This is a genomic window from Dactylosporangium sp. NPDC051485 (assembly GCF_040682015.1).
Taxonomy (GTDB): domain Bacteria; phylum Actinomycetota; class Actinomycetes; order Mycobacteriales; family Micromonosporaceae; genus Dactylosporangium.
In genome coordinates, this window is the sequence record NZ_JBFAZW010000052.1 from 1 (window position 1) to 57671 (window position 57671).

Consider the following 57671-nt stretch of genomic DNA (forward strand, 5'->3'; position numbering starts at 1 on the left):
CCTGCCTAACGCCATCCCAGCAAACTACCCGAAATAGATCCAAAACGATGGCCGCCACGCCAGTGGCGGCCATCGTTTAACACCAGTCACCTAGGTCGTGTCTCGTGGATCATCGGCGGCGAGGTCGCGGGGCCAGATTTTGATGGTGGCGATGTCTATCGTGGCCAAGTACATGAAGGCGCGCTTGTCATAGCGGGTGGCCACGGCGCGGAACTGTTTGAGCTTGCCAACCCGGGATCGGTGAGTTCAAATCGAGCGGCCATAGCGTCCCGGATAACAACCGGGACGCTATGGATCATCCCGCTTCATGATCCGCGAGACACGACCTAGTCCCGCCACGCCACGTCCGGCCACTGCGGCCAGGTGACCGCCTGCGGCAGCGGCCCGACGACCTCGCTGCCGCTGCCCATGGCGACGCCGATGTCGGCCTGTTTCAGGGCGGCGGCGTCGTTGACCGCGTCGCCGGTCATCGCCACGACCAGCCCCTGCCCTTGCAGGGACCGGGTGAGGCGGAGTTTGTCCTGCGGCGAGACCCGGCCGAAGACGTGCAGCCTCGGCAGCCGGCGGGTGAGCTCGTCGTCGGGCAGGCCCTGCAGGTCCGGGCCGCTGATCGTGCCCGGTCCCAGGTGCAGCGTCTCGCCGATGGCCCGGGCCGTCGCGGCGTGGTCGCCGGTGATCATCCGGACGTCGATGCCGGCGTCCTGCGCGGTCCGGACCGCGGCCTTGGCCTCGGCGCGCAGCGGGTCGATGATCCCGACCAGGCCGATGTGGCCGAGGCGGTGCGTCAGCGTCATCGGGTCGGTGCGCATCGCCGGTTCCTCGTCGGGGTCCAGGAGCCGGGCGGCGAAGGCGAGGACCCGCAGGCCCTGCCCACCCATCCGGTCGTTGGCGGCGTCGATGCCGGTCCGGGCCGCGCCGATCGGTTCCTGGCCGCCGTGCAGCGGTCCGCCGGTGTGGGTGCAGCGGTCCAGCACCACGTCGGGTGCTCCCTTGATCAGCTCGACGATCCGGTCGATGCCGTCGACCTGGACGCGGTGGAAGGTGGCCATGAACTTGTAGTCGGAGTCGAACGGCACCTCGGCGAGGCGCGGGTAGGTGTGGCGGGTCTCTTCGGCGTTGACGCCGAGCTTGGCCGCGAGGACCACCAGCGCCGCCTCGGTCGGGTCGCCGATGACTGTGCCGTCGTCGTCGGCGACGGTCGCGTCGCTGTCCAGCGCGAGCCCCAGCGCCAGCCCGGTGAAGTCGGGCGTGGGTGTGCCGGCGACGGCCGTGATCCCGCCGGTCTTGCGGTAGCCCGCGCCGTCGACGGTGAACCAGGCGCCGCTGGCGTGGATGACCGAGACCATCATCTCGTTCATCGTCAGCGTGCCGGTCTTGTCGGTGTTGATGGTGCTGGTGGCGCCGAGCGTCTCGACGTCGGTGAGGTTCTTGACGACGGCCTTCGCGCGGGCGAGGTCCTTGGCGCCGTACGCGAGGAGCCCTGAGACGAACGCGGGCAGGCCGGTCGGGATCGCCGAGATCGCCATCGCCGTGCCCAGCAGCGCCACCTCGCTGAGCGGCAGGCCCCGCAGCCAGCCGACCACGACGATGAACGCGACCGCTGTCCACGCGACGACGCCCAGGACCCGGGTCAGCGAGTCCAGCTCCCGTTGCAGCGGCGAACGGGTCCGCTGCACCGTGTTGAGCATGGTCGCGATCCGGCCCATCTCGGTCCGCATCCCGGTTGCGGTGACCGCCATCGCCGCCGTGCCGCGGGTGACGGACGTGTTCTGGAAGAGCATGTTGGACCGGTCGCCAAGTGCCACACCGCCGCCGTCGGAGACCGCGGGCAGGACGGCGCTGTCCTTGGCCACCGGGGCGCTCTCGCCGGTCAGCGCCGCCTCCTGGGTCTCGAGGGTCGCCGAGCGCAGCACGCGCCCGTCCGCCGGGACCAGATCGCCGGCCTCGACCTGCACGACGTCGCCGGGAACCAGTTCGGCGGCGGGCACCATGACCAGGCCGCTGTCGCGAACGACCCTGGCCTGCGGCACCTGCGCCGTGGCGAGCGCGTCGACGCTGGCCCTGGCCCGCAGCTCCTGCCGGGCGCCGAGGACCACGTTGAGCGCCACCAGCAGCCCGACGACGACCGCGGTGAGGAACCCGCCGGACACCAGGCCGACCGCGACCACGACGACGAGCATGACGTTCATCGGGTCGCGCAGCTGCCGCAGCGCCACCGACCACGCCGACGGTGGCCGCTCCCGGGCGATGCTGTTCGGCCCGTACGAGACGAGCCGGCCGGCCGCCGCACCGCTGTCCAGCCCGCGGTCGGCGTCGCTGCCGAGCGCCGTCACCACCTCGGCCTGCGGCCTCGCGTACCACGGCGTCTCGGTCTGATCGATGGTGCTGGTCGCACCGGTCATCGCGAGCCCCCCTTTCGGCGTCACCTGTCGGAACGTTCCCTGTCGTTCAGTGATGGCCGGAGGGCACCGCGGCGGTGTCGTGCTGACGGAGCTGGAACGCGAATGCGACCTCGGCGGCGCCGATGAGCAGGGCGCTGATCCCGGTGAGCAGAACCGTCAGGCCCAGGGATAGGCCGGGCCAGAACAGGAACGCCAGACCGGCCAGCAGGGACACGGCGCCGATCGCGATCAGCGACGTGCGGATCCGGCCGTGGGTGAGGAACGCGATGGACAACTCAGCGATACCGCTGACCAACCAGGCCAGGCCGATGATGGCGGCCAGGACGGCCACGCCGGTGGCCACATGCTGCAGGCAGGCGATGCCGCCCACGATCAGCAGCACACCGACGCCGCCGAGCAGCACCCGCCTGCCGGTGCTCTGGTCGTGGCCGAACGCGCCGTAGACCCGGATCGCGCCGGCGACGAGCAGCCACACCCCGACGAGCACACCCAGCAGCGACAGCGTCTTTCCCGGCCAGGCGAGGACCGCGACGCCGAACAGGATGGTGATCAACCCGAGGCCGACGATCTCCCGGAACGGTTCGACCGCCGCCGCCGGTTTGGCCTGGTCGTGCCGCCGGTTCTGCCGGTGATGCCAGGGAAAACTGGTCATGCCCGCCTCCGTTCAACGTCTGCGGCCGTTCACCCTCCATGCTTGGCGGCGGGGCACCCGGGCCGCCTCACCCGGCCGGGGCCGGTCCACCCCGGTCAGGGAACGGTGCCCGCGTCGAGCCGCTGACCGTGCACCGCTTCCACGACGATCCGGACTCCGGCGGGCACCTGGCCGTGCAGCGCGGTGAGCAGATCCCCGACCGATGGCAGCGGTTGCGGCGTCAGAACGTCGATGACCGCGGTCCGTGACGCGACGGTGACGGTGACGACCTCGGCGCCGGGCACGGCGGCGATCCACCGGCCGGCGATCGTGGTGATGCGCTGGGTCCACCGGTCGACCTGCAGGTTGGCGGCGGTGTTCGCGCCCAGCGGGACGATCAGGACGACCAGCAGCAGCGTGATCGCCGCGTAGCCGGCCCGCGGTCCCCTGACGGTGCCACGGGCGGTGCCCCGGGCCTCCCGGGCGTAACCGTAGCCGGCGAAGACCATGGTGCCGGCCAGGACCAGGGACACCACGTTGGACGCGAACAGGACCAGCGCACCGGCGCCGAGCGCGAACTCGCCCTGCCCGGCGCAGACCCCGGCCACGGCGAGGGGCGGCACCAGGGAGATGGCGATCGCCACGCCCGGCAGCACGTCGCTGACGTCTCGCCGGGACAGCCCGACCGCGCCGGCGAGCCCGGTCGCGACCGCGGCGGCCAGGTCGGCGAGCCGCGGCGAGGTGCGGCCGGACACCTGCGCGTTGGCCAGGAGGTTCGCGTTGCCCGGTATGGCGAGGGACGCGAGCACGCCGACGGCGACGACCGCGGCGAAGCCCAGCGCGACGAACCCGGCCGAGCGCAGCAGCAGCCGCCGGTCGCCGGTCACGATGCCCAGCGCCATGCCCATGATCGGCGTCGACAGCGGCGCGATGATCATCGCGCCGATCACGGTGGCGGTCGAGTCCGCGAGGACCCCGGCGCCGGCGATCACCGCGGAGATGAGCAGCATCGACCAGAACGCGGACTGCTTCGCCGAGGCGTCGCCACGGGTCAGGTCGAGGTGGTCGGCGAGGGCGTCGATCGGCTTGCGCTGGCTGCCGGGCAGCAGCCGGGGCCACCACCCGCGGGCCGGTGTGCTGTCGTTCACAGCGCCGCGCGGGTCATGCGCCGCTCATTGCTGCGGCCCGTGCGTCCTGGCCGGCACCGTTGCCGTGCTGGTTGCCGTGCTGGTGGTCGAGTTGGTGGTCGAGTTGGTGGTCGAGGTTGATGGCGGCGTTGATCAGGGACAGGTGGCTGAACGCCTGCGGGAAGTTGCCGAGTTGCTCGCCGGTGAGGCCGACCTCCTCGGCGTAGAGGCCGAGCGGGTTGGCGTAGGTCTGCATCTTGTCGAAGACCAGCCGCGCCTGCGTGAGCCGCCCGGCGCGGGCGAGCGCCTCCACGTACCAGAACGTGCAGAGCGAGAACGTGCCCTCGTGGCCGCGCAGGCCGTCCGGGGACGCGCTCGGGTTGTACCGGTAGACCAGGCTGTCCGACACCAGCTCCCGGTCGATGGCGTCCAGGGTGGACAGCCACCGCGGGTCGGTCGGTGTGATGAACCCCGACACCGGCATGAGCAGCAGCGAGGGCGTCCATGACGTCGGAGTCGTAGTGCTGGGTGAAGCTGCGCGTGCGGTCGTTCCAGCCGCGGGTCATCAGCTGCTGGTAGACGGCGTCGCGGGCGGCGGTCCACCGGGCGAGGTCCGCGGGCCGGCCGCGGCGCGTGGCGATGCGGATCGCCCGGTCCAGCGCCACCCAGCACTGGAACCGGCCGTAGGTGAAGTCCTTGCGGCCGCCGCGGGTCTCCCAGATGCCCTCCTCGGGCTGGTCCCAGTGCTCGCACAGCCAGTCGACGATCCCGGCGACGCTCATCCACCCGTCATGCGCCATACCCTGGCCCTGGGCATCGGCCCGGTACAGCGCGTCGAGGGCCTCACCGTCGACGTCCAGCTGCAGCTGGTCGGCGGCCTCATTGCCGATGCGGACCGGCTTGGACCCGCGCCAGCCCTCGAAGTGTTCGAGGGTCTCCTCGGTGAGGTCGGAAGTGCCGTCCACCCGGTACATCACCTTCAGCGGACCCGACCGCCCGTCGTTGCTCTCCACGACGCGGTCCTTGAGCCAGCTCCCGAACGCCGCCGCCTCATCGGTGTAGCCGAGGCCGAGCAGCGCGTGCACCGAGAACGACCTGTCACGGATCCAGGTGTAGCGGTAGTCCCAGGTGCGTTCACCGCCGGTGAGCTCCGGCAGGCCGGCCGTCGGCGCGGCCACCGGTGCCCCGGTCGGGGCGTAGGTGAGCAGCTTGAGGGTGATCGCGGACCGGGCGACCATCTCCCGCCACCGGCCCCGGTAGGTCGAGGCGTGCACCCAGTCCCGCCAGAACCGTGCGGTGTCCTCACCCAGCCGCTGCAGCTCGGCGGTCGGCATCCGGGTCGGGCGGCCGCCCATGGACTCCAGGACGATGCCGGCGGTCTCGCCCTCCCGCATCGCCTTGGTGATGTGCAGGTCATCGCCGTGGCGCTGTACCTCGTTGTCGTGCTGCGCCACGCCCACGGGGTGCACGGTCAGCTCCTGGCCGGCAGCGGAGAACACCGCGCCGTCACTTCCCAGATCGAGCTTGTGCGGCAGCCGCCCGTAGTCGAAGCGAGGCGCGATGTCGATGGTGAACCGCATCGTGCCGCGCACCATCCGCACCATCCGCACCATCCGCACCAGGCGGTGCCGGTCGGTGGCGACGGTCCCGGCGACCGGCATGAAGTCGGTGACCTCGCCGACGCCCTCCAGGGTCATGAACCGGGTGATCAGCATCCCGGTGTCCGGCAGATACAGCTGTCGGCTCACGTAGTCCTCCGTGTCCGGCGCGATCCGGCAATGACCGCCCCGCCCGGCGTCCAGCAGCGACGCGAACACGCTCGGCGAGTCGAACCGGGGACAGCACCACCAGTCCACCGACCCGTCACCGCTGACCAACGCCGCGGTCTGCAGATCACCGAATCAGTCCGTGATCACCGATGTCCGGGTACCGATGCATGACACACTCCCTCGCTGCTGAGCCGCTCCTAAACCAGCCCGTCAACGCTGACCGGCGGATGTGCCAGCCGCGTCGCCCGCCGGGGAGGACCTCCGGGGGATACAAGCGCGCCGGCCAGGGCGACGGCCGCGATCGGACTCGAGGGCGCTGTTGCGTTAGCCGATCGGAGGGCACGTTCGAGTGAGGGCGGCCGGTCATTCAGATGACGGTGGCGAGCTCGTTGAACGCTGCGGCGACACGGAGGCCACGTGGCGCGTCGGTGCTCCAGTTCGTAGTGGCCGCGGCGGAGATTCTGCATGAACGCGTGTCCGGCGATGATCGTCTGGGCAGTCCGGTCGGTGCGTAGCCCGCGCATCGGTCTGAGCCGCTGTTTCAGCTGGCTGTGGTCTGCTTCTACCCGGTTGTTGGCATGCCGTTCGACGTGGTGCCACGCCGACGGGATCACCTCGTCGAGGACGGCCGGGTACACCGGTGCCGCGTCGGTGACCACCTCGGTGGGTCGCACCTTCAACGTAGTCATCGCCCGGCGGAAGAACCGGCGTGCCGCAGCGGCGTCGCGGCGGGCGGAGACGAGTACGTCGATGACCTGGCCGTGCTGGTCGACGGCCCGGTACACGTACCGCCAGACGCCGTTGACCTTGACGTAGGTTTCGTCGGCGTACCACCTGTCGCCAGGGGCATGCCGGCACCACCGGGCCGCTTCAGCCAGCAGCGGAGTGAAGCGTTGGACCCAGCGGAAGACGGTGACGTGGTCGACCTCGGCACCTCGCTCGATCAGGAGTTCTTCGACGTCGCGGTAGGACAGGTTGTACCGCAGGTACAGTCGGACCGCGACCATGATCACGTCCGGCGGGAACCGGAACCCGGCGAACGCCGACCGTGCCGGCAGGGCAGGACGCCAGCGGTTGGGGACCTTCACGACTCAAGCGTGCCCGACCAGGGCAACGCTCAACGCAACAGAGCCCCTGTCTCAAACCCGCAGGACCAGACGACCTCATCGCCGCCATCTGCGAAACCAAGTGGACCGGGAGCAAGATCACTAATGACGGGAAGTACCCAACCCGAAAGGCACTCGCCGGGCAGCGCATCGTCAGCCAGTTCCTCGTCGCAAAGGACTCGACCGACGACCCGGACAGCGTCGATCATCCCGCATCGGCCGCGATCCGCGACATCCTGAAGTCGTGCGGCATCGTCGACAACCGCCTCGCCTACGCCGTCGGCGCGACCCCGGAAGTCCCGAAAGATGCACCGCTGACCGAGCCGGTCACCCTGGTCGGGATCCATTTCCGACGCCACGTGTACAAGAAGTTCAGGGGGCGCCCACGCAGGGCGCCGAAGCTCGTTGCCGTCCTCACCGCGGTGCATCTCGACGCCGATCCACAGTCCACGCCCCGCATCGAGATGTACGCCAACGGCCAATGGCTCCGCTACGCCGAAGGCATCACCGCCTTCCACGCCAACGAAATCGGCACCGAACACTGGGGAAGAGACGCAGCCGGCGCCCTCGCCGTCCGCAACCACATCGAAGAGGCAATGGACAGCCTCGTACTTCCCGAAGGCAGCCAACGCGTCGTCATCGTCCTCGACAAGGAGGAGGCCCGGACCATCTATGCCGGTGCTGGCGACAATCCGACGGTGACGGGCCGCTGCCCGGACGTCGACTTGCACAGGAGGGCGTTGACGTTGCCGTCGTACGCATTGCGCTCGGCCCGCACGCCCCCCGGCCAGCCACCGCGTTCCGCGAGGGCGACAACCTCGAGCAGATGAAGCCGTCCTACCACAAGAGAATCTTGTTCGTGAACAACGACGGCGAAGAACCGACGTGGCTGCTCACCCAAGACTCGCACCAGCACCAGGGCGCCAAGTCACCCCAACGGATCGGCGCGCAGATGTCCCGGGAGGACTTCGGCGAGATTGCCGCCAGTCGGATGAGCAAGGACATGCACGCCACCAGCCGCGTCGAGATTGTTGTTCCGAGCGCCGGCTGCTCCGAACCCGGCCATCTCGCCGTTCTCATCGCCCGCCTGTGTGACCAAGCTATCGCCTGGGACAGCCGCACCGCACGACCGTCGCCACTCCACCTGGGCCACACCGCAGACCGCGATCATCCCGACTACGGAGACCATGACCCAGGCGGCGAAGCCGACGACGACGAACTTGAGATCGATGACGACTAGGGGCCGCAGCAGGATCACGCTGATCGTCCGGGTCCGGAACGAACGCGTTGTGTTCCGAATGTGTTCGGACGTTCAGCGATTGACGAGCAAGCCTCAACGGATTTCAGCACGCGGCCATGCGGCAGGAGTCGCACGGTCGCATGGATATCGACTCAAGCCCTAGACCAGCGGATACGTAGACCCCTCCATCTGGACGGAGGGGTTGCAAACCAGCACGTTCGTATGAGAAAGTCATCGTGGTGAGGACTGCGGAAGGCATCTGACTACGGATCAGAAGGTTAGGGGTTCGAGTCCCTTCGGGCGCGCACCATCAAGAGGCGGTTGACCTGCGGAAACGCAGATCAACCGCCTCTTGTTATGCGTCCACTGCGGACCTGAAGTGTTCCGTAAGCGATCGGCTGGTTCGGAAGCGTCCAGACCGGTATGTGCTGGTCGGCGTGGGTCCGTGTCGTCCGGTCTTCACGACGACCGGCACGCCAGCCAGAGCTCCGGCGCACACGGCGGCCTTGCCAGTGACGTCCAGGAGATCGCCGGGGGGTCACGCATCTCCGGGAAGACGGTGCCGGTCCTGCGGGAGGCTGGCGTGATCCACCAGAGGGATGAGGGAACCCGGCTCGCCAATTGGTGACCTCGGCGGCGGCGTCCTCGCCACCGTCACCGGACTTTTCATCGCCGTGCAGTGCTTCGCCGCCGTGGCCGCTGCACTCTGCGTGGTGGTGCTGTTTGTCCTCGCCCGAGGGCATCGCCGCGCTTCTGCCGTTGCGTCGTCGGCTCCCATCGATACCGCCGCTAACTGGCGCCAGGCCACAACCACTTTCGTGTTCTGCCTGCGGTCGAGCGGTAGAGCGGGCCCGGCTACCCATCGAGGGCAGCACATGGGATGGGTACGTGATGAGTACTGACCGCCTCGGTCAGGTCGGCCTGCCGGATGGCAGGGCCTACAAGTCTGCTCCGGTGGTGAACATCGCGGCCATGGCGGCGAACATCCGGGTGTGTGCTTGTGCGGCTTCGGTGGCTACGAGCCGCCGCAGCGGCCATGGTGCGTGGATGGTCAGCGTTTCCCGGATGGTGGTCGCGTCGCCGGTCGGGGTGAACGTCACCTGCCCGGCCAGCCGGATTCGCGGCGCCTGACGCGCGAGCGTGGCGATCGGACCGTCGGGTGGTGCGGAGATCCGTACCCGGTAGGTAAAGCCGATCCGCAGGCCCGCCACGACCATCCGGTCGGTGACAAGGTAGTCGGTGATCACGGTACCGTCCGCTGCGAGGGCGGTGCCGACCTGGCGCACTGCGACGATCAGCGGGTGGACCAGGCGCAGGTTGGTCAGGTCCAGGTACCAGGCGCGGACCGCCGCCGGCCGGCCCGGGATGGTGGCGGTGATGACACGAGACACGGTGCGCGACATAGCGCCTACACTGCCATCGAGGGCGTGGCGGTGGAACGGTGCAGCGACCAGCTCGTAATCGCGCACGCTCGTCGGCTTCTCCGGACGCCGCGCAGGCGCTCCACGAGGACTGAAACCCACGCGGAGTGACCGTGCGCGGTCAGGCCAGCGCACCCGGACAGCGGCAGATCCGCGCACCGCGACAGTATGCAGATCGTCTGGCCACGGCGGGGCGGAGCCGAGACCGACCGGGAGTCGTCACCGGTGGCCATCCCCGGTGCAACTGCGTACAGGTCGCTCAGGGCGTTTGGCCGGACCAGCACAGGTGCACTCCCGCATCCGCCGGCCAAGCGAGCGCCGTGGAAGTGGCTCGATGACGGGGCCAAGACGCTTCATACGCGTCGTTCGGGTTGCCCGCCTTCTTCGGCGCGCGCAGGGCCGAGGATCTTCCGTAGATCCGCCATCCCGTCTTCGCCGAGCAGAGCGGGGGCGGTCTCCAGGATCAGCTGGACGCTCTCGCCGATCTGCTTCTGCATCGATGCCAGGGTGGCGCTGTCCAGCTCCGGTGTATCGCCACCGTCTTCTATCCGCGCATTGCGCACGATCGCGATCTGCTGCTCGCTGAACAGCCGGGCAGACAGCGCCGCGACGATACGCTGCCGCGCTTCCGCCCGGCTCATACCAGCCCTGTACGCCTCGATAGCGGCAGCCACATCATGCGACGCATCCACAGGCATAACCTCCACCACACCGGCCTCCACCGGCACGGCTTGCACCAGCGCGGCGTCTGCTGGTGCGGCTTCCACCGCGGTGTGCGACTCGACCTCGACGACCGGCTTGCCCTTTTTGCGAGTCAGCCTGTTCCACGCTGATGACGCGGTTGACCCGACAGCCGAGCCGGCCGACGCCACCGCGGAGCCAGCCGATACTGCGGCCGAACCCACGGCGGACCCGGCCGATACGGCAGCCGTACCGACAGCGGAGCCAGCCGACGCCACCACCGACCCGATAGCGGAGCCAACCGATATCGCAGCCGAGCCCACGGCAGAGCCAGCCGACGCCACAGCCGATCCGACAGCCGGGACGGCCGACGCTACCGCCGAGGTGGCGGCCGGGACGGCGGTTTCGGTCACCCACTTTTCGACGTGCGGCTTCGCCACTTCCATGACTTTCAGCGTCACCGCGACAGCGACCGCGACAGCAACCTCGCGCAGGAAGTTCTCGTCCCCGTCGATTGGGCGGAGAGTAACGTGACCCAGGTTGTTCGTGGCGCCGTCACGGGTCAGTGGGCTGAATGAACCGAGCTTCGTCGCCGATCGGGACAGATGCGCCCCGTCCTCCCAGTCGACCCACATCTTCTCCGAAGGCATCCGCCACCCCCCGCAGCACTTTCCCATGGCGCCGCCAACCCCACGCCACGGTACATCGAGCCGCATCATCCCAGAAGCACCGCAGACCATGGCACCGGACAAGATCCGCAAAGCTTTGACCACTCCGGCGATTGCCACCTCGTTGACATTCGGGTCTCGACAGCGAACGCTGCCGTCAGCGGGCCAAGACGCAGCACTCGGTCCGAGTGCCCCCGGAATGCGGCAGATGCGCGCGTCGCCCTGCTCGAGCCTCGCCTTGCGTCGAAGCATGTGTGCGGCATGCTTCGGCCTGAGGCCGTCGGCAAGGGGCGGAGGTTCGCCGCGGGAGCGGTCGCGTTGCTACTCACCCAGAACCGGACAGCAGGCCGGTGTGCACGCCGAACAACACACAGCAGCCGTACCGTCCGGACAGATGCGCGCGAACATCGACCCAGCAGTCGTCTCCGCCGTGCCCGACTGAGGCACTATCGCGTGGTAGGCGTTGTCGGCATGAAAATAAATAGGAGAACCATGACGATCGACGCGGCTATCCCGACGCAGCCAAGGACGAGCCCTGTCATCGCCTTGCCGTGGTCATTCGAGCTGCGCAGCCCGGGTCTACTTAACACGACCGCAGCGATTCCTAATAGACCTCCAATGCCGAAACAAACCGACAAGGGAATGGATGCGATGGCTAGTATCAGCGACGTGATGGTGGTCGTGCGCGTATCACGACCAGGTGCCGTCGTTGGCGCGGACGGCGGCGGCGGCACTCGCACGGTCGGGGATGACGGCGCCCTGGGATCCCAGCGGAACTGCAGCGGAAGATCTGCAAGTTGACTCATGAGCTCATCCGCCGTCTTCGCTGCTGTCACGATGCTCATCCGCTGCTCGAATTCGGGCAGGTCGAGATAGCCCTCCTGAAGGGCATTGCCCAGAAGGTCGAGGACATGAGTCCGTTGTGCGTTCCCGATGCGTTCGTTCATCTTGCTTCACCTGGCACCGGCGGATTCTCCCAGAACACACCCTGACGCCGCGTCCCCCGATTTACCGACGACAAGAGCACCCTCGGCCAAATTTTCAACGAATCATCGACACCCTCCGTGACGTTCCGCAGGTCCGCGCGATGCATGCACCGAGATCGCGCCCGACCTGGACGAATACGTGCACGGCGGGGTGGACCGGCGGGTGGACCGGACCTGGCCGGCCCAAGCGCCGACGACCCGAACTCGCCGACCGTGCCGCGCTCGCGGCCTCCGGCGGGCCGCCGCGGTGCAGATACGCGAGCCGCAACGTCCGCACATCGGCATGTGTGCTCACCCGATCATGGCCGGAGGGCCTCGGCTGACGCCTTGTGGATCGTCGCAGCGGCGCGGTTCGCGATCACGTCGTGTTCCGGGCGTGATCGGATGCCGCGAACCTGTCGAGCACCATCCGCACCGAGACAGCACGTAGGTATTGCCGCGGCGAAGGCGACGTCAGCCGTTGCCGCGAGAGATCGCGTGGACCTGCTGATACGTGCGGCACCTATGGAGTACAGGGCCTTGCGAAACAGCACGCGCGGTGAGAAGAAGACCGTGGGAGAGTGGAACCTACCGGCGACCTGACTACGGATCAGAAGGTTAGGGGTTCGAGTCCCTTCGAGCGCGCAACATCAAGAGGTGGTTGACCTGCGAAAACGCAGATCAACCACCTCTTTTCATTCGTCCACTGTGGACCTCTAGTGTTCCGAAAGCGATCGACTGTTTCGGGGAGCTTGGCCCAGCGGCGGCCGAGGCCGCTGGACGCCTTACGCGTCTCGCCGGAAGCGCACGGCGCCGAGTCCGAGTGCGGCGGTGAGATACAGCGCCAGGTCCAGATACGCCATGCCCAGCGACGGCAGCCTAGGCTTGGCGGCTACCGCGTGGACCTGGGCCACCACATCGCCGGCGTTGGACAGCAGCAGCTTTGAGGGTAGGTAGGACCAGCTCTCGACGGCCTTGGCCGCGCCGTAGGCGAGAAACACGATCGCGATCAGTGCGGCCGTGCCGCTCGCCGGGTGGCGCAGGACCGCGCCCAGGCCGAAGCCGACCATCGTGACGACGGTGAGGTACAGCCCGGCGCTGACCACCGCCCGCAGTACGCCGGGCGTGCCGAGGCCGGCGTCGAGGTGCTTGCCGTGCAGCACCGCCTGGCCGAGCAGGTAGCTGCCGAAGGCCAGCGCCTGCCCGATGACCGCCGCGGTGCCCAAAAGCATGCCCGCCTTCGCGGCGAATGCGACGCCCCGGCGGGGTTGCGCGGTCAATGACGGGATGATGGTGCCGGAGCTGTACTCCGACGTTATCGCGAGGACGCCCAGCACGCCCAGGGCGAGCTGGGCGAACGTCAGCCCGGCGAACGCGCTGCCGAGCGGGTCGAACGCGGCCCGGTCGGGCGCCGCCATGGTGTCCCAGCCCCGTACGGTGCTGACCGTGTCGGCCAGCCCCAGGCCGACGGTGAACGCGGCGGCGACGCCGAGCGCGATCCACGTCGAGCGAACCGACCACAGCTTGATCCATTCCGCGTGCAGTGACCTCATCGCGCACCGTCGCTGCGGTAGGCGACGGCTCCGGCCGTTCGGGCGAAGTAGGCGTCCTCGAGCGTGGCGTACCCATCGCTGAACGCCTCGACGGTCTCGTCGGCGAGCAGCCGTCCGCCGCCGAGCACTACCAGCCGGTCGGCGGCGAGCGCGAGTTCGCTGATGAGATGGCTGGAGACGAGGATCGTGCGCCCCTCGGCGGCCAGGCCGCGCATCAGCCCGCGGATCCAATGCACGCCCTCCGGGTCGAGGCCGTTGACCGGCTCGTCGAGGATCAGGGTCGGCGGGTCGCCGAGCAGTGCGGCGGCGATGCCGAGGCGCTGGCGCATACCGAGGGAGAAGCCGCGTACCCGCCGGCCGGCGACGCTGCTCAGCCCGGCCCGGTCGAGTACCTCGTCGACCCGGCGCCGGTCCAGGCCGTTGCTAGCGGCGAGCCAATGCAGGTGCCGATAGGCGGTCCGCCCGCCGTGGAGGCCGGCCGCGTCGACGAGCGCGCCCGCCTCGCGCAACGGTTCCCGCAATGTCTGATAGGGCCGGCCGTTGACCAGTGCCCGGCCGGACGTCGGCGTGGTCAGCGCGAGGAGTAGGCGGATGGTGGTGGACTTGCCGGCACCGTTCGGGCCGAGGAAGCCGGTGACGCTGCCCGGGCGCACGGAGAACGTCAGGCTGTCGACGGCGGTCTGCGGGCCGTACCGCTTCGTGAGCTGCTGTACCTCGATCATGTCCCCGACCCTGCCGCCGCCGCGGCCGCCCGCGCGTCCGGCCGCGGGCATATGCCCGCAGGCAGACGACGGCCGACGGCCGCCGATCGTAGGCTCGGCGGCATGCGATCGGAGTATCGAGCCCCGCTGCGGCTCCGGCTCGGCCCGCGGCACTGGCTGCTGCTGGACGGGCTCGTCGCCGCCCTCTTCGGCGTCTTCACGTTCGGCATCCTCGGCGCGCGGGAGGCCAACGAGGCGCTCGCCATCACGGCGACCGTGCTCGCCACATCGACGCTGCCCCTTGCGCGCCAGCGGCCGGTGATGGCGGCCGCCGGGGCGCTGGCCGTCTTCTGGCTGTCACCGATCTCGCCGCGCTACGGGTGGATCGCGCTGGTCCCGCTGGCCTATTCGCTCTACCGGGTGGCGGAGCGGCACCGCAGCGCGGTCGCGGCCCCGGCGCTCGGTGCCGGCCTGACCGCGACGGTGGCCGGCACGCTGCCGTCGTTCGAGCATCTCGGCGGGGTGGTGCCGTTCGGGTTCGTGCTCATCGTCGCGTGGACGATTGGATTCGCGGTGCGCCAGCACCGGCTCCATGGCGAGGCGATCCTGCGTCAGGAAGCGCAGCGGGGCGAGGAGCGCGCCGCCCAGGAGCGGACCCGGATCGCCCGCGAGTTACATGACGTCGTCGCGCACGGGATGAGCGTGATCACGGTGCAGGCGGCGTACGCGCGCCTGGTCGTGCGGACCGAGCCGGCGCAGGCGGCCGACGCGCTCGCGGCCATCGAGACGACCGGCCGGCAGTCGCTGGCCGAGCTGCGCCGGCTGCTGTCGATGCTGCGCGCCGGGAACGGAAGTCCCGCCGAGGACGAGCCGGCGCCGAGCCTGATCGACCTGCCGCGGCTCGCCGAGAACACGGCCCACGCCGGCGTGCGGGTCGATCTGTCGGTACAGGGCGAGTCGCTGCCCCTCGGCCCTGGGCTGGAACTGTCGGCGTACCGGATCGTGCAGGAGGCGCTGACCAATGTCGTCAAGCATGCCGGCACCGACCACGCCCGGGTGACGGTCGAGCACCGGCCGGACGCCGTCGTCCTGGACGTCGTGGACCGCGGCCGCGGCGGCGACGTCCGGCAGGAGGGATACGGGCTGACTGGGATGCGCGAACGGGCCGCGCTCTACGGCGGTACCGTGCTCGCCGGACCCATGCCGGACGGCGGTTTCAAGGTCAGTGCCACGCTGCCGCGGCCCGCGGACGGGACGTCGTGACGATCCGGGTCCTCATCGCCGACGACCAGCCGCTCATCCGGTCCGGCCTGCGCGGCATCGTGGGGACCGCCGCCGACCTCACCGTCGTGGGCGAGGCGGCGACCGGACTGCAGGCCGTAGAGGGCATCCTGCGCCTTGAGCCCGACGTGGCGCTGATGGACATCCGGATGCCCGAGCTCGACGGCATCCGCGCCACCGAACGACTCACCGCGGCCGGCTGCGCGACGCGGGTGCTGATCCTCACGACGTTCGACCTCGACGAGTACGTCTACGGGGCGCTGCGGGCCGGGGCCAGCGGGTTCCTGCTCAAGGACGTCCGCCGGACGACCTGCACGCCGCGATCCGCGTCGTGGCCGCCGGTGACGCGCTGCTCGCGCCAAATGTGACGCGCCGACTCGTCGCTGCGTTCGTCGGCGGCGCCGCCGCCGCGACGGGCGAGCTGGACGTGCTCACCGATCGGGAACGGCAGGTGCTCGGGCTGGTCGCCGAGGGGCTCACCAACGCCGAGATCGGCCAGCGGCTGTTCATCACGCCGGGCACGGCGAAGGTGCACGTCGCCCGGCTGCTGTACAAGCTCGGCGCCCGCGACCGTGTCCAGCTCGTGATCATCGCGCACCGCACGGGGCTCGTGGCCTGGCCGTGACGGGGGCCGGCCCGGCGCTGACTTGACATGCTCCGCTTTGCGCGGGAGTGGCTCACGGGCGTTGACTTCGGCTGATGTAAGCCCGGTCTGCGCCTACCGTGCCTGCGTGGTGGCAGCCGACCGCATCCGCGCAGCCGGTACCTCGACGACGAAATCGTGGCGGCCAGAATGGTTGCCAGGATGCGCGCCGCATCGGATGCGGGGGCAGCGGCAGCAGACGCCGCTAGCGTGGTCGGAAGGTTGCTGGAACAGTCGGAAGAATTCGCGCACCTGTGGAGCCGCCACGATGTGCTCCTCCAGAACTACGAGGTGAAACGCATCGAGAGTCCGCTGGTAGGGCTTCTCCGGTTGAACTTCGTTTCCACCGATCTCACGGAAACGGGCCATCGACTGATGGTGATGACACCCGACGACGATCAGACATCGCAGAAACTGCAAGAGCTGCCCGGCATGGTCGCGGGCGGGGCCTCGGGCTGGCCGCGGCGCTGATCCTGCAATGGTGCGGCGACATCGCCTGCATCAACACACCACCCGCGCTTCGGGAGCGTTCCGTCGCGGGCTGGGGTGGATGATGCTGGGCCGGGTGGAACCGATCGCGGCTGCTGTGCGCCTGTAGGAAGTGACCGTGCTCTCCGAACCGGCCGTTCGGGGCGACTTCGACGCGCTCTACGCGGCGCAGTTCGCCCCCATGGTGCGGCTGGCCTGCGTGACGACCGGCCGCTCAAGCCTGCCACGATCTTGCCAACGCTCAATGCGACAGAGCCGTTCGGGCCACCGACGTGTACGGAGCAGTGCGGGTCGGGCGCACCGGGACGGTGCCTACATCTCGGCCAGAATCTTCGCCTTCGCCTGGTCGTACTCGGCTGGCGACAGCGCACCGGAGTCCCGTAGGGACTGCAGCATGGTTAACCTGACCAGCGGGTCCATCGTCGGGGCGGGCTGCGCGGTGCCGGACCCGGCCGTGAACAATTGCCCGTCGTTGATCGTGACCAGCGCGCCGAACGGCTGTGCCGCAGCGTTGCCAAAGGGGTGCGGGTGCGGCGCCACCGGCTGCTGGAACCGTAGTCGGCCCAGGATGAAGCTCGCGATGCTGCCGATGATGGCGAGGGGCAGGATGAATGCCCATTTGCCGGTCCCCGGTGGGCACTGCCGGGCAGAGACGTAGTTACCCCCGGACGCGCAGGAGCCGCCCCGGACCAGCTGAAACAGAGCGAAGAGCGCGACGCCCAGGCAAACGACGCCGAGCAGGAGGCCGATCGCGGAACGGACTCGATACATCACAGCGTGACCGTACAGATCAGAGCGTTCCAGCCGCGTCGTTGCGTACGGAATACGACCCATCATCACGACCACCCGCGTTGGATGGTTGACGGCTTCACCTCCGCGGAGGAGAGGGGGCCCTGTTGCATTGAGCGTTGGCAAGATCGTGGCGGGGTCGAGGCTTGCCACGTCGAGGGCGCAAGTCCCCCAGGTCACCTGTCAGCGGATACGAACGGGTGACAGGGCGTCCCACCGGGTACCAACGGCTGACGGCGGCGATCCGGCGACCGGTGGAGCACCTCGTCATCGGGGGACTGGTCCCGGTTTCACCGGCCAATCGATGGTGTTGGTGGAACTATGGAAGGCGTGGGAACTGCGAAAACTGGTATGCCTGCCATCTCGCCGCTTGCTAGCGAGCCGATTCAGCGGGCCGATGCCGAACGGCTCGCGGGAGTGCTGAAGGCATTCGCCGACCCGGCCCGGCTGCAACTGCTCAGTCTGATCCAGTCCGCTCCGGACGGCGAGGCGTCCGTGAGTGACCTCACCGCGCCGCTAGGCCTCTCCCAGCCGACCGTGAGTCATCACCTTCGGATCCTCACCGAGGCCGGCCTGCTCGAGCGCGAGAAGCGCGGCGTCTGGGCGTACTACCGCCTGGTGCCGTCTTCGATCGCGGCGATAGCCGACCTGTTGACGCCGCCCCGCAAGCGGGCGACGAAGAGGGCCCGCTGAGCGGCACTGTCGAAGGCCAGCGCCGGGGCCGGGGCCGGCAATCCTCGGCTACATCCTCGAGTGCGTCCTCGACCGGGGCATCGTGATCGTCGGCGACATCCGGGTCAGCCTGCTCGACATAGAGCTGTTCACGCTCACGCTGCGGCTGGTGATCGCGTCGGTCGACACGGCGCGGCAGATCACCGTCCCAGGCCTCTCGCGGCCGTTGCTCGGTTGGTCCGGCTGCATGGGACCAAGGTTATGATCGTCGCGATCTTCCGGGTGGGCAGGAGTGCGGATGCGGGTCGGGATCTCCGGGACACACGGGACTGGGAAGACGACGCTTGTCGAGGCGCTGTGCGCGCACCTACCGGGCCACGTCGCGGCGGATGAGCCGTATTACCTCCTCGAAGAGGAGGGCTACGAGTTCCAGTTTCCGCCGTCGCTGGAGGACTACCGGGCTTTGCTGGCCCGCTCGGTGCGGAGCCTGCGCTCGTCGCCGTCGCCGTCCGGGACGATCTTCGACCGGACGCCGTTGGATTACCTCGCATATCTGGCCGCGACCAGCGCGGACCCCTCGGAGGGAGTCGATGGCGCACCGCTACGCTCGGCGTTTGCGAGCCTCGATCTGTTGGTCATCACGGTGATCACACCCGAGACGGAGCAGATTCTACCGGCGGCGGAGATGCCGGGCCTTCGCGCGCGAATGAATGACGCGCTGGTGGAGTTGGTCTACGACGACCCGCTGAACGCCTGGGAGGACACGCCAGTGTTGGAGCTGAGCGGACCGCTCGACGGCCGGCTGGACGCGGTCCTCGCCGCCCTGAAACAGACCTGACGGTAGTGCTCAAGATCGGGCACGTGGGCATCGCCGACCCGGAATCCCGGCTTTCCGCAGGAGTGGGTTCGCAACCCTGATCGGCCGCGCAGCGCTCCCGGGGGCCGGCATCACCTCTGGAACAGTACATCTTCTACTGAATACAGGATCTGCTGTACCGTCGTCCTATGGAAACGGTGACGCATGCAGACGTCCTCGCCCGCTTCGGTCATGCGCTATCCGACCCCACCAGGGCGCGGCTTCTGCTTGCCCTGCGCGCGGCGGCCGGCTACCCGGCCGAGCTCGCCGACCAGCTCGGCGTGACCCGGCAGAACCTGTCCAACCATCTCGCCTGCCTGCGCGGCTGCGGCCTGGTCGTCGGGGTTCCGGAAGGCCGGCGCACCCGATATGAGCTCGCCGACACCCGCATCCGGCACGCCCTCGACGACCTGCTCGGCCTCATCCTCGCGGTCGACCCGCAAGCCTGTCCCGACGCGGCGGACCAGGGCTGCTGCTGATGAGCCTGCCCCTGACCCCGGCAACCTCTGCCGGGCCGCCCTCGCAGCGCCGCGCGGTGCTCACCCGCCGGATTCGCCTACTGGTCGCCGCCACCATCACCTACAACGTCATCGAGGCGATCGTCGCGATCAGCGCCGGCACCGCCGCAAGCTCCACCGCCCTGATCGGCTTCGGGCTCGACTCGGTGATCGAAGTGTCCTCTGCCGCCGCGGTCGCGTGGCAGTTCGCCGGTCGGGACCCCGAGGCCCGGGAGCGGACGGCGCTGCGGATCATCGCCGTGTCGTTCTTCGCGCTCGCTGCTTACGTCACTGTCGAGTCCCTGCGGGCCCTGCTCGGCGGTGCATCCGCCGAGCACTCCACCGTCGGGCTCGTGCTCGCCGCGATCTCGCTCGCGGTCATGCCGGGACTGTCGTGGGCGCAGCGTCGCGCCGGCCACGAGCTCGGCTCGCGCACCGCCGTGGCCGACTCCAAGCAGACGCTGCTGTGTACCTACCTTTCCGCCGTCCTGCTCATCGGGCTCGGACTGAACACCCTGCTCGGCTGGGCCTGGGCCGACCCGGTCGCCGCGATCGTCATCGCCGCCGTCGCGGTCAAAGAAGGCCGCGACGCCTGGCGCGGCGACACCTGCTGCCCGCCGCCCTTCGCCACCCCAACATCCGTCGCCGACGCGGGCTGTGCGGACGGGTGCTGCGACCCGAAGGAGCCCACCTGATAGCCGACGAGTGGCTGCATGGCCTGCGGGTGCAGGACGGACCGTTCGCCGAGACCAAGCCAGCTACATCAAGCAGTAACTGGTCCAGGGCCTGCACGCGGGATCCGCCACGTACAACGGCAGCGGCTCGGACGAGTCGGCTACGCCGCGGCGGCGGGAACCAAGGGTGGTTCCCGCCGCCGGGGCTCAGTACTGCGATGTTCAGATCGGGCGGGTCATCAGGTCCACGTACAGGTTCCAGAACGCGTCGCGGTTGATGTCGAACAGCACCTGCACCTTCTGGGTGCCGCTCGGGAAGTTCGCCGCATTGTTCATGTCGCGGTTACGCGACGGGCCGTAGCCGATCGACCGGCCGTAGTCAGGCCCGAAGGTGGCGTTGATGTCGACGTACCGATCCTCGATCTTGGTCGCGATGGACGGCTCGAGGAAGACAGCGGCGGTGATGGAGTCCCAGACGTAGGACTGCTGGGCCGGGTTCGCCTGGAAGCGGGGGCCCTGGAGGTCCTTGAACATCTTGGTGATCGGAGTCTCCCGCTGGCTGACGATCCGGTCGTACTGCGCCTTGGTGTAGTACACCCGCTCGGCGACGTCGTTCGGCACGATGAGCTGCTTCTTGAACGGGGTGCGCAGGGCGATCTTCGCCGACTCCGGGTCGTACCAGAAGTTGAACTCGGCCGCCGGCGACGTGTTGCCGGGGATGTCGATGGCGCCGCCCATGTAGATGACCTGCTTGACCAGCGGGACGATCTCCGGGTGGGTGCGCACGGCCAGCGCCACGTTCGTGGCCGGCCCCAGGACGAACAGGGTGACCTGGTTCGGATAGCGCTTGACCTGGTCGGCGATGAACTCCACCGCGGCCTGACCGGTGGCCGGCTTGTGCGTCGGGTAGCCGCCGTACGGGGTGTTCTGCAGCTGCAGATACGACGACGGCCGCTTGCGCGTGTACGAGCCGGCGTACTCGACATTGCCGAAGAGCGTCTGCTCGGCGGCCAGCGTGGCCTGCCGGCTGCCCATGAGCGGCTCGCCGGCGCCCGGCACCACGGGCACCTGCGGCTTCTTGATGAGTTCGAGCTGGCGCAGGGAGTAGGCCGTGCCCTCCTCCATCCAGGTGTTGCCGGCCACCACCGTGACGCCCAGCAGGTCAACCTTGCCGGAGTTGGCCAGCATGAACAACGCGATGGCGTCGTCGTTGAGCTGGCCCATGTCGGTGTCGAAGATGACCTTCTCGGTGGCGGACCCGGCGGCGTGCTGCGGCGTCGCGGTACGCTCGGTCTGTTCTGCGTGGCTCGGTTGCGAGGCAAGCAGAATCATGGCGGCACTCGCTGTGCAGGCGGCCGCGATCAACGCGGTGAACCTGTTTCTCTTCACGGTGTTACTACTCCTTCCGACGGGTGGCGCGGCGAGGTGTTCGCCGGATGAAGCGGGTACGGCCGGGCAAGGGCCGTACCCGCGTCCTAGTCCTGGACCCGGTGCGTCGGGGCACCGGGTTGAGTGCGGCATGCATCGTGGAGCGACGTCTTGTCCATCGACGGTTGCGGGATCGTCGTACGACGAGTCGTGGCATCACGCAACTCGTGTTGCTTGTGGGGTGATCAGTAGCCTCGGTGACCTTGGTCGCCTCGCGCAACCCCTCGTTACGAATGCGTTACTTTTCGCGCCACGATCGCCGTCGTTACCTGATCGTGACCGACATCAACCTTGCGTAACGGGTCGCATCACCGGGAGAGTTCTCGTCAACACGAGTTGCAATCGCGTGGCGCGTATCGACGGCGACCCGAGTCGAGTTGTCGACCCATTACTTGCACATCAATGCGTCCGCGGCCATACTGCTGCACCAACACGAGTTGTCAACACGAGTTGGGGGGGATGCGATGGTAACTCGCCGTGACGTAGCGCGCCTGGCCGGTACCTCGGAGGCCGTGGTCAGTTACGTGCTCAACGACGGCCCGCGAAAGGTCGCGCCAGCGACGCGCGGGCGGATTCTCGAGGCCATCAAGGAACTCGGCTACCGCCCCAACGCCGTGGCCCGTTCGCTGAAGACCTCTCGCACGATGACCATCGGGCTCGTCGTGCCCGACAACTCCAACCCGTTCTTCGCCGAGCTGGCCCGAACCATCGAGGACGCCGGCTTCGCCGCGGGCTACACGATGCTGCTGGGCAACGCGATGGGCGACGACGTCCGCGAGGCGAAGTACATCCGGACCCTGATCGACCGGCAGGTCGACGGCCTGATCGTGGTGCCGGCACACGGCCCGCGGGGCTGGATCACCGAGCTGTCCGGCACCCCGGTACCCCGGCTGGTGCTCGACCGCGAACTGGAGCTACCAGGCGCCACCCATGTCCTGGTCGACAACGAGGGCGGCGGCCACGCGGCCACGACCCACCTGCTCCAGCACGGCCGGCAGCGGATCGGCTGCCTCGCCGGCCTCGCCGACATCCACCCGACGGTCGACCGGGTCGCCGGTTGGCGCCGGGCGCTCACGCAGGCCGGGCGGGATCCGGCCGATGCGCCCCTGATGCACGTGCCGTTCGGGCGGGCCGACGGCTATCACGCCGGCCGGCGTCTGCTGTCCGGCGCGCAACGCCCCGACGCGCTGTTCGTCACCAGCGACGAGCAGGCCCTCGGCGTGCTGCGGGCCGCCGCGGAACTCGGCCTGCGGGTCCCGGACGACGTGGCCATCTGCGCGTTCGACGGCATCGACGGCGCCGCCTACACGGTGCCGGCGCTGACCACGATGCGTCAGCCCGTCGACCAGCTCGGTCGCTCGGCGGTCGAGTGGCTGGTTGGCAAGATCGCCGATCCGGAATTGCCGACACGGCGAATCATCCACACCACCACGCTCGTCGCCCGCGGCTCCTGTGGATGTCCGGATCCCGCCGGCGGCGACTCGACGATCGGTGAGCGCCACGATGTCTGAGCCCGGTGCTGTCGTGGTGGGCAGTCCGGACATGGACCTGCGGGTACGGCCGGGCGGCGCCCCGGAACGCGGGGCCGGCTGAAGCTCAGGGCCGGGCTGGAGCTCAGGTCGGCTGCGGCACGGGTCACCGGCGGGGCGATGATCGACCGCCGCCGGTGACCGTGCCGTCCCGCCTCAAGCCGACTGCTCCTGAGCGCGGGCCGGTGACCCGTTGGGACGACCCCCGGCAAAGGTGCGCATCACGCCCGAGTCCTGGAACACGATGGCCCGCGAGGCCAGCCACGCGCCAGTGGCGCGCTCTGGCTGTGGCCGCTCCTTCTACGCTGGGCGTTTGGCGCAGAACTCATTGCCTTCGGGATCGGCCAGTACACGCCAGCCGTCATGGTCGGACACCACTGTGGCTCCCAGCCCGAGGAGTTCGTCCAGGTGAGCCTGGTCTCGGAGCTGGATATCGACATGCATGCGGTTTTTCGCGGTTTTGGGTTCGGGAACTTCCTGGAGGAAGAAAACCAGCGAACCGTCCGGGGAGTCGATGGCCACGGTCGGATCGGTTTCTGGTGTCAGGCCCCGAGCGGCGAGCCGGGCCACCTCGGCCTCGTCGTAGGGTCGGATCTGCCAGCCAAGCGCGGCCGCCCAGAACCGTGCGAGCTTCGACGCATGACGACAGTCCAGCACGATCTCCACGAGGCCGGTCATCCGGTGAACGCTACCGTGGTGTCGAGACCGGCGACTGGCGTGGGTTTCGCCGTGGCCCCGTGGGTAGTTCTCGGCTGGGTCATCGTTCAACGTCGGGTCGCTGACGTTGTGATACGCAACGTGCGGCTCGCCCTGACACGGGATCGTGCGACGGGAGGTCGACGAGATGACGAGAACTGAGCAGGGGAAGGGCGCGGTGATCGTCACCGGCGCGAGCCGGGGTATCGGCGCCGCGATCGCCCAGAAGCTGGCCGATGACGGGTACGGCGTGGTCGTCAACTACGCGGCGGACGCGGCCGGCGCCGAATCGGTGGTATCCGCCATCCGTGGACACGGCGGCCGGGCCATCGCCGTAGGCGCGGACGTGGCGGCACCGGATGCCGTCGCGGACATGTTCGAGCGCGCCCAGCGCGAGCTGGGGCCGTTGGCCGCGCTGGTCAACAACGCCGGGATGACCGGCGAGCAGGCGCGCGTCGATGAGCAGGACGCGGACGCGCTGACCCGGCTGATGCAGGTCAACGTCGTGGGCCCGATGGTGTGCGCCGGGCACGCCGTGCGAGCGATGTCGACCGCGCACGGCGGCACCGGCGGCTCCATTGTCAACATCGCCTCGGTTGCCGCCCGGGCGGTGCCCGGCGTCGAGGGAGTCGTGCCGTACGAGGCCACGAAAGGCGCCGTGGTGACGTTCACTCGTGGCCTGTCGAACGAGGTCGCCCCCGAAGGGATCCGTGTCAACAGCGTCTCGCCAGGCGCTATCGACACGGCAATGGTGGCGCAGACCGCAGGTTCGGCGCAGTTCGCCACGAGCAGCCCGCTCGGTCGCGTGGGCCGGCCAGACGAGATCGCCGATGCCGTGTCGTGGCTGGTCTCGCCGGCGGCGTCGTACGTCACCGGCACCGACATCACCGTCTCCGGCGGGCTATGACCTGGCCAGGATCGCGACGACGGCCGGCCCCGCGGTCGAGACGCCGGAGTCAGGCCGCCGCAGCGTCGGCGAGAACCTCGCCGATCACGTACCGCGCCTGCGCGGCCAGGGGCTTGTTCGTCTCGTGGTAGTAGGGCAGTTGCAGACATGCCTGCGACAGCGACCATGCGCGGCTACGCAACCAGGTTGCCTCGTCGATGTCGAGCTGCTCCCGGAAGGCGGGGCGGAGTCGGGCCGGCAGCAGATTCCAGGCGAGCCCGAGGTCGACGGCCGGGTCACCACGGCTGATCCCGGCGAAGTCGATCAGGCCGGCCAGCCGCCCGTCCCGCACCAGCAGGTTGCCAGGCGCGGTGTCGGCGTGGATCCAGGTCCCCGGAGGTTCGCAGGACGGCAGGGCGAAGGCCGCGTCCCAGACTGCCGTGACCGCGGCGGTGTCAACCATGCCCGCCATCTCGGAGATCGATTTTCGGGTCACCTCGTCCCGCGCGTCGAAACTGAAGCCGCGACGGTTGACCGGGCCGCCAGGGACGTCAAGGGCATGGAGGGCGTTGAGGCAGTCGGCGATGTTGCGCACGAGCGGCTCGGTGAGGTCTTCGGTGGTCGGGTTCACGCCATCGAGCCAGGTGTAGACGGACCAGCGCCAGGGATAGCCGTGCGCGGGCTCGCCCATGCCCAGCGGCACCGGGGTCGCCACCGGCAGCAGCGGGCCGATGACGGGTAGCCACGTCTGTTCGTGCTCGACCGAGTCCGCGGCCCAATCGATCCGGGGCAGGCGCACCACCATCGCATCGCCGAGCCTGAACATGGCATTGTCGGTGCCGGCTGAGGACGCATGCCTGACCGGAAGGTCCGCCCACTGGGGGAACTGCGCTGCGACCAGCCGCTCGACCAGGGCCTGGTCGATGGACAGTTCGTGTTCATGCATCTTCGTGGTCAACGGCAGTCCCCCGAACTCCGGTGAAGCCGCGACCCTACAGTCCTGCTCGACAAGGTCACCAGCGGATTTTCGGTACCGCGGCGGGGGCGGTCGTCAACGACGTTCGTTCACGCGCGGCGCGCAACTTCCGCCCGGGCGGAGATCCACAGGGTGTGCTGCTGGTCGCGCTCGCCGTGCAGTTCGAGCATGCCGTGGACGAGGTCCTCGACGGTGCCGCCGCGGTTCGCGACGGTGGTGAAGTCGCGGAGGTACTGCTGGCTCGCGGCAAGATGCTTCGGCAGGTCGGGTGCGTCGACGCTCTTGTGGCCGGCGACCACGATCTTCGGGTTCAGGGCGGCGACCGCGTCGATGCTGGCGATCCACGCCTCGCGCTTCGCGTCGTCGGCCTCGAACTGCATCATGTGGACGTTGTTGTAGACGACGTCGCCACCGACCACCGCGTCGGCCGACGGGACGTGGAAGATCGTCGAACCCTCGACGTCGCCCTGCCCGACGTGCATGATGTTGACGACCTGGCCGTCGACCAGGATCTCGTCGCTCGCGTAGGCCTCGGGAACGACCGCCGGCTCGGGGAGTTCGCCCGGGAAGCGCTTCGTCCAGTAGCCCGTCGTCTTGTTCATCTCGGCCTCCCATGCCGCGCGACGAGCGACCTCCGGAGCCGCGTAACCCTTCGCCTCGGGGAAGTGCTCGAGGAGCGGGCTGAGGCCGAGCCAGTGGTCCGAGTGCCCGTGGGTGATGTAGATGCCGGTGATCTTCTTGCCGAACTGCTTGGCCCACTCGGCGATCGCGTTCGCGTGGGTGAAGGTCAGCATGGCGTCGATGAGGATGCCCTCGGTCGGGCCGGAGATCAGGGTGCAGCTCATCGGTGCCCAGGTCGCGACTTCGCCCTCGCCGAGATTGTCGGGGCTGTTGTACGGGGCCATCGGGTAGACGAAGACGTCGATGGAAAGCGGTGCGGAGCCCATGTCGGTTCGCTCTCTGTTGGTGGTGAGAGGGGCTTGGGAGGGATCAGGACCTCCCAAGCGACAGTGATTCTATATGACGCTTGGCATACTCTATGCAACGTAGCATAGGAGTGCGACTGGCACTCGAGGAAGTAGGTCAACCGTTGGCGAGCGACGTCCGAAGCCGCATGGCGCACAGTGCGCTGTGGCTCATTGCCGAGCGGGGCATCCAGGGAACGGCCATCGCCGACGTCCTGGAGCGCAGTGGCGCGCCGCGCGGGTCGGTGTATTACCACTTCCCCGGCGGCAAGGACGAGATGGTTCTGGCCGCCATGGAGTACATGGCGACCGACGCCCGCGCTCCTTTGCGCGCGATGCGCGGGGCGGACGTGGGGACCGTCATCACTGGCTTCGTCGACCTGTGGCGGGGCGTCTTGCGCAAGAGCGACTACGCGGCCGGTTGTGCCGCCGCGGGAGTCACGGTCAGCGCTGAAACCGAGGAACTCCGCGCCGCCGCGCGAAAGGTCTTCGAGGTGTGGGTCGCCGACCTGACCGAGCTGTTCGTTGACGCCGGAGTCGAGAAAGCCAAAGCCGAGGATCTCGCCTGGATGCTCGAAGCCTCAACCGAAGGAGCGGTCATCTTCGCCCGATCCGAGCGAAGCATGCGCGCGCTCGACCTCGTCGAGAAGCAGCTCCTCGCGTTCGCGCAGACGCTGGAACGCGTGCCGACGGGTCACGACGCGCCGATGGTCGGGCGGCGGCCGGAGGCGTAATCGACCGGCAGAGGGTAGTGAAACCTGCGTTTGTTGAGCGTTGCCGAGATGAACCGGAGGCGTTTCGATGACCGTAGGGACGCGGGTCGCCGCGAAGCGAAGGTTCCGGTCCGAGGACGGCGCATACGTCACGACGGCACGTGGCGTAGAGGTGCTGGACACGCCGTTGCTGAACAAGGGCACGGCGTTCACGCGTGAGGAGCGGGCGGCGCTGGGCTTGGAGGGGCTGCTGCCGCCGACGGTGCAGTCGCTGGAGGACCAGGTGCGGCGGGTGTACGAGCAGTACCACCGCCAGCCGTCCGACCTGCACAAGAACGTCTTCCTGGCCATGTTGCAGGACAACGACGAGGTGCTGTTCTACCGGCTGTTGTCCGAACACCTGCGGGAGATGCTGCCGGTCGTCTACGACCCGACCGTGGGTGAGGCGATCAAGCGGTACAGCCACGAGTACCGCCGCCCGCGCGGGGTGTACCTGTCGGTCAACGAACCCGACCGGGTGGAGAAGGCGCTGGCCGACGCCGGGCTGGGCGCGGACGACGTGGACCTGATCGTCGCCTCCGACGCCGAGGAGATCCTGGGGATCGGCGACTGGGGTGCCGGTGGCATCGACATCGCGGTGGGCAAGCTGGCCGTTTACACCGCCGCGGCCGGAATCGACCCGGGCCGGGTGATTCCGGTCGCGCTCGATGTCGGTACCGACAACGAGGAACTGCTCAACGATTCGGACTATCTCGGCAACCGGCACGGCCGGGTGCGCGGGCAGCGCTACGACGAGTTCATCGACGCCTACGTACGGGCGGCGACCAAGCTGTTCCCGAAGGCGCTGCTGCACTGGGAGGACTTCGGGCCGAGCAACGGCCGGCGGATCCTGGAGCGCTACCGCGACCGGGTGTGCACGTTCAACGACGACATGCAGGGCACCGGCGCGATCGTGCTCGCCGCGGCACTGAGCGCGGTGCGGGTCACCGGCACCCGGATGCGGGACCAGCGGATCGTGATCTTCGGCTCCGGCACCGCCGGGGTGGGCATCGCCGACCAACTCCGCGACGCGATGGTCCGCGACGGTGCGGACCGGGCCGCGGCGACCCGGCAGATCTGGTGCATCGACAAGCAGGGCCTGCTCACCGACGACATGACCGACCTGCGTGACTACCAGGCCCCGTACGCCCGGCCCGCCGGCGAGGTCACCGCCTGGCGGCGAAACGGCGGCATCGGGCTCAAAGAGACCATCGCGAACAGCAAACCGACCATGCTGGTCGGCACCTCGACCGAGCACGGCGCGTTCACCGAAGACATCGTCAAGGAGATGGCCCGGCACGTGGACCGGCCCGTCATCTTCCCGCTGTCCAACCCGACCGAACGCATCGAGGCGATGCCGGACCAGCTCATCCCGTGGACCGACGGCCTCGGCCTGATCGCCACCGGGATCCCGGTCCCGCCGGTCACCTACCAAGGCGTCACCTACGGCATCGGGCAGGCGAACAACGCGCTGCTGTACCCCGGTCTCGGCCTCGGCGCCATCGTCGCCCGGGCGAAGCGGATCAGCGACGGGATGTTCGCGGCCGCCGCCGAAGCCGTCGCCGGCCTCGTGGACGTGAGCACGCCGGGCGCCTCGCTGCTGCCGCACGTGGAGAACCTCCGGACGGTGTCGGCCACCGTTGCCGTCGCGGTCGCCAAGCGGGCCGCCGACGAAGGCCTGGCCCGCACCGAGCTGACCGACCCGGTACAGCAAGTGCAGGACGCGGTGTGGCAGCCCGAGTACCGTCCGGTCAAGGCCGGGTGACGACATGGCCACCCGCAACCCGACCGGCGACCGACCCGCCGACCGAGGTGGGCCCGAGGTACGCGATGTACCGATCGGCATCGACGCCACCGGCACCCGCACCGAAACCGACTCGCTCGGCTCGGTCGCCGTCCCGGCCGACCACTACTGGGGCGCCCAGACCCAGCGGTCGCTGACGCACTTCGACATCGGTGATGATCGGATGCCCAAGGCCGTGTACCACGCCTACGGCTACGTCAAGAAGGCCGCCGCGATCGCCAACGCCCGCGCCGGACGGATGCCGCGGTGGAAGGCCGACCTGATCTCACGGGTGGCCGACGAGGTGATCGCCGGCCAGCTGGACAGCGAGTTCCCGCTGTACGTCTGGCAGACCGGCTCCGGAACCCAGTCCAACATGAACGTCAACGAGGTGATCTCCAACCGGGCGATCCAGCTCGTCGGCGGGCAGCTGGGAGCCAAGACCCCGGTGCACCCCAACGACGACGTCAACATGGGGCAGTCCTCCAACGACACGTTCCCCGCCGCCATGCACATCGCGGCCGTGACCGCGATCGAGGAGCACCTCCTGCCGGCACTCGGCCGGCTGCGCGACGCCACCGCGGTCAAGAGCCGCGACTGGGCGGACGTCGTCAAGATCGGCCGGACCCACCTGGAGGACGCCACCCCGCTCACCGTCGGGCAGGAGTGGTCCGGCTACGCCGCCCAACTCGAGGACGCCGCCGACCACCTCGCCTCGACCACGCGGGGCCTGTACCGGCTGGCGATGGGCGGCACCGCCGTCGGCACCGGCCTCAACGCCCCACCGGGCTTCGGCGAGGACACCGCCAAGGTGGTCGCGAAGCTGACCGGCCGCCCGTTTGTCACCGCACCCAACAAGTTCGCCGCCCAGGGATCGCTGGACCCGCTGGTCCGCGTGTCGGCCGCGCTGCGCGGGATCGCCACGGCACTGTTCAAGTTCGCCAACGACGTCCGCTGGCTCGGCTCCGGACCGCGCGCCGGCCTGCACGAGCTGATTCTGCCGGCCAACGAGCCCGGCTCTTCGATCATGCCCGGCAAGGTCAACCCGACCCAGGCCGAAGCGATGCTCATGGTGTGCGTTCAGGTGCTCGGGTCGGACACCGCCGTGGCCATCGGCGGCAACGAGGGCAACTTCGAACTCAACGCCTTCCGCCCCGTCATCATCAACAACGTCCTGCACTCGACCCGCATCCTCGCCGACGCCACCGACCACTTCCGCGAGTTCCTCGTCGAAGGCGTCCGGCTCAACCGCGACCAACTGCGGCACAACGTGGAACGCTCGGTCATGATGGTCACCGCCCTGTCGCCGGTCATCGGCTACGACAAGGCATCCGAGATCGCACACCTCGCCATCGATGACGATCTGCCCCTCAAGGAGGCGGCCCTGCGGCGTGGCGTCAGCGACGAGATGTACGAGCGGATCGTCGTGCCCGAGCGCCTGACCCACGCGGGCGCGGCCGACATCGCGTCGAACAGGTGAGCACCCGCCGTCAGACGGCGAGAGGTGGGATGCGGCGGCAGCCGCATCCCACCTCAGCGTGCGGGTAAAACTAGATCAGCGTGACCGTCAGGACCGCGGTGTAGGAGCCGACCGCGGTGTCGAACGGAACGCCGAGGTTCAGGGCGCCGCCGCAGGTGAACCGGCCGGTGCTGGCGCCCACGTTGGACGAGCACAGCGTGTGCGCCACCGAGAGGCCCTTGCCCGGGACCAGTGCCGGGCCGGCGGCCACGGTCGCGGTGGTCGTGGTGCTGTGCTCGAGGTTCAGCGAGCCCGGCACGACCGCCGCGGTCGGGGCCCAGGCGAGGTTGGCGGCCGGGATGGTCGCCGTGCCGGCAGTGCGGAAGTCGCTCACCTGGCCGGTGAGGCTCCACCCGGCGTTGTTACCCCGCGGGTCCACGACGGTGATCGACTTGAGGGCACCCGAGACGAGCTGGTCCTGACCGTTGAGCTGGACCTTGCCCAGGTCGATGGGCGCGTTGTCCGCCACGCTCAGGCTCAGCGCGCCGCCGGTGACCTCGGTGACGATCGTCTGCTGGCCCGGGTCGACGCTGCCCACGTTGGCCACGGCGTTGACCATGCGGCTGTTGATCGGGTCAGGGTCGATGGTGGCGACCGTCAGCGTGTAGGAGCCCGCCTTGGCGTACGTGTGGGTGCCGGTGACCGAGAAGGTCCCGTTGCCCTGCGGCACCACGACCGCCGCGCTGTGCGTGTTGTCGCCCCAGTTGATCTCGGCGGTGAGGGACGCGGCCGAGCTACCGGTGACCCGGGCGACCTCGCCGCTGAACGTGGTGCCCTGGCCGGCCATGATGGAGGCGCCCTTGACGGTCGGGGCCGGCGCGGCCACGACCTTCTCCGGCTCGAAGGGCAGCGCGATGGCGCGCAGCTGGCTGCCCTGCGCGTCGCCGTTCAGCTCCCAGGTGAACATGCCGTTGAGGCCGTTGTCCTTCGCGTACTGCGCCCGGATGCCGAGCGACTGCGCGTTCTCCTGGCTGCAGAAGCGCTTCTGCGCCGGGTCCCACACGTACGGCGACAGCGCGTACGGGTCCCAGTTGACCAGGGCGGTGGTGCCCGGCTTGAGCGCGTTCGCCATCGTGGCCGTGCCGCAGCCGGTGGCCGTCCAGTTCCGGAAGAGGCCGTTGTTCACGTCGTCGACGGTCTGGAAGCCGCGGCTGAGCGTGAACTCCGCGCCCAGGGTGAGCTTGTTGGCCGGCACGCCCTGCGCCCGGTAGAGCTTCACCGCCGCGTCGATGCTGTTGTAGGGGTCGCCGGTGGTGTCCAGCGGGTGCTTGTACAGCGGCTGGTTGAACATGGAGATCGGCGAGTAGCCGGTGCCCATGTCGTAGGTCATGATGTTGATGGTGTCGAGCGTCCGGCCCAGGGTCGCCAGGTCGAAGCTCTTCAGCACGTCGTACGGCGCGCCGTGGACGTTGTCGCCGGAGTCCTGCCAGCGGCCGGCCGGAAGCGCGGCGGTGACGAGGAAGTCGCGGCGGTTCTTGCCCTGCGCGTCCGCGTAGGCGTTGAGCTGGGTGCGGAACTCGTCGACCAGGAGGTTCATGTTCTCCCGGTCCTCGGCGCGGTAGCCGATGTTGTTCAGGCCACCGCTGACCGGGAACTCCCAGTCGAGGTCGATGCCGTCGGTCACCCCGTTGGCGATGAAGGCGTCGATGCACGAGGCGACGAGCGTCTTGCGGCTGGCGTCGGTGGCGGCCGCGTCGGAGAAGCCGCGGGCGCCCCAGCCGCCGAGCGAGCGGATCACCTTGAGGCTCGGCTGCTTCTGCCGCTGAGCCTTCACGGCGTCGATGCCGGCCTGGGAGGCGGTGGTGCACTTGCCGTTGTTGATGGTGGAGAACGCCCAGTAGAAGTGGGTCACGAGCTCCATCTTGATGGAGCTGAAGTTCGGCGTGCCCTGCAGCAGGTACCCGCCCACCATCGGGGTGGTCGGCGCCGGCACCGTCTCGCCGGAGGCGGCAGGCTCCGCGACGGCGGAGCCCGCCGAGGTGATCACGGTGCCAGCCGCTAACAGGCCGACCAGGCCGGCGCGGGCCAGCTTGCCCATCCGCAGGCCGGGGCGGCGAGCGCTGGGGAGTTTCATACTCTTCCCTCCTGCGACCCAAAGGATCGCGGCGGTGAATTGGGGGTGGTGGAAGAAAAACGAAACGTTCTTTCTTATTCCTACGGCACGCCCATGATCGCGTCAAGGGGCGGGAGAGCACCGGCCTGGGGCGCACCGCCACCGGTCCGTCTGCGACCATGCCGGCGTTGAACGTTCCGGGTATCGTCAATTCCGGACATACATACGGAAGGCAGGCTGGGCTGGTGGCTGACATACCCGCCGGTACCGCGGTGCTGCGGCAGTTCAACACCTCACTGGTGCTCGCCGCGGTGCGCCAGGCACGGCGCCCGCTGCGCATCAGCGAGATAATTAGCGTCACTCGACTAACCCGGCCGACGGTCGCGCAGGCCATCGAAGAACTCAAGACGGGTGGCCTCGTCGTCGAGTCCACGGACAGCCCGGACGGGGTCCGCCAGGGCCGGCCGGCCGCCGTCTTCGAGCTACGCCCGGGTGTCGATCCCGTCCTCGGCATCGATGTCGGGCCACACGCCGTGAAGGCCCGGGTGAGCGACCTGGGCGGCAACATGCTCGCCGAATCGGCCCGGGCGGTGTCCGGGCCTCACGACGCGGTGGCAGTGCTGGCCGGGGTACGCCGGGTCATCGACACCTGTCTGCGCGACGCGAATCTTGACAGCGCGCAGATCGCCGACGTGGTCATCGGTTCACCGGGAGTGGTGGATCCCGTCGCCGGACGGCTGCGGCTCGCCCCGAGCATGCGGGGATGGGAGACCTTCAACATCACAAGCCACCTGGAGAAGGAGTTCCGCTGCCGGGTCCACCTCGAGAACGACGCCAACCTGGCGGCCGTGGCGGCGGCGAGCCGGCTGCCCGGCCGCACGATCATCGCGATCCAGTGGGGTGCGCGGCTCGGCGCGGGCATCGTGATCAACGGAACGCTCCATCGCGGCAAGGACAACGCCGCCGGTGAGGTCGGTCTGATCAGCTTCGACGACGCCGACAACCTGGCCTTCGACCGGGATGGCAGTGGTCCGCTGGAGGCCCAGATCGGCAGCACGGGAATGATCAACCTGGCCCGTGACGAGTTCTCCGGCGTATCCACCACGCGGCTGCGCTCGGACCGCGAGCTCGCCGCGATGGACGTGTTCAGCGCGGCGGCCGACGGCGACGAGCGGGCCATCGCCGTGCTGGACCGCGCCACGCGCATCCTCGCCCGCGCCCTCAGCCCGGTCATGCTCGCGCTCAACCCCGACGTCCTCGTCATCAGCGGCGGCATCGCGCATGCCGGCGATGTCCTGTTGCAGCACCTCAGGCGGCACCTGCAGGCCCGGACGTACTGGGTGCCCGAGCTGGAGTTGTCGGAGTACGCGGAGCACACCGTGGTCATCGGCAGCGTGGAGCTGGCCCGGCAGCACACCTGGGATCGGCGCCTGGCCGCCGCCAAGCAGAAGCTGGAGCTGTCCGAGTACTCCGAACGCACGGCGGCCAACAGCAGCGCGGACCTCGCCTGGTAACGCGCAGCGCCCAATTCACAGCGATCTTGACGAAACTGGCCGCGTCCACAGCGAACGCGGCCAGTTTTTCATAGTTGCGTCTCAAGACCGAGGCCGGTGGAGGCCGGCGGCAAATCCCCTGCCCGCAGTGGGTGCTGGGGTCAGCCGAAGGTCCGGCGCCGCATGTCCAATCGAACGCTTGCTCTGGACGGCCGGGCGCTTGTGCGCTAAGTTCTCGACCCAATAGAAAGGAAGCTTTCGAATAACGGAGAGTAGCCTAGCTATGAAGACACCCCTGACACGACGGTTACGCGCGCTCGGCGTGGTCACCCTGCTCGCCTGCACGATCGGCGCCGCGGCCACGGCGGTGCCGGCCCAGGCGGCGGCGACGGCGCCGGGCACACCGATCCCCCCGCACGTGTTCGCCCCGTACTTCTTCAGCAACTCCGACACGCTGTTCCAGGCCAGCCAGGATTCCGGCGCCAAGTACCTGACCCTGGCCTTCCTGCAGACCCTGAAGCACGGGGACTGCACGGTCTACTGGAACGGCCGCGCCGACATGCCGGTCGGCCCGACCTACGCCGCCGGCATCGCGGCCATCCGCGCCGCCGGCGGCGACGTCTATCCCTCCTTCGGCGGAGCCGCCGCCACCTCCGGCTCGCTCACCGAACTGGCCGACAGCTGCCAGGACGTCAACGCGATCGCGGACGAGTTCAAGCGCGTCATCACCGCGTACAACTTCACCCGCATCGACCTGGACATCGAAGAAGAGTCGCTGGCCAACCCCGTCAACTGGCCGGGCATCGACCGGCGTAACAAGGCCATCAAGATCGTTCAGGACTGGGCGAGGGACACCGGCCGCACGGTCGAGTTCGTGTACACCCAGCCGACCTTCACCGACGGCCTGAACAACGGCAGCAGGTTCCTGCTGCAGAACGCGGTCAACAACGGCGCCCGCATCGACGCCGTACACCTCATGACCTTCAACTTCTACGACGACGTCTCGGAAGCGTGCAAGGCGAAGACCGGCCCCGCGCACGACATGGCCGCGGAAACGTTCAAGGCCGCCGCGGCGACCTACGACATCCTCCACGGGCTCTATCCGCAGAAGACCCCGGCCCAGCTGTGGGGCATGATCGGCATCATCGCGATGCCGGGCCCGTCCGACTTCGGTGAATGCGAGACCTTCACCACCCAGGACGCCGTGAAGGTCCTCAACTGGGCCATCCAGAAGAACATCCACGGGCTGTCGTTCTGGTCGCTGCAACGGGATCAACGGGCTTCGACCCGGACGTACAACTGGAAGCCGTACCAGTTCGCACAGACCTTCGCGCCGTTCACGCATGGCGACAGCTCGGCCCAGACGGCCATCACGGCCACGGTGACGGGTGGCCCACTCAGCCTCTCCGTCGGCAACATGTCGCCGGTGGCGCTTCCGCCCATCGCGCTCAACGGCCAGGACCAGGTGGCCTCGGGTCCCCTGGGCCACGTCACGGTGGTCGACTCACGGGGCACCAACGCCGGTTGGAGCCTGACCGGGCAGGTCAGCGACTTCCGGTCACCGGCGGGCAACCTGACCATCGCCGCGGCGAACCTCGGCTGGGCGCCGACCGCCGGCCTCGTGCCGGGTGGCATGAGCCTGGTCCGCACCACCAGCGACTCGGTGGTCACGGCAGGGCAGGCGAAGGCACCCGGCTCGGGCCTGTCCACACCGCAGACGCTGTGCGCGTCGGCGGCCGGTGCGAGCACCGGGACGTTCGACTGCGGGGCCACCCTGAACCTGGGCGTGCCCTACAACGCGGCGCTGGGAACCTACACCGGCGTGCTTACCCTGACACTCGTCTGACCCAATGATCCGCCCGCCGGGCGTCAGGGTGGTGCCCACCACCCTGACGCCCGGCGGCATGCACAACAGGAGCGACCGTGACCGAGCTTGCCCGTCCCCGCATCCGATCCGGCCGTGCGATGGTCGCGGTCGGCCTCCTTCTGGCCCTGTCCAACGTGTGGCCCGCCATACCGGCCGCGGCCGCACCCACGCAGGACGCCATTCAATGGGCCGTCGGTCCCGCCCCCTCCGCCAGTGGCGAGGTCCGCTCCACCATCGACTACACCCTCCCGCCGGAAACCGAGATCACCGACCGGGTCGCCATCAGCAACCTCGGCAACGAGGAACTGACCCTGGCCGTCTACGCCACCGACGCGTTCACCACCCCTGAGGGCAGTTTCACGCTGCTGACGGCCGACCAGCGCCCCGTCGACCTGGGCAGCTGGATCAAATTCGACTCGCCCACCGTCACCATCGCCCCGGGCACCACGGTCCAAGTGCCGTTCCGCATGGCGCTGCCCAAGGACGCCACGCCCGGAGATCACGCGGCCGGCATCGTCGCCAGCCGCAAGGTTCCCGGCTCGGCCGACGGCACCACCCGCCTTGCCGTCGACCAGCGCGTGGGCACGCGCGTCTACGTGCGCGTCAACGGTGCGCTGAACCCCGCCCTGTCCATCACCAAGCTGTCGGTCGACTACGGCGCGGCCGTGTACCCGTTCCGCAACCGCGACGCCACGGTCACGTACACCGTGCACAACGGCGGCAACATCCGGCTCGGCGGCACCGGCACCGTCTCGTTGCTCGCCCCGTTCGGGGCTCGAATGGCGAAGTCCCAGCCGCTGGCGATTCCGCCGCTGCTGCCCAACGAATCGTTCACGGCCACCGTCACGATCGGCGGCGCGCTCCCGGCCGGCCGGGTAACGGCCCGGATGGACCTCGACGGGGTGAACCCGCCCGGCGTGGTACCGCTGGACACCCCGCACCAGCGCCAGAGCGCCACGACGTGGGCGGTGCCGTGGCTGCTCGCCGCCGTCGTGGTCGTCATCCTGCTGGCCTGGCCCGGTCGCCGCATGCTCCGCACCGGGTACTCGAGGCTCCTTCGCCGCAACCGCTGACGGCCGCGCGGCCACCGGCAAGGGCTACTCCTCCCAGACGTCGACCGGCTGCAGGCCGCGGGCGGCGCGGGCCTCGTCGACCATGCGCTGGATGAGTGCGGTCTTGCCGCGGGTGTACTCCAGGCCGTCCCCGGTCGTGCCGGCCAGCTCGTGCTTCAGGCGGGCGTAGGCGTCGCGGTCCGCCGGGGTGGCCAGCAGGTGGTCGCGCAACAGCCGCTCATTGCGGGTCGCCCACGTCGGCGCGGGGACCACGTGCAGGTGGTAGGCGACGGGGGTGCCCTCGCGGCGGTAGAAGAGGCGCTCGGGCATGCCGGTCTCGATCCGGGCGTACCCCATGGAGCCCAGCACGTCCTCGTGGTGCGCCACGGCGTCGAGGTCGTCCGCCGCCGCCATCAGGTCGATGACCGGCTTGGCGGCCAGGCCGGGGACGGCGGTGCTGCCGACGTGCTCCACGTCCGCGATCCGGCCGGCCAGCGCGGCCCGCAACTCGCCGATCTCCCGCGCGGCGAGGGCGGGCCAGGCGGAGTCGTACTCAAGGATCTCGATCATGCCGCCAGTATGCCGGTGAGCGGAGATCCCTGAGGGGCAGGTCCTCGTCCCCGAGGACCCGCGAGGCCTTCGCCAGGGACCGCTGCGGCACCGGTTGACGCGTTACCCTGCCGATCGTGATCGATGCGAAGTTTTCCGTGCGGCAGAGTGTGGTGGTCGTCGTCGCGCTGGCGGCGGTGGCGGGGATCGCGGTCTTCTGGACCTCGCGCAGCGACGCCCGGGCCGCCCACGACCAGTGCTCGGCCGCGGCCGGCGACCACATTGCCGGGCCGGTCGCCATCGCCTCCACCGAACGCCCGGACGACGACACCTTCCTGGTCCACGGCACGGCCGGCGGCCGGTCCTTCGTCTGCCGGGTCGTGCGCGAGCCGCTGAGCCACCAATGGGAGGTGTCCAGCGTCGGGTGATCCGCTAAACTGCTAACATCGTTCGCAGTTACGGGACCCGATGGGAGCAGTCATGAGCGAAGCAGTCGAGCGCATCCCGGCCCCCGACGGCGCGACGATCGCGCTGCACACGTTCGGCGCCGGCCCCGGCATCGTCGTGGTGCACGGCGGCGGCGTCACCATCGACATCTACAAGCGGCTGGCCGGCAGGCTCGCCGACCGGTTCGCCGTGCACCTCTACAACCGGCGGGGGCGCGGGGACGCCGGCCCCCGCCGCGAGCCCTACACGTTCGAGCAGGACCTCGCCGACCTCGGCGCGATCCTCGAGCACACCGGCGCGCGCAACGTCATCGGCCACAGCTCCGGCGGCTACCTCGCGCTGGACGCCGCCCGGCGCGGCCTTCCGATCGAGCGGCTGGCGGTCTATGACGCCGCGGTCAGCGTCGCCGGCGGGTTCCCGGCGCAGTGGCTGGACGCCGCGCGGGAGGCCGCGGCCCGGGGCGAGGTCGCCCTGGCCATGGCCCTCACCGGGGGCGGCCTCAACACGCAGTCGGCGACGTCCCGGCTGCCGCTCGGGGTGCAGGTGGCGATCTGTCGCGCTTTCCTGCGCACCTCGATCGGCCGGACGATGGGCGACCTGCTGGGGATGACCCTGGACGAGTCCCAGCAGGTCCGGCTGCACGACGCACCGGCCGAGGCGTGGTCCGGCATCACGGCCGAGGTGCTGCTGGCGTATGGCGCGGGCGGTCCGCCGTACTATGTCGGCCTCAACAACGCCTTGGCGGGGGCCATCCCGCGCGCGCGGGTGCTCGCCGTCCAGCGCAGCGGCCACGACGGGCTCAACCGGGCCCCGGCGCGGATCGTGGAGCCGCTGGCCGGGTTCTTCGCCTACTCGATCGAGCAGTACCGGGAGGTCCGGCCGCAGGCCTAGCCTGGCGCCCGTGTACGGCTACGTGATCGCCGACGTCTTCACCGATACGGCCCTCGAGGGCAACCCGCTCGCGGTCGTCCCCGACGCCACCGGCCTGTCCTCCGCATGCATGCAGCGCATCGCGCGCGAGATGAACCTGTCCGAGACCACCTTCGTCCTGCCACCCACGGCCGGTGGCGACGTGCGGGTGCGGATCTTCACCCCGGTCGGCGAGCTGCCGTTCGCCGGCCACCCCACCTTCGGCACCGCCGCGGTGCTCGCCACCACCCGCCACCCGGGCGTGCGCGGCCGCGAGCTGCGCATGGAGACCGGCATGGGCGTGGTGCCGTTCGAGTTCGCCGGCCCGCCGGGCGGTCGCGTGACGACCGCCCGGATGCTCCAGCCGATCCCGGTGTGGCAGCCTTACGACCGGCCCGCGGAGCTGCTGGACGCCCTCGGGCTGTCCTCGTCGACGCTTCCGGTCGAGGTGTACCGCAACGGCCCCCGCCACGCCTTCGTCGGCCTCCCCACCGTGGCCGACCTGTCCGCCCTTCGGGTCGACCACTACGCCCTGGCCGCGCATCTCGATGTCGCGGCAAACTGCTTCGCCCCGACCGGCGACCCGCTGGTGTGGCGGGCCCGGATGTTCTCGCCGGCCTACGGCGTGGTCGAGGACGCCGGCACCGGCTCCGCGGCCGGCCCGCTCGCCCTGCACCTGGGCCGCCACGGTCGCATCCCGCAGGGCGCCACCATCACCGTCCACCAGGGCGTGGAGATGGGCCGCCCGTCGAAGATCCGCGCCACCGCCACCGTCGTCAACGGCGCGGTCGAAAGGGTCGAGATCTCCGGCAGCGCCGTGGTCGTCGCCGACGGCCGCCTGCACATCTGAGTGCGTTCGCCAACCGCCGGCCGTGCGACATGCAGGGCCGCCCCGCCTCATCACCAGGCATGGCGCCTCCTCCGTGGCCACACGCGGATCACCACGACGGTCACGGCGATGAGCACGACCACGAAGACGGCAAGGACGCAGCCGAGGGCCCGGCGCACGTACGGCCCGAGCCCCGTCGGCGCCCGGCCCGGCCTCGTCAGGCCGCTCGCGATGGCGGCCTCGGACACGTCGATGGACAGCACGTCCTCGTCCGGGCCGCGGACCAGGACGCGCTGCGTGCCGTCCTGCGCCACGGCCACCACCCGGGCCGAACGGACGAACGCGTAGTCGGCCAGGTGGTCGCCGGAGACGGACAGCGCCCGGTCGTCGGTGTCGAAGCCGACGACGGCGATGCCCGGCTCGGGATAGCCGGCGGTGATGACCGGCTCGCCGGAGTTCGTCCAACCCAGCAGCCGTACGGCGACCAGCCCCGCCAGCTCCGGCACGGCCGGCTCGGCCCGGGGCCGGCCGGTGGCCGCGTCGACGGCGAAGAGTTGCCAGCGGGACTGGTAGGCGTCGCCGGTGCAGCAGCGGCGCTGGCGCAGCAGCATGAGGCCCTCGCCGTCGCGGGTCCACGCGCCCTTGCCGGCCAGGCGGACGCCGGGGTCCACGTCGAAGCGGGACAGCAGGGCGCCGTCGGGCGCCGCGATCGAGATCTGGTTGCCCGACTGGTAGGCCAGGCGCGCGCCGCCCGCCGGCGCGAACGCCGCCGTCCAGCCGTCGTGGTTGCCCGTCGTGGGGAGGTCGGCGATCTTGCGGTGCTCGCCGGTCGAGACCTCGAGCAGGTGCAGGGTGGCCTCGGCCACCCCGAGCACCCGCACCCCGTTGGGCTCGCTGATCCACTTCGTCCGGTAGGCGACCACCGCCAGGTAGCGCCGGTCGGCGGACCAGGCCTGCGGGATGCGCAGGGTGGCGCCGAGGTCGGGCAGCGGGGTGGCCTTGCCGGTGCGCAGGTCGATCACCCGGTTCTCGGTGGCCAGCAGCGCGCCGTCCGGGGACAGCAGGACGTGCTCGCCCGCCCGCAGGGCGTCGTTGTTCGACACGATGCCGTACGTATCCGTGCTCGAACCGACCAGCGCGGTGACGCCCTTGCTCTCGCCCCACCACCACAGGCCCGAGCCGAAGGCCACGCTCGCCGGGCCGATCGGCTCGTCGGTCACGTCCGGCGTGCCGAACAGCGGCGCACCGATCTTGGCCGGTAGCGACGGCGTCGGGGACGTGGACGGGCCGACGGGGTGCGGCGCCGGCCGGGCCAGGGGCGGGGCGACGACGGCGAGCAGCGCCAGGATCGCGGCCGCCGCGGCCGCCGCGACCCACCGCCGCCGGCGGTGCCGCCGCGCCTTGGCCAGCGCTCCGGCGTAGAGCTCGTACGGCGCGACGCCCCCGGCGCTCGCCTGCATCGCCTCCCGCAGCCGGGCCGTCATCGCCAGCCTCCCGTGACTCGCTCCGCGTCGTCGACGAGGTGGGGGGCCGCGGCCCGGAGCCGGGCGAGCCCGTCGTGCGCGTGCCGCTTCACCGATCCCACCGAAAGACCGAGGACCTGCGCCGCCTGCACCTCGGTCAGGTCCTCGTAGAACCGCAGCACCAGTACCGCGCGCTGGCGCGGGGTCAGCAGGGCCAGCGCCCGGTCCAGCGTCATCCGCAGCAGGGTGCCGGTGTGCGGATCGAGCCCGGCCCGCTCGGGTGGCGCCGCGGCCAGTTGCTCCGGCACCCGCCGGCGCCGCCACCACGACATCTGCAGGTGGTACATGGTCCGCCGGACGTACGCCTCCGGGTCCCCGTCCCGCGCCCGCCCCCAGTGCCGCAGCACCCGCGCCAGGGCGGTCTGCACCAGGTCCTCGGCGGCATGGTGGTCCCCCGTCAGCAGGTACGCCGCCCGCGACAGCGCCGGCCCGCGCCCGGACACGAAGTCCCGGAAGCCCGGATACCGATCCTCGTCCATACCCCCTCTAACGCCTGCCCGCTCGCCCACGGTTGGGGTCAAATTCGATCACGTAGGCTCACGGCATGGCGGCCCCGTGGAAACTGCGCCCGGCCACGCCGGACGACGCCCCTCGCCTGGCCGAGCTCAAGGCCCTCGCGATGCGGCCCGACCTCGAGCGCATCGGCCGCTGGAACCCCGACCGGGCCCGCCAGCGCTTCCTGGAGCACTACGTCCCGGCCAACACCGACGTCATCGAGCTCGACGGCGCGGCGGTCGGCTGCATCGCCGTGCGCGCGGAGCCCGACGCGCAGTGGATCGAGCACTTCTACCTGGACCCAGCGCTGCACGGCAACGGCGTGGGCGGCGAGGTGCTGCGCCAGGTTATGGCCGCGCACCGCGACGCCCGGTCCGCCTGGGCATCATCGGCGGCAGCCGCGCCCGGCGCCTCTACGAGCGGCACGGCTTCGCCCACGCCTACGACGACCCGAACGGCCTCGACGAGGTGCTCGAGGCGCCGGGCGACGGCGGCTACCTCCTGTCAAACGCCCAGGCCGAGGCCGGCCGCCGCTTCGGCGCGCTGGCCGAGCTCTTCGACCCCGGCACGTTCCGCCGCCTGGCCGCCCTGGGCGTCGCCCCCGGCTGGAGCTGCTGGGAGGTCGGCGCCGGCAGCCCGAGCGTCCCGGCCTGGCTGGCCGCCCGGGTCGGCCCGACCGGCCGCGTGCTGGCCACCGACATCGACGTGTCCTGGCTGCCCGCCGGCGCCGGCTACGAGGTGCGCCGGCACGACGTCGGTGCCGAGCCGCCGCTGGGCGACGGCTTCGACCTGATCCACGCCCGGCTGGTGCTGGTCCACGTGCCACAGCGCGCCGCCGCCCTGTCGGCGCTGGTCGGGGCCCTTCGCCCGGGCGGGCGGCTGCTGCTGGAGGAGGCCGACCCGGCGCTGCAGCCGCTGGCCTGCCCGGACGAGGCGGGCGAGGACGAGCGGCGGGCGAACCGGCTGCGGCACGCCTTCCGCTCGCTGATGGCGGAGCGGGGCGTGGATCTGGCGTACGGGCGGACGCTCCCCCGCGCGCTGCGGACCGCCGGGCTCGTGAACGTCGCCGGCGAGTCGTCCTTCCCGTTCGGCGGGGCGGCCAGCGCACGGCTGGAGCGGGCGACGATCGAGCAGCTGCGGGCGCGGCTGACAGCCTCGGGGCGGGCCACCGACGCGGAGATCGACGCCCACCTGGCGGCGCTGGACGCGGGGCGGCTCGACATCGCCACCGCTGCGATGATCTCGGCGTGGGGCACGCGGCCCTAAGGCCCATACCGGATAAGTCGGGCACCCAATACCTTTAAACCAGACATTGCGTCTGCCAGGGTATAAATCCGATAAGGATGACCGTCAATAGGTTGGGGCGAAGCCGGCGGCGGAGTTTGCCGAACCCGTCGACCCGCGTCGCCGGTCAGGCCTGACCGGGCAGCACCCTGGAACCGTCGATCACTCAGCGTCGCGATGGACCTCGTGCCGGCGATCGCGGTCTGCGGCATGAGCGTGCACCATTTGACATTGTCGTTACCGTCCGGGGCGGTGATTCCGGGCGGGCTCGGGGATAATTAATGACATGGGGCAGCTGTCATTCTTCAGTCGCACGGAATTGGCTGCCATGCGTGACCGGACCAGGTCTCGGCGGTATTGTCCGGCAAGGGAGCAGTTCCGTCGGGAACATGAGCAGCACCGAGCGCGGGGCCTTGCTTAGCGGCACGCCGCTAAGCTACGCCGCATCCATGGTGGCGTCCCGCCGGTGAGCAAGGCCGACGATCAGCGGCCCGACCCGGCCCCCGCGGCGGTCCCGCCGACGCTACCGCCCGAACAGGCCGAACACCCCGCCGACCGGGTCGTCGCCGACCACGCCGATCCCGCGCCGCTGGACCGGACGGGCGGCGCCGCAGCGTCCGGGCGCGCCCGCACGGGCCGTCGCACACCAACACCACCGCCACCGCGACACCGGCCCGCCAGTGCGGCAACGCGTCGAACAATCGGCCGCCATCCGCGCTCATCGGCAGCGTATCGCAGCCGGTTCTTGCATCTGCCACGTCCGGCCGGCTGCCAATTCCGCCGAAGCCCGCGAAAGGTCGCACACCATCCCAACGCGCCACCGGCGGAGCATTGCAGCGAATACCCACGCACCGGCAGTTCAGAGCGCCAAAACCACTGAACTGCCAGCCACTCACTGTCACGAACGCCTCCACGCTGGTCAGAGGCGGCCATCGGTAGTGGGTGCAGGCACAGCCGACGAGGCGACGGACAGTAACGAACGCGGCTGCGAGGTAGCGGTAGAAGCCGATGACGAAGGCACGACGGTCGGTGCGGCGACGGAGTTCGCCGAAGTCGTTCATCCATGCATGGCTGGCTTCCACGACCCAGCGCCGGCCAGTCTGACCCGGGGCGGGCTTCCCGCACCGGGCGATCCGCCCGCGCCAGCCCCGTCCAGCGAGCAGCTCACCCTATTGACGGTCACCCTAAGTCGTGGGCGCGCCAGCGCCCGACTTATCGGGACAAAGTCGTCGGGCCGATCGCCACGGTGGTCCAGGCTCGGGCCGCGGTGCCGTCGCCGAACTCGATCATGCCGAGGTAACGCTTGGCCGGGTCCAACGAGTGCCAGAAGACGTCGAAGGGCAGCGGCGCATCGGGGGTCACCGAGCGCCGGCGCGGGGTCACCGACAGGTTGCCGGTCAGGGCCGCGCCGGCCAGGAACAGGTGCGCCTTCACCTGCTGGTCGACCAGCGTCGGCGGGAGGGCGAACTGCACGACGTACGCCTGATAGGTCCCGGAACCCCCCGTCAGCGGGATCTCCTCGTCCGCCGTGGTGCCCTCGCTGCGGCCGATGAGCTTGTCGTTCTGGTACACGTACAGGTCCAGGTCGGTGCCCGGGGCGTGGTCGGCGGCGTACGTGGCCAGGCGGGCCAGCTTCGTGGCCGGCGGCAGGGTGAACTCGAAGGCGTAGACGGCCGGGGACGCCCCCGGGAGGGCGGAGCTGAAGGCGGCCGTGCTGCCGACCAGCTTCGACGTGTGGACCGTCGACGCGGCCAGGCCGTAGGGGTGGGCGGTGACCAGCCCGTCGTAGCCGCCGCGGAGGTCGATGGTGGCGTGTCCGCTCGCGCCGGTGCCCGTGATCTCGCCGGGGCCCGAGAGCGCGACCGGCCGCGCCGCGATCGGGCTGCGCACGGCGTGCCCGCGCAGGTCCGTCCAGGTCAAAGACCCGAAGGTGTACTTGCCATAAGCCGCGTCGGTCCGTCGCACGGTGACCTTGAATCCGACCGTCCGGCCGGCCGGGACCGTGATCACCGGCGGGGAGACCTCGACCGTCGTGCCGGGTGGGGCGGCGACGGTGGCGACGTACACGCTGGGCAGGCCGGTGACGTTGGTGACCGACCGCGTGACGGTCCGGGTGCCGGGCAGCGAGCCGATCGAGATCGACGGGTAGTTCAGGTCGCTGGGGTCGATCGTGCCGGCCATCGGGCACCAGTCGCTCACCTGCTGCAGCTGGCCGAGCCCGCAGGCGTACCGCGCCCAGTCCCGCGCCCCCGCGTCGTACACGAGCCCGGGGTCGAAGGCGCGGTCCGGGCGGGCGTGGCCGGAGCCGTAGTCGAAGGGGGTGGCGTCGCGGGTGCCCCGCCGGATGGCGCCGCCGGTGTTGTCGGTCGTGCCGGCCGTGGTCATCAGGGCGGACTTGATCGCGGCCGGGGACCACTGCGGGTGCTTGGCCCGCAGGAGCGCGGCGATGCCGGCGATGTGCGGGCTCGACATCGACGTGCCGCTCTCGCCGTCGTAGAGGTTGCCGTGGTGCCCGGCCGGGGAGACGCCGGCCACGATGTCCACGCCGGGGGCGGTGATGTCGGGCTTGATGAGGTCCCCGTCGCCGGCGTCGGCCGGGCCGGCCGAGGAGAAGGCGGCGACGGCCGGGGCCCGGGCGAGCGTGGCCGTCGTCGCCGACAGGGCGGCGTGCGGGGCGGCGCCGGCCGCGTACGCCCTGATCGCCGCGCCGGCGGCGTCGTCCACGTGGACGGTCGGGACGACGTGGTAGTCGGCGTTGAGGGAGTTCTCGGTCGGGTTGTAGAGCACCATGCCGACGCCGCCCGCGTCGCGCACCGCGATGCTCTTGTCGACCCGCGGGTTCGCGCCCCGGCCGCACAGCACGATCTTGCCCTTGACCTTGGCCGGGTCCAGGGCGCCGGGGTAGCACAGCTCGACCCGGTCGGCGGCCTGACCGGCGAGGCCGGCCCGGACCGAGTCGACCAGCGGAGCGTCGGGCACGGCCGGGCCCTGGCCGGCGCCGGTGAAGGTCTTGCCGTTGCCGAGGGTCACGCGCTTGGTCGAGCCGCGGTCGTGCGAGCTTGCGGCGACGGTCATCTCCCACGGCGCGTTGTGCGCGACCGTGCCGGCGTCCGGGCCGGAGTTGCCGGCCGCGGTGGCCACGAAGACGCCGGCCGCGGCGGCGTTGTAGAAGGCCAGCCCGATCGGGTCGACGACCAGGGCGCTGGAGCCGGAGACGGAGTAGTTGATGATGTCGGCGCCGTCGGCCACCGCGTCGTCGATCGCGGCGAGCAGGTCGACGGTGCCGCCCGAGCCCTCGCCATCGGCCTGGCGCCACAGCGCCTTGTAGACCGCGAGACGGGCGGCCGGGGCCATGCCGGAGACCCTGCCGACCGGGGCGCCGTTGATCGCGGCCGGCACGTCGTTGTCGCCGGCCGCGGTGGTCGCCGTGTGGGTGCCGTGGCCGTCGTAGTCGCGCGGGGACTGGAACTCGCCCGCCCAGTCGCCGAAGCCGCTGCTGTTGTAGTACCGGGCGCCGATCACCTTGTTGTTGCAGGTGACCCGCCGGGCCGGGGGGCCGGCGCCCTCGTCGCACTTGTCGGCGCCGCCGGCCTTCCACTTGCGGTCGATGATCGCCTGGTCCGGGCGGGGCTCGGGCAGCGGGGCCAGGCTCGGGCTCTCCGGCCAGAAGCCGGTGTCGATGTCGGCGATGATCACGCCCTCGCCGGCGTGCGCGGGGTCGCCGAACTGCTGGGCCCAGGCGCCGCCGGTGCCGGCCAGGCCGAGGAACGACGGCGTGGAGATGGTCTCGACGGTGCGCCGCTCGTTCTTCCACAGCCGCAGCACGCCGGGCGTGCGGGCGACCTTGTCCCGCTGGGCGGGGGTCAGCGCGGCGGCGAACCCGTTGAAGACCGTCTCGTAGTCGCGGACGGTGGTGGAAACGCCAGCTGCTCGCAGTACCGTGCCCCGGTTTTCTCGAATGGCGGCGCGAGCACTCTCCGTGCGCAGTGCGGGGCGCCCTTGCAGCTGCACGATGTAGAGCGCCGCTTCGGCCTTGGCGTGCGCCGGGGGCGACACCGCGAAGGCGCCGGTCAGGACGAGGGTGATGGCGAGAAGGATGCGACCCACACGGTCAGGGTAATTGTCCGGATTTGCCCTAACTTAAGAAACCGAGATGATCCTTGAGCAGCGCGTAGCCGACGAAGGAGACGATGTCGAGGATCGAGTGGGCGACGATGAGCGGCATGACCCGGCCGGTGCGGCGGAAGAAGTACCCGAACACCAGGCCCATCACGAAGTTGCCGATGAAGCCGCCGAAGCCCTGGTAGAGGTGGTAGGAGCCGCGGATGACGGCGCTGGTGACGATGGCCGGCCAGGCGGCCCAGCCCAGCTCGCGCAGCCGGGTCAGCAGGTAGCCGATCATGACGACCTCTTCGAGCACGCCGTTCTCGACGGCCGAGAGGATCAGGACCGGCACGGACCACCAGTGGGTGCCCAGCGCCTCCGGCACGATCCTCGCGCTGATGCCGAGCTGCTGGGCCGCCCACACCAGCCCGAGGCCGGGCAGGCCGATGAGCGCGGCCAGGGCGGCGCCGCGCCAGAGGTCGCCGAGCGGGCGGGCGCGGTCCAGGCCGATGTCGAGCGGGTCGTGGTCGCGGCGCAGCAGGTGTACGGCGAGCAGCGCCGGAATGAGCGGGCTCGCGATGTAGTAGAGCTGGTAGATCAGGTCGAGCCAGGGCCGGTCGGCCACCACGGTCGGGTTGAGCGTCGCGGTCTGCTGGGACAGCGGCGCGACGTACGTGAGCCGGTCGATGATCCTGATCATCGAGTAGACCGCCGAGGCACCCAGCGACACACCCAGCACGAGCAGGATCTCGGACCGCAGGGCCCGCCTTTCGATCACGGCGAAAGCGTACTTGGCCGAGCCGCGAGCGCGGGCGGGCCGTCACGCACCACGACGGCCCGCCCGCACTCAGCTGCCACTGAGGGAGTCGTACTTGATCCGGATGGCCGGAACCTGCATCTCGGCGAGCGTGCGCATGGTCGCGCGGACCATCTGCGGCGAGCCGGAGACGAAGAAGTCGTGGTCGCGCCAGGGGCCGTAGCGGCCGACCACGTCGGATATGTTGCCGTGCTCGCCGGCGAAGTCGGGGTCGGCGCTGGTGGCGGCCACCACCGACAGCCAGGGGTAGCGGGCCGCCAGGCGGTTGAGGCAGGCCAGGTCGTAGAGGTCGTCGCGGTCCCTCGCACCGAAGAAGACGTGGACCCAGCGGGTGCGGTTGGCCCGGGTCATCTCCTCGATGAGCGCCTTGATCGGGGCCAGGCCGGTGCCGCCGGCGACGCATACGATGTCGCGGGTCGAGCGGCGGTCGAGGGTCATCTGGCCCATCGGGGAGCCGAGGCGGATCATGTCGCCCGGCTGGACCCGGCGGACCAGGGCGGAGGAGACCCAGCCGGCGCCCATCGCCCGGACGTGGAAGTCGAGGGAACCGTCCTTGCGGGGCGCGTTGGCGACGGAGTAGGCGCGCCACAGCCGCGGCTGGAGCCTGGTCTCGACGCTGACGTACTGGCCGGCGCGGTACTCCAGCGGCTGCATCGGCCGGCAGGTCAGCACGGCGATGTCGCGGCTGCGGCGCTCGTGGTGGAGCACCTCGGCGTGCCAGTAGGGCGGGTTGGCGGCGTCGGCCTCGGCCCCCTCGATCATCTTGGCCGAGATGACCGCGTAGGCGTCGCGCCAGGCCTGGTCGAACTCGAGGGTCCACTGGTCACCGCCGTACGTGCGCAGCGCCTCCATGAGCGCGTCGCGGATCGTGTCGTAGTGCTCGGGTTGCACGTGAAACTTTCGGTGGTCCCGGCCGAGCGCCCGAAGGTATTCGTCGAGCCGATCCGGGTCGTCGACCGTCTGCACGGCCGTAACGATGGCGTTCAGCAGGCGGGAGCGCTGTACGTCCATCTGTACCGGAAACAGGTCACGCAGCTGGGGGTTGTCGAGGAACATGCGCGCGTAGAAGTAGCCGGCGAGCTTGTCCTGCTGTTCCTCGACGAGTGTCCAACTCTCCTTCAGTAATCGCGACAGATTGCTCATCGGTGCCCTTCGCGGTCAACGTGGGTTCCGTCTGCGAATCAGCGTCATCACCTGCGATGACCACGCATCGCACAGGATGTGCGACTCGGCGTGTGCGGGGCCGATATTCCCGACGACGCGCCGGTCCCCGGGGCTTGCCACGCCACGGTCCGCCTCCCTCGAACGGCGCCGTCACACCGGCCGTCCGGCCACCTCCCGCCATCGCGATGCCACGGTGAGCACACGGCGTTCGCGGCAATCCGGAGGTGCCCGCGGCGACCCTGTCCGATCGTCAGGTCCGCACCGCGCGGGCCGAGCTTCGTCCGCCGCCAGGAGGGGGCGTACCTTTCCGCCGGCGGGGAACTGGAGTAAACGCGTAAAAGAATCGCACTCATTCATTCATGTTCAGCGAGACCTAAAGGGGTTCACACCCGGCTCTGCACCATTCACACTGGGTAGATGGCGGCGAGCCGGGCCGACGTATTTCCAACCATCGAGCCGTACGATTCTTCGCGCCGCGGTCCCGCCAGACCGCGGTTTTTTGCACGCCCGGCTCGCGGCCATTCCCGTGGCGATTCGGCAACCCGCCCCTGAGGAGCAGCGATGACCAGTGACGTGGCCAACGACCGCAAGACCGTCCCCGATCAGGCCCCCCACCCGCAGGGCCTGCGCTCTCGCCGTGCCAGCGAGGTGATGGCCGCGCTGGGGATCGTGCAGCTGGGTGACCCGGTCCTCACCACCGCCACCCGCCCGTTCCGGCTGCCCGAGGAGCGCGACGAGGCCCTGCGGATCCTGCAGCGGCTCAACGCCGTCGCCGACGCGGTGCATCGGGTGCACGACTTCACCACCGGCGCGATGGGCCTGGCCGCGCCCCAGATCGGCGAGCCGCGCTCGATGGCCGTCTTCCGGGCCGCCGGCGCGCCCCAGCTGGTGCTCATCAACCCGCAGGTGATCGAGGTCGGGCCGGCCCACCGGCAGGACTGGGAGGAGACCACCGAGGGCTGCCTGAGCTTCTTCGACTTCCGCTGCACGCTGCGCCGGCCCCGCACCGCCGTGATCAGCTACCTGACGCTGGCCGGCGACGAGGCGGTCGCCACCTTCGACCGCGGGCGGCTGGCCCGCGACGTGCTGCACGAGGTGGACCACCTCAGCGGCGTGCTGTGCGTCGACCACGTCGAGCCGGGCGCTCTGAAGCTGGCGAAGGCCTAACGGTGGAGAAGCGGGCCGCCGGTGACGGCCCGCCTTCCATTACGCCAGGTCTGGCTCGATGGGGCTTCGCTCGGATCGACCCAGACCAGGCGACGCGGACAACTGGGTCCAGTCGTCGTCCGACTCCTCGACGGCCCCCTCCGGTCGGTTGCCCCGGAAGCGCCACTCGAGCCGGTAGTAGTCGTGCAGGGTGGCCGCCTCAGTATGCCAGGAGAAGACCGCGCGGCCGTCCTCGGACAGCTCCTGGGTGATCGGGGTGCGCAGCGGCACCTCCTCGGCCGACAGCGACGTCTGCACGCCCCAGACCACCGGCCGCATCCGCGCCGGGAACTCGACCTCGACGGTGAGGGCTCGGGTGGGCAGGCGGATGGCCCGCTCGAACCAGTTGCCCCACTTGTCGATGCCGATGTGCCACGAGTACGCGATGGTGGTCCGCTGCCCCGGGTACAGCGGGAAGCGGCCCTGCGCGTTCTCGAAGAGCAGCCAGAGCTCCTTGAGCGTGTCGCGGTCGGTCTTGGCCCGCCACTCCATGGGCTCACCGGCGCACGAGGCGACCAGCGAGAGCTCCTCGAGCGACAGCGGGTGGTCGTGGTGGTGGCGGTTGGAGCGCGCCGGATCGTCCGGGTAGCGGTCGACGGAGATGCGCACGAGGTACCGCGTGATCGGCTCCGTGCCGGCGTTGTACAGCGCGCGGCGGACCGTGCAGCGGTACTTCCCGTCGACGTACGAGAGCCGGGCGGTCTCCTTCTCCACCACGAGCCCGGTGCCGGGCGGCAGCCACTGGTCGGGCACCGGCGGGTCCCGCCCCGGCACCCCGACCCGGCTGCGCGCGGTGGCCCGCAGCTCGTCGTACTCCTTGTACCGCTGCCAGACCTGGCCCCCGCTCTGCAGGATGGCCTCGGCCCGGCGGGCGAAGTCCTCGGTCGGGCGGTGGCGGCCCGCCTCGACGTGGCTCACGTAGGAGGCGTCGAAGCCCATGGCGGCGGCCAACTGCTTCTTCGACATGCCACGCTCGACGCGCCACCGAGCGAACTCGGCGACGAACGTCTCCGACGCCCGCTGCACGGGAGAGGGGTCGCTCGTGGTCATATCCGGCCCAGCCCTACAGGGAGACGGCCCCTGTCCGGTTAGTGTCCCCGAGTCCGGCTGTTGACCATGTCGGCCCGACAGATTCCTGACAAAATGGTTGACACCACCGCTTGATCGGTATTGATCAACCTCTTTCGCTTACCCCTTGCCGCCGAAGCCGTAACGCTACGTTACGACATCGGGGCGCCGAAGGATGACAGGGCTAACCTGGTTAGCCTTACCTAATCGCTGTATCGTGGGCGCTTGGCGAGCACATCTGGGGGTACGCAATGGTGGTGAGCACCAGTCGCAGGCACGGGCCTCTCGGTCGGTGCGGCGTGCCCCTCGCCCAGGTCGGCGACCCAACGTGACCGCGCTCATCAGCCGCGAGGGCGTCGAGCCCTTGGCGCCGGTGGTCGCGACCCTCGGCGCGCTGCGGCACCGCCACGGCGAAGATTCACTCCAGGGGCTGGTGCCCGGACTGGTCGGGGCCGGCGGCCCGGACTGGCGCCCGGCGGCCGAGCTCGACGTCGACGACCTGCTCGCGACCGCGGCCCGGCGGTGGAGCGCGCAGCCGCACGCCGCCGCCGCGCTGGCCTGGAAGTGCTACTCGTACTGGCTGGCCCTGCCGGCCGTGCTGGGCTTCGCCGCGTCCCGCCGCGTGCCGCTGATGACCCCGGACCACGTGCTGGTCCGCTACACCGACCGCCAGCCGTTCCTGACCCTGGGCCTGCGCGCCCCGGTGACCGCGGTGGTGGCCACCGACCCGATCGTCGCCACCGACGCCCCCGGCCTGCTCATCGTCGAGGACGAGGCCGAGCTGCTGGGCGTGCTGCGCCGATCGCTGGTCGACGCGCACCTCGAGCCGCTGCTCGAGGAGGTGCGCCAGCGGGCCCGCCTCGGCCGGCGCACGCTGTGGGGCTCGGTCGCCTCCGGGGTCGCCCACGGCCTGTCCCGCGCGGCCGACTCGCTGCCCGGCCCGACGATGGACATCGCGCACCGGCTCCTGACCGCGCTCGACGCCGACGATCTGGTCGACCTGACCGAGCGGGCCGGCGGTGGGCTCGATATCCAGCGGCGGACCTGCTGCCTCGCCTTTACGCTGCCCACCCCGAAGGTCTGCACGACCTGTTGCATTCGCGGGCATTAAAGGCCTGCTTCTTTCGACAGCATCGCGCAGGGGTGCGGATGGACGCCCCGGGCACCTCAGGAGTTGAATCCTCGGCGATGAGCGATTTCAGCGAGGACTTCGCCCTGGACGGCGAGCCGGAGCGCGAGTTCAACCCCGGCATCGCCCGCCGGATGGCCCACAAGACCGTCGCCGCCGGAGCCCTGATCCGCGACCCGGCCGGCCGGGTGCTGTTCGTGGTGCCCAACTACAAGCCGTACCTGGACATCCCCGGCGGCATCGTGGAGGCCGGCGAACCCCCGTCCGCCGCCTGCGCCCGCGAGGTCCGCGAGGAGATCGGCCTGGACCGCCCGGCCGGCCGCCTCCTGCTCGTCGACTGGACCCCGGGCCGTGGCCCGTGGAGCGACCAGGTGCAGTTCGTCTTCGACGGCGGCGTGCTCGACCCGGCCGGCCTCGCGCTCACCCCCGCCGCCGACGAGCTCACGGGCCTGCGCTGGGCGACGCTGGAGGAGGCCCGCCCGGACCTGAGACCGTCGGCCTTCCGAAGGCTCTCCCTGGCATCGACCGCCGCCGAAACCGGCCAAACCCTGCACGCCGAGTTCGGCCACCTACTCAGCCTCTGAAGGCCTCCGCGATCCGCCGGAGGCCGCCGTCCTGCCCGAGGGGGGCGAGCGGTCTGAGGACGACTGAGTCGCTGACCGCCCCGCTCACCGCTCACCGCTCGCCGGTTGCCGGGGCGCCGCAAACGAAAACGGGAGAGCCGCGTGGCTCTCCCGTTCAACGCCTTGTGCGGTGCGGGTCAGTCGTCCAGCCAGTCGAGCGACCGCCGGTTGCCACCGCGCTGCCGGGCGTCGTCGTATTCGCCGCCGCCCGCGCTCGGGCCGTAGCCGCCGCGCTGCTCGTACTCGCCCCCGCCACCCCCGCCGCCAGCGCTGTAGCCGTTGCCGGCCCGCGGGGGCTCCGGGACGCGCTCGTAGCCGTCGCGCTCGTAGCCCGCGGCCGGCTCGTAGCCGCCCCGGGGCTCGTAGCCGCCGCGACCCGCGTACGGGCCGTCGCCGCCGCCCTGGGCGCCGCCAGCCGACGGGCCGTAGCCGTTGCCGGCGCTGGGGCCCGGGCCGTAGTCGGCGTCGTTGTAGCCGCCCTGCGGGCCGCCCGCGCCCTGGCCGCCGTAGCCGCCCTGGCCGGCCGGGCCGTAGCCGCCGCGGTCCTCGTAGCCGCCGCCCTGGCCGCCGGCGCCGTAGCCGCCGCCCGCGGAGGGCCCGTCGTAGCCACCGCGCTGGTCGTAGCCGCCGCCCGCGGCCGGGCCGTCGTAGCCACCCCGCTGGTCGTAGCCGCCGCCCGCCGAGGGGCCGTCGTAGCCGCCGCGCTGGTCGTAGCCGCCGCCCGCCGAGGGGCCGTCGTAGCCGTTGGCGCCGTAGCCGCCCGCGCCGGAGGGGCCCCCGGAGGACGGGCCGTAGCCGCCCTGGCCGCCTTGGGCGCCGCCGCCGTTGTAGCCACCCACCGTCGCCGGCGGGCCGTCGTAGCCGCCGCGCTGGCCGCCCGCGCCGGGGCCGCCGGAGGCGTAGCCACCACCGGCCGACGGGCCGTCGTAGCCGTTGCCGCCGTAACCACCGCCGCCGGCGCCCGGCTCGTAGCGCTGGGTGGCCTCGCCGTAGGCGCCGCCGCCGGAGCCGTTGTTGTAGTCGGGGGTGTACGGGTCGACCGGGGGGCGCGAGGACGGGCCGTTGCCGCCACCGGCGAAGCCCGCACGGTCGTTGTAGCCGCCGGCCGGCAGGTAGCCGCCCGCGGGGGGCGGGGGCGCGCCGTACGGGTCCGGAGGAACGTCGTCGAACACCTGGGACGGGCGAACGATCGCGGTGGCGTCGTTGTTGCCCCCGCGGTTGACCATCGTCGCGGCCGGGCCCATCGCGGCGACCATCGTCGGGTCGGCCTGCGGGTGGTAGCCGGGCCGGGCGCCGGGCGGGCCGGGGCGGCGCGGGCCGGCGTCCTCGTCGCCCTCGTCATCGTCGTCGCCCCGGCGGCGCAGCAGCAGGACGATCGCCACGATGCCGAAGCCGACCAGCAGCACGCCGAGCGCGATCAGGATCCAGGAGACGCCGCCGCTGCCGCTGCTGTCCGAGGCGTTGTTGGTCTGGGTGTTCGGCGGCGCCACGCCGCCCGTCGACTGGCTCTGGGTCAGGTCATTGGCGCTGGGCGGCGGCGGGGCCGGCTGCGACTCCGCCAGCAGCGGCAGGCCCAGGTTCACCTTGGTGGTGGCCTTGCCGGCGGTGCCGGTCACCTGCTTGTTGAAGTTGTCGTAGCCGTTCGCGCCAGCCGTGATGCTCAGCGTCCCGGGCGCGATCGGGTTGGTCTCGGTGCCGGTGAACTTGAACGCCCCGCTGTCGGAGGTCGTCATCTGACGGCTCTTGCCGTTGCCGTCCTCGAGCACGACGGTGGCGCCCTTGATGCCCTTGCCCGTCGAGGAGTCGGTGATCTGGCCGGAGACCTCGGTCACCGTCGCGACCGCGGCCGTCGTCGTCGGGGCGGCCGCCGGGGCCTTCAGCGTGACGTTGAACGCCTTCGTGTCGCTGCCCTGGCTGGTGATGATCACCTGGCCGCCGGTGCCGTTCTGCTGCTGGCCGGCCGGGATCGAACTCTGCGCGGGTGGCTGCACGCCGACCGGCAGGTTCTTCGTTTCCCCCGGCCCGATGTCGCTGCTGATCGTGCAGTCGAGGTGCGTGCCGCTGCCGTTGCAGCCGCTGGGCTTGCTGGAGATCGTGAGGCCCAGATCGCCGGGGAGGTCGATCGTCAGCTGAGTGTCCTTGGCGACGTCGTCGCCCTTGTTCTTGATCTGCACATTGACGGTCTGCGAGCCGCCGCCTACCGTCAGTTGGACACTGGGCGAATTGACCACCTCGACGTTGGCACCGCCGGGGGCGGCGATGGCCGGTGTTGCGATGCTGACCAGGGCGCCCCCCGCCAGCACGGCCATGGTCCCCGCCCTGAGCAGCAGGGCTCGTCGGTGCGCAGTCACGTCCACACCCCTCCGGATCTTGACGTTCACCCGAGCGTCGCTGCCGAGCATGTCCGTCTATGGTCCAACATGCGAGCGAGACTCGCCTTGCATGGTGCGCCGCAGCAAACTATGCCCTGTCCGCAGGGGTCGGCGAAACCCGCGATGTGTTGCGTGTCGACTCAAGCTGGTCGTATCGTCCGCGTATGTCCAGTCCGCACCGATATTCCGACACGGTGCAAAACGTCCTTGATGCCCTGAACGGCGGAGCGGATCCCGACCGTTCCGCCCTGCGCGACGCCGTCCGCGAGCTCCTCGCTGACCTGCGGGCACGCGCCCCTGGCCGTTCGGTGGAGGTGCGAATTCCTCCGTACGGCGCGATTCAGTGCATCGAGGGGCCGAGACACACGAGAGGTACGCCACCCAACGTCGTGGAGACCGACCCGACCACGTGGATCGAGATCGCCACGGGTCGGAAATCGTGGCATGAAGCCGTCACGGCCGGGAAGATCCGCGCGAGCGGGGTTCGGGCGGATTTATCGCCCTATCTGCCCTTGTGACTGGGCAAACCGTCGGGCACACTGCCTACGAACCGCACGCGAATTGTGGCTCTGCGTCATGCCCGAAACCTCGCGTACACTGTTTCCCGCGACGACGACCCAAGCCAGCGGCGTCGACCAGCAAGCCGGCCGAAACCATTCCCTCAGGCCGCGTACATCTTCCAGACACACCCCACCCCGCCACCGACACTTCAGCCACCCCGGCAACTGCGACGACAGGAGCGGCACGTGCCCCGAGGCGATGGCCGGTTGAGCCACGAGCTCGACCCCCAGCGTCCAGGTCCCCAGGACAAGTGCGGTGTGTTCGGCGTCTGGGCGCCGGGCGAAGAGGTCGCGAAGATGACCTACTACGGGCTGTATGCGCTGCAGCACCGTGGTCAGGAGGCGGCCGGCATCGCGGTGTCCGACGGATCCGGTGTGGTGGTCTACAAGGATCTCGGCCTGGTGTCCCAGGTCTTCGACGAGCCGACCCTGGCGAGCCTGCGCGGCCACATCGCGATCGGCCACGCGCGCTACTCCACCACCGGCGGCTCGACGTGGGAGAACGCCCAGCCGACGCTGCGCTCGACGCGGGGCCGCGGCGACCGCGCCGGCACCACGATCGCGCTCGCGCACAACGGCAACCTGGTCAACACCGCCGAGTTGGCCCGGCGGGTGGCCGAGCTGCCCGACGTGGAGCCCGACGCGATCAACTCCACCAACGACACCGCGCTGGTGACGGCCCTGCTCGCCGCGCGCCCCGACCTGTCGGTCGAGGCCGCCGCGCTGGAGGTGCTGCCAACCCTGCGCGGCGCGTTCAGCTTCGTCTTCATGGACGAGGACACCCTCTACGCGGCGCGCGACGTCAACGGCGTGCGCCCGCTGGTGCTCGGGCGCCTCGAGCGCGGCTGGGTCGTGGCGAGCGAGACCGCGGCGCTGGACATCGTCGGCGCCAGCATCGTGCGCGAGATCGAGCCGGGCGAGCTCATCGCGATCGACGAGCACGGGCTGCGCTCCTCCCGCTTCGGCACCCCCGACCCGAAGGGGTGCCTGTTCGAGTACGTCTACCTGGCCCGCCCCGACACCACCATCTCGGGCCGCAACGTCCACGCCGCCCGCGTCGCCATCGGGCGCACGCTGGCCAAGGAGCACCCGGTCGAGGCCGACATGGTCATCCCGGTGCCGGAGTCCGGCACGCCGGCGGCCATCGGCTACGCCACCGAGTCGGGCATCCCGTTCGGGCACGGCCTCATCAAGAACGCCTACGTGGGGCGCACCTTCATCCAGCCGTCCCAGACCATCCGCCAGCTCGGCATCCGCCTGAAGCTCAACCCGCTGCGCGAGAACGTGCGCGGCAAGCGCCTGGTGGTCGTGGACGACTCGATCGTGCGCGGCAACACCCAGCGCGCGATCGTGCGCATGCTGCGCGAGGCCGGCGCGATCGAGGTGCACGTGCGGATCTCCTCGCCGCCGGTCAAGTGGCCATGCTTC

46 protein-coding genes and 7 pseudogenes (1 of these 53 running past the window's edge) are annotated in these 57671 nt (G+C 70.3%); 28 read left to right on the forward strand and 25 right to left on the reverse strand.

The features are described 5' to 3' along the window. Nucleotides 1-326 precede the first annotated feature (326 nt). The 5 genes and pseudogenes from AB0M46_RS27100 to AB0M46_RS27120 form a co-directional block, all read right to left on the reverse strand. On the reverse strand, nt 327-2402 hold the full coding sequence (locus tag AB0M46_RS27100) for an HAD-IC family P-type ATPase (protein WP_363340291.1): 2076 nt from the start codon (nt 2400-2402) through the stop codon (nt 327-329). A gap of 46 nt (nt 2403-2448) precedes the next feature. Next, nucleotides 2449-3054, reverse strand: coding sequence for a DUF308 domain-containing protein (locus tag AB0M46_RS27105; RefSeq protein WP_363340293.1), 606 nt, complete (start codon nt 3052-3054; stop codon nt 2449-2451). A gap of 95 nt (nt 3055-3149) precedes the next feature. Further along, nucleotides 3150-4181, reverse strand: coding sequence for a TIGR00341 family protein (locus AB0M46_RS27110; RefSeq protein ID WP_363340295.1), 1032 nt, complete (start codon nt 4179-4181; stop codon nt 3150-3152). Nucleotides 4182-4194: 13 nt separating this feature from the next. Continuing rightward, nucleotides 4195-6098, reverse strand: a pseudogene (locus tag AB0M46_RS27115) (glycoside hydrolase family 15 protein). A 198-nt stretch (nt 6099-6296) separates the two neighbouring features. Further along, nucleotides 6297-6936 (reverse strand): annotated as a pseudogene (locus AB0M46_RS27120) (IS6 family transposase). A gap of 41 nt (nt 6937-6977) precedes the next feature. On the opposite strand from AB0M46_RS27120, the pseudogene AB0M46_RS27125 reads away from it, so the two are divergent. Further along, nucleotides 6978-7655 (forward strand): annotated as a pseudogene (locus tag AB0M46_RS27125) (RNaseH domain-containing protein); the annotation flags it as partial. 89 nt (nt 7656-7744) lie between these two features. Then, the gene (locus AB0M46_RS27130) at nt 7745-8275 is read left to right on the forward strand and encodes an RNaseH domain-containing protein (protein WP_363340393.1); all 531 of its coding nucleotides are present in this window, start codon (nt 7745-7747) and stop codon (nt 8273-8275) included. 938 nt (nt 8276-9213) lie between these two features. Here AB0M46_RS27130 and AB0M46_RS27135 read toward each other — a convergent pair. The 5 genes from AB0M46_RS27135 to AB0M46_RS27155 all read right to left on the reverse strand — a co-directional run bounded on the left by AB0M46_RS27135 (nt 9214) and on the right by AB0M46_RS27155 (nt 14285). Further along, nucleotides 9214-9666 (reverse strand): SRPBCC family protein, encoded by a 453-nt coding sequence (locus tag AB0M46_RS27135; RefSeq protein WP_363340297.1) that lies wholly within the window; start codon nt 9664-9666, stop codon nt 9214-9216. A gap of 383 nt (nt 9667-10049) precedes the next feature. Further along, nucleotides 10050-11027 carry a hypothetical protein gene (locus AB0M46_RS27140; RefSeq protein WP_363340299.1) on the reverse strand — a complete coding sequence of 326 codons (978 nt, stop codon included), beginning with the start codon at nt 11025-11027 and terminating at the stop codon, nt 10050-10052. 464 nt (nt 11028-11491) lie between these two features. Beyond that, nucleotides 11492-11992, reverse strand: coding sequence for a DUF1707 and DUF4190 domain-containing protein (locus AB0M46_RS27145; protein ID WP_363340301.1), 501 nt, complete (start codon nt 11990-11992; stop codon nt 11492-11494). Nucleotides 11993-12795: 803 nt separating this feature from the next. Further along, nucleotides 12796-13563, reverse strand: coding sequence for a hypothetical protein (locus tag AB0M46_RS27150; RefSeq protein ID WP_363340303.1), 768 nt, complete (start codon nt 13561-13563; stop codon nt 12796-12798). Continuing rightward, the gene (locus tag AB0M46_RS27155) at nt 13560-14285 is read right to left on the reverse strand and encodes an ATP-binding cassette domain-containing protein (protein ID WP_363340305.1); all 726 of its coding nucleotides are present in this window, start codon (nt 14283-14285) and stop codon (nt 13560-13562) included. The genes AB0M46_RS27150 and AB0M46_RS27155 overlap by 4 nt, the downstream gene beginning before the upstream one ends. 102 nt (nt 14286-14387) lie before the next feature. Between AB0M46_RS27155 and AB0M46_RS27160 the strand changes: the two genes are divergently transcribed. The 3 genes and pseudogenes from AB0M46_RS27160 to AB0M46_RS27170 all read left to right on the forward strand — a co-directional run bounded on the left by AB0M46_RS27160 (nt 14388) and on the right by AB0M46_RS27170 (nt 16659). Continuing rightward, nucleotides 14388-15527, forward strand: a complete 1140-nt coding sequence (locus AB0M46_RS27160; protein ID WP_363340307.1) for a sensor histidine kinase — start codon at nt 14388-14390, stop codon at nt 15525-15527. Continuing rightward, nucleotides 15524-16170 (forward strand): annotated as a pseudogene (locus AB0M46_RS27165) (response regulator transcription factor). Before AB0M46_RS27160 ends, AB0M46_RS27165 begins: the two are co-directional and overlap by 4 nt. Before the next feature lie 102 nt (nt 16171-16272). Then, nucleotides 16273-16659 carry a hypothetical protein gene (locus AB0M46_RS27170; protein WP_363340395.1) on the forward strand — a complete coding sequence of 129 codons (387 nt, stop codon included), beginning with the start codon at nt 16273-16275 and terminating at the stop codon, nt 16657-16659. A gap of 330 nt (nt 16660-16989) precedes the next feature. Here AB0M46_RS27170 and AB0M46_RS27175 read toward each other — a convergent pair whose 3' ends face one another. After that, nucleotides 16990-17514, reverse strand: a complete 525-nt coding sequence (locus tag AB0M46_RS27175) for an SHOCT domain-containing protein (RefSeq protein WP_363340397.1) — start codon at nt 17512-17514, stop codon at nt 16990-16992. Between the two features lie 273 nt (nt 17515-17787). Here AB0M46_RS27175 and AB0M46_RS27180 point away from each other — a divergent pair, with 273 nt between their 5' ends. The 5 genes from AB0M46_RS27180 (at nt 17788) to AB0M46_RS27200 (ending at nt 20186) form a co-directional block, all read left to right on the forward strand. Then, nucleotides 17788-18159, forward strand: a complete 372-nt coding sequence (locus AB0M46_RS27180) for a metalloregulator ArsR/SmtB family transcription factor (RefSeq protein ID WP_363340309.1) — start codon at nt 17788-17790, stop codon at nt 18157-18159. Between the two features lie 52 nt (nt 18160-18211). Beyond that, nucleotides 18212-18403: a gas vesicle protein GvpJ gene (gene gvpJ, locus AB0M46_RS27185; RefSeq protein ID WP_363340399.1), complete on the forward strand. Its 192-nt coding sequence runs from the start codon at nt 18212-18214 to the stop codon at nt 18401-18403. A gap of 33 nt (nt 18404-18436) precedes the next feature. Next, complete coding sequence (locus AB0M46_RS27190) at nt 18437-18976, forward strand: AAA family ATPase (protein WP_363340311.1); 540 nt, start codon at nt 18437-18439, stop codon at nt 18974-18976. A 167-nt stretch (nt 18977-19143) separates the two neighbouring features. Continuing rightward, nucleotides 19144-19473 (forward strand): helix-turn-helix domain-containing protein, encoded by a 330-nt coding sequence (locus tag AB0M46_RS27195; protein WP_363340313.1) that lies wholly within the window; start codon nt 19144-19146, stop codon nt 19471-19473. Beyond that, nucleotides 19473-20186 (forward strand): cation transporter, encoded by a 714-nt coding sequence (locus AB0M46_RS27200; RefSeq protein WP_363340315.1) that lies wholly within the window; start codon nt 19473-19475, stop codon nt 20184-20186. Before AB0M46_RS27195 ends, AB0M46_RS27200 begins: the two co-directional genes overlap by 1 nt. Before the next feature lie 201 nt (nt 20187-20387). On the opposite strand, the gene AB0M46_RS27205 is transcribed toward AB0M46_RS27200, so the two are convergent. Continuing rightward, complete coding sequence (locus AB0M46_RS27205) at nt 20388-21554, reverse strand: nucleoside hydrolase (RefSeq protein ID WP_363340317.1); 1167 nt, start codon at nt 21552-21554, stop codon at nt 20388-20390. A gap of 503 nt (nt 21555-22057) precedes the next feature. On the opposite strand from AB0M46_RS27205, the gene AB0M46_RS27210 reads away from it, so the two are divergent. Next, nucleotides 22058-23104: a LacI family DNA-binding transcriptional regulator gene (locus AB0M46_RS27210; protein ID WP_363340319.1), complete on the forward strand. Its 1047-nt coding sequence runs from the start codon at nt 22058-22060 to the stop codon at nt 23102-23104. Between the two features lie 318 nt (nt 23105-23422). On the opposite strand, the gene AB0M46_RS27215 is transcribed toward AB0M46_RS27210, so the two are convergent. Beyond that, a complete protein-coding gene (locus tag AB0M46_RS27215; RefSeq protein ID WP_363340321.1) occupies nt 23423-23800 on the reverse strand; it encodes a VOC family protein in 378 nt (125 codons plus the stop codon). A 166-nt stretch (nt 23801-23966) separates the two neighbouring features. On the opposite strand from AB0M46_RS27215, the gene AB0M46_RS27220 reads away from it, so the two are divergent. Further along, nucleotides 23967-24725, forward strand: a complete 759-nt coding sequence (locus AB0M46_RS27220) for a glucose 1-dehydrogenase (RefSeq protein ID WP_363340323.1) — start codon at nt 23967-23969, stop codon at nt 24723-24725. A gap of 49 nt (nt 24726-24774) precedes the next feature. Here the strand turns inward: AB0M46_RS27220 and AB0M46_RS27225 are convergent, their stop codons facing one another. Then, nucleotides 24775-25650: an aminoglycoside phosphotransferase family protein gene (locus AB0M46_RS27225; protein ID WP_363340325.1), complete on the reverse strand. Its 876-nt coding sequence runs from the start codon at nt 25648-25650 to the stop codon at nt 24775-24777. A gap of 119 nt (nt 25651-25769) precedes the next feature. Then, nucleotides 25770-26627 carry an MBL fold metallo-hydrolase gene (locus AB0M46_RS27230; RefSeq protein ID WP_363340327.1) on the reverse strand — a complete coding sequence of 286 codons (858 nt, stop codon included), beginning with the start codon at nt 26625-26627 and terminating at the stop codon, nt 25770-25772. Between the two features lie 143 nt (nt 26628-26770). Here AB0M46_RS27230 and AB0M46_RS27235 point away from each other — a divergent pair, with 143 nt between their 5' ends. From AB0M46_RS27235 to AB0M46_RS27245, 3 genes are all read left to right on the forward strand, one after another. After that, complete coding sequence (locus tag AB0M46_RS27235) at nt 26771-27379, forward strand: TetR/AcrR family transcriptional regulator (RefSeq protein ID WP_363340329.1); 609 nt, start codon at nt 26771-26773, stop codon at nt 27377-27379. A 67-nt stretch (nt 27380-27446) separates the two neighbouring features. Then, nucleotides 27447-29162, forward strand: coding sequence for an NAD-dependent malic enzyme (locus AB0M46_RS27240; protein WP_363340331.1), 1716 nt, complete (start codon nt 27447-27449; stop codon nt 29160-29162). A gap of 4 nt (nt 29163-29166) precedes the next feature. Then, nucleotides 29167-30660: a class II fumarate hydratase gene (locus tag AB0M46_RS27245; RefSeq protein ID WP_363340333.1), complete on the forward strand. Its 1494-nt coding sequence runs from the start codon at nt 29167-29169 to the stop codon at nt 30658-30660. 70 nt (nt 30661-30730) lie between these two features. Here AB0M46_RS27245 and AB0M46_RS27250 read toward each other — a convergent pair whose 3' ends face one another. Further along, nucleotides 30731-32773 carry a glycosyl hydrolase family 18 protein gene (locus AB0M46_RS27250; RefSeq protein WP_363340335.1) on the reverse strand — a complete coding sequence of 681 codons (2043 nt, stop codon included), beginning with the start codon at nt 32771-32773 and terminating at the stop codon, nt 30731-30733. A gap of 224 nt (nt 32774-32997) precedes the next feature. On the opposite strand from AB0M46_RS27250, the gene AB0M46_RS27255 reads away from it, so the two are divergent. The 3 genes from AB0M46_RS27255 to AB0M46_RS27265 all read left to right on the forward strand — a co-directional run bounded on the left by AB0M46_RS27255 (nt 32998) and on the right by AB0M46_RS27265 (nt 37185). Continuing rightward, complete coding sequence (locus AB0M46_RS27255; RefSeq protein WP_363340337.1) at nt 32998-34266, forward strand: ROK family protein; 1269 nt, start codon at nt 32998-33000, stop codon at nt 34264-34266. A 262-nt stretch (nt 34267-34528) separates the two neighbouring features. Beyond that, nucleotides 34529-36091: a glycosyl hydrolase family 18 protein gene (locus AB0M46_RS27260; protein ID WP_363340339.1), complete on the forward strand. Its 1563-nt coding sequence runs from the start codon at nt 34529-34531 to the stop codon at nt 36089-36091. Between the two features lie 77 nt (nt 36092-36168). Continuing rightward, complete coding sequence (locus tag AB0M46_RS27265) at nt 36169-37185, forward strand: DUF916 domain-containing protein (protein WP_363340341.1); 1017 nt, start codon at nt 36169-36171, stop codon at nt 37183-37185. 24 nt (nt 37186-37209) lie between these two features. Here AB0M46_RS27265 and AB0M46_RS27270 read toward each other — a convergent pair whose 3' ends face one another. Further along, on the reverse strand, nt 37210-37734 hold the full coding sequence (locus AB0M46_RS27270; protein WP_363340342.1) for a GrpB family protein: 525 nt from the start codon (nt 37732-37734) through the stop codon (nt 37210-37212). Between the two features lie 116 nt (nt 37735-37850). Between AB0M46_RS27270 and AB0M46_RS27275 the strand changes: the two genes are divergently transcribed. Genes AB0M46_RS27275 through AB0M46_RS27285 form a run of 3 tightly spaced genes read left to right on the forward strand, consistent with a single transcriptional unit; the run spans nt 37851 to nt 39919 of the window. Continuing rightward, nucleotides 37851-38141, forward strand: a complete 291-nt coding sequence (locus AB0M46_RS27275; protein WP_363340343.1) for a hypothetical protein — start codon at nt 37851-37853, stop codon at nt 38139-38141. A 52-nt stretch (nt 38142-38193) separates the two neighbouring features. Next, nucleotides 38194-39051 (forward strand): alpha/beta hydrolase, encoded by an 858-nt coding sequence (locus AB0M46_RS27280; RefSeq protein WP_363340344.1) that lies wholly within the window; start codon nt 38194-38196, stop codon nt 39049-39051. A 10-nt stretch (nt 39052-39061) separates the two neighbouring features. Then, on the forward strand, nt 39062-39919 hold the full coding sequence (locus AB0M46_RS27285; protein WP_363340346.1) for a PhzF family phenazine biosynthesis protein: 858 nt from the start codon (nt 39062-39064) through the stop codon (nt 39917-39919). 50 nt (nt 39920-39969) lie between these two features. Here AB0M46_RS27285 and AB0M46_RS27290 read toward each other — a convergent pair whose 3' ends face one another. Together AB0M46_RS27290 and AB0M46_RS27295 are read right to left on the reverse strand one after the other, a co-directional pair. Continuing rightward, entirely contained in the window at nt 39970-41382 is a 1413-nt protein-coding gene (locus AB0M46_RS27290) for a hypothetical protein (protein ID WP_363340347.1), read from the reverse strand. Further along, the gene (locus AB0M46_RS27295; protein WP_363340349.1) at nt 41379-41900 is read right to left on the reverse strand and encodes a SigE family RNA polymerase sigma factor; all 522 of its coding nucleotides are present in this window, start codon (nt 41898-41900) and stop codon (nt 41379-41381) included. The genes AB0M46_RS27290 and AB0M46_RS27295 overlap by 4 nt, the downstream gene beginning before the upstream one ends. Nucleotides 41901-42040: 140 nt before the next feature. Between AB0M46_RS27295 and AB0M46_RS27300 the strand changes: the two are divergent. Together AB0M46_RS27300 and AB0M46_RS27305 are read left to right on the forward strand one after the other, a co-directional pair. Continuing rightward, nucleotides 42041-42226: pseudogene (locus tag AB0M46_RS27300) on the forward strand (GNAT family N-acetyltransferase); the annotation flags it as partial. Then, complete coding sequence (locus AB0M46_RS27305) at nt 42193-43182, forward strand: methyltransferase domain-containing protein (protein ID WP_363340351.1); 990 nt, start codon at nt 42193-42195, stop codon at nt 43180-43182. The pseudogene AB0M46_RS27300 and the gene AB0M46_RS27305, both read left to right, overlap by 34 nt. A 974-nt stretch (nt 43183-44156) precedes the next feature. On the opposite strand, the pseudogene AB0M46_RS27310 reads toward AB0M46_RS27305, so the two are convergent. The 4 genes and pseudogenes from AB0M46_RS27310 to AB0M46_RS27325 form a co-directional block, all read right to left on the reverse strand. Then, nucleotides 44157-44348 (reverse strand): annotated as a pseudogene (locus AB0M46_RS27310) (IS5/IS1182 family transposase); the annotation flags it as partial. Between the two features lie 64 nt (nt 44349-44412). After that, a complete protein-coding gene (locus tag AB0M46_RS27315; protein ID WP_363340353.1) occupies nt 44413-47307 on the reverse strand; it encodes a S8 family peptidase in 2895 nt (964 codons plus the stop codon). A 28-nt stretch (nt 47308-47335) separates the two neighbouring features. After that, complete coding sequence (locus tag AB0M46_RS27320; protein ID WP_363340355.1) at nt 47336-48082, reverse strand: CPBP family intramembrane glutamic endopeptidase; 747 nt, start codon at nt 48080-48082, stop codon at nt 47336-47338. 69 nt (nt 48083-48151) lie between these two features. Beyond that, entirely contained in the window at nt 48152-49264 is a 1113-nt protein-coding gene (locus AB0M46_RS27325) for a globin domain-containing protein (protein WP_363340357.1), read from the reverse strand. A gap of 582 nt (nt 49265-49846) precedes the next feature. On the opposite strand from AB0M46_RS27325, the gene AB0M46_RS27330 reads away from it, so the two are divergent. After that, nucleotides 49847-50452, forward strand: a complete 606-nt coding sequence (locus AB0M46_RS27330) for a peptide deformylase (protein ID WP_363340359.1) — start codon at nt 49847-49849, stop codon at nt 50450-50452. Nucleotides 50453-50587: 135 nt separating this feature from the next. Here AB0M46_RS27330 and AB0M46_RS27335 read toward each other — a convergent pair. Further along, nucleotides 50588-51541 (reverse strand): annotated as a pseudogene (locus tag AB0M46_RS27335) (helix-turn-helix transcriptional regulator); the annotation flags it as partial. A gap of 346 nt (nt 51542-51887) precedes the next feature. On the opposite strand from AB0M46_RS27335, the gene AB0M46_RS27340 reads away from it, so the two are divergent. Both AB0M46_RS27340 and AB0M46_RS27345 read left to right on the forward strand, forming a co-directional pair. After that, nucleotides 51888-52670, forward strand: coding sequence for a hypothetical protein (locus AB0M46_RS27340; protein WP_363340361.1), 783 nt, complete (start codon nt 51888-51890; stop codon nt 52668-52670). Between the two features lie 77 nt (nt 52671-52747). After that, nucleotides 52748-53272 (forward strand): NUDIX hydrolase, encoded by a 525-nt coding sequence (locus AB0M46_RS27345; RefSeq protein ID WP_363340363.1) that lies wholly within the window; start codon nt 52748-52750, stop codon nt 53270-53272. Nucleotides 53273-53448: 176 nt separating this feature from the next. On the opposite strand, the gene AB0M46_RS27350 is transcribed toward AB0M46_RS27345, so the two are convergent. Then, nucleotides 53449-55662, reverse strand: coding sequence for a carboxypeptidase-like regulatory domain-containing protein (locus AB0M46_RS27350; RefSeq protein ID WP_363340365.1), 2214 nt, complete (start codon nt 55660-55662; stop codon nt 53449-53451). Nucleotides 55663-55847: 185 nt separating this feature from the next. On the opposite strand from AB0M46_RS27350, the gene AB0M46_RS27355 reads away from it, so the two are divergent. Continuing rightward, a complete protein-coding gene (locus tag AB0M46_RS27355; protein WP_363340367.1) occupies nt 55848-56201 on the forward strand; it encodes a sterol carrier family protein in 354 nt (117 codons plus the stop codon). A gap of 228 nt (nt 56202-56429) precedes the next feature. After that, nucleotides 56430-57671, forward strand: the 5' portion of a protein-coding gene (gene purF / locus AB0M46_RS27360; RefSeq protein WP_363340369.1) for an amidophosphoribosyltransferase. Its footprint extends 324 nt past the window's final position; the window shows 1242 of its 1566 coding nt (coding positions 1-1242); the start codon lies at nt 56430-56432; its stop codon lies beyond the right edge, outside the window.

Bases quoted from the DNA above. Each gene is read 5' to 3' on its own strand.
- AB0M46_RS27175 (WP_363340397.1), bottom strand. From the start codon at position 17,514: ATGATGGGTCGTATTCCGTACGCAACGACGCGGCTGGAACGCTCTGAT.
- AB0M46_RS27295 (WP_363340349.1), bottom strand. From the start codon at position 41,900: ATGGACGAGGATCGGTATCCGGGCTTCCGGGACTTCGTGTCCGGGCGC.
- AB0M46_RS27220 (WP_363340323.1), top strand. From the start codon at position 23,967: ATGACGAGAACTGAGCAGGGGAAGGGCGCGGTGATCGTCACCGGCGCG.
- AB0M46_RS27280 (WP_363340344.1), top strand. From the start codon at position 38,194: ATGAGCGAAGCAGTCGAGCGCATCCCGGCCCCCGACGGCGCGACGATC.
- AB0M46_RS27210 (WP_363340319.1), top strand. From the start codon at position 22,058: ATGGTAACTCGCCGTGACGTAGCGCGCCTGGCCGGTACCTCGGAGGCC.
- AB0M46_RS27145 (WP_363340301.1), bottom strand. From the start codon at position 11,992: ATGAACGAACGCATCGGGAACGCACAACGGACTCATGTCCTCGACCTT.
- AB0M46_RS27240 (WP_363340331.1), top strand. From the start codon at position 27,447: ATGACCGTAGGGACGCGGGTCGCCGCGAAGCGAAGGTTCCGGTCCGAG.
- AB0M46_RS27155 (WP_363340305.1), bottom strand. From the start codon at position 14,285: ATGATCGAGGTACAGCAGCTCACGAAGCGGTACGGCCCGCAGACCGCC.
- AB0M46_RS27290 (WP_363340347.1), bottom strand. From the start codon at position 41,382: ATGACGGCCCGGCTGCGGGAGGCGATGCAGGCGAGCGCCGGGGGCGTC.
- AB0M46_RS27250 (WP_363340335.1), bottom strand. From the start codon at position 32,773: ATGAAACTCCCCAGCGCTCGCCGCCCCGGCCTGCGGATGGGCAAGCTG.
- AB0M46_RS27140 (WP_363340299.1), bottom strand. From the start codon at position 11,027: ATGCCTTCGGAGAAGATGTGGGTCGACTGGGAGGACGGGGCGCATCTG.
- AB0M46_RS27190 (WP_363340311.1), top strand. From the start codon at position 18,437: ATGCGGGTCGGGATCTCCGGGACACACGGGACTGGGAAGACGACGCTT.
- AB0M46_RS27195 (WP_363340313.1), top strand. From the start codon at position 19,144: ATGGAAACGGTGACGCATGCAGACGTCCTCGCCCGCTTCGGTCATGCG.
- AB0M46_RS27215 (WP_363340321.1), bottom strand. From the start codon at position 23,800: ATGACCGGCCTCGTGGAGATCGTGCTGGACTGTCGTCATGCGTCGAAG.
- AB0M46_RS27270 (WP_363340342.1), bottom strand. From the start codon at position 37,734: ATGATCGAGATCCTTGAGTACGACTCCGCCTGGCCCGCCCTCGCCGCG.
- AB0M46_RS27260 (WP_363340339.1), top strand. From the start codon at position 34,529: ATGAAGACACCCCTGACACGACGGTTACGCGCGCTCGGCGTGGTCACC.
- AB0M46_RS27225 (WP_363340325.1), bottom strand. From the start codon at position 25,650: ATGCATGAACACGAACTGTCCATCGACCAGGCCCTGGTCGAGCGGCTG.
- AB0M46_RS27180 (WP_363340309.1), top strand. From the start codon at position 17,788: ATGGAAGGCGTGGGAACTGCGAAAACTGGTATGCCTGCCATCTCGCCG.
- AB0M46_RS27105 (WP_363340293.1), bottom strand. From the start codon at position 3,054: ATGACCAGTTTTCCCTGGCATCACCGGCAGAACCGGCGGCACGACCAG.
- AB0M46_RS27160 (WP_363340307.1), top strand. From the start codon at position 14,388: ATGCGATCGGAGTATCGAGCCCCGCTGCGGCTCCGGCTCGGCCCGCGG.
- AB0M46_RS27330 (WP_363340359.1), top strand. From the start codon at position 49,847: ATGACCAGTGACGTGGCCAACGACCGCAAGACCGTCCCCGATCAGGCC.
- AB0M46_RS27355 (WP_363340367.1), top strand. From the start codon at position 55,848: ATGTCCAGTCCGCACCGATATTCCGACACGGTGCAAAACGTCCTTGAT.
- AB0M46_RS27230 (WP_363340327.1), bottom strand. From the start codon at position 26,627: ATGGGCTCCGCACCGCTTTCCATCGACGTCTTCGTCTACCCGATGGCC.
- AB0M46_RS27245 (WP_363340333.1), top strand. From the start codon at position 29,167: ATGGCCACCCGCAACCCGACCGGCGACCGACCCGCCGACCGAGGTGGG.
- AB0M46_RS27200 (WP_363340315.1), top strand. From the start codon at position 19,473: ATGAGCCTGCCCCTGACCCCGGCAACCTCTGCCGGGCCGCCCTCGCAG.
- AB0M46_RS27325 (WP_363340357.1), bottom strand. From the start codon at position 49,264: ATGAGCAATCTGTCGCGATTACTGAAGGAGAGTTGGACACTCGTCGAG.
- AB0M46_RS27100 (WP_363340291.1), bottom strand. From the start codon at position 2,402: ATGACCGGTGCGACCAGCACCATCGATCAGACCGAGACGCCGTGGTAC.
- AB0M46_RS27345 (WP_363340363.1), top strand. From the start codon at position 52,748: ATGAGCGATTTCAGCGAGGACTTCGCCCTGGACGGCGAGCCGGAGCGC.
- AB0M46_RS27150 (WP_363340303.1), bottom strand. From the start codon at position 13,563: ATGAGGTCACTGCACGCGGAATGGATCAAGCTGTGGTCGGTTCGCTCG.